Origin of the sequence: Microbacterium sp. EST19A (assembly GCF_019969685.1) — a bacterium.
GTDB lineage: Bacteria > Actinomycetota > Actinomycetes > Actinomycetales > Microbacteriaceae > Microbacterium.
Genome location: NZ_JAHXYZ010000002.1, coordinates 225,852 through 282,190, shown reverse-complemented (window position 1 = coordinate 282,190; position 56,339 = coordinate 225,852). Strand labels below are relative to the sequence as shown.

The window sequence follows — 56,339 nt, the reverse complement described above, 5'->3', positions numbered from 1 at the left end:
GCCGTACCTCGAGCTCGCCGCGCGACCCGACATCCAGGCGCGTGCCGCCGAGATCCGGGAGAGCCTGGGCAACCCCAAGCGCATCCTCCTCGGAGTGGACCGTCTCGACTACACCAAGGGCATCGGTCACCGCGTGAAGGCCTACGGAGAGCTGCTCGCATCCGGTGAGCTCTCGGTCGAGGACGTGACGCTCGTGCAGGTGGCGAGCCCGAGCCGTGAGCGCGTCGACGCCTACGCGAACCTGCGCGACGAGATCGAGCTCGCGGTCAGCCGCATCAACGGCGACACCGACACCATGGGCCACACGGCCATCCGTTACCTGCATCAGGGCTTCCCCCGCGAGGAGATGGTCGCGCTGTACCTCGCGGCCGACGTCATGCTCGTGACCGCACTGCGCGACGGCATGAATCTCGTGGCGAAGGAGTACGTCGCCACCCGGATCGACAACCGGGGTGTGCTCGTGCTGAGCGAGTTCGCCGGCGCCGCCGACGAACTCGGCAGTGCGATCCAGGTGAACCCTCACGACATCGAAGGACTCAAGGAAGCGATCATGCGTGCTGTCGAGATGCCGCCGAGAGAGCAGTCCCGGCGGATGCGGTCGCTCCGCCGCCGTGTGCTCGACCACGATGTGAACGCCTGGTCCGATTCTTTCCTCTCCGCGCTCGCCGCGGCACGCGATGCACGCTGACACCGCGACGCCGACCTCGATCTCAACCCCGACCTCGACTGGAGAACACGTGACCCGCGCCTGGACCCCCGGAGCCCCCGATGCCGACCTGTCGGCGCTCGCCGCGACGCCCCGGCTGGTCGTCGCCCTCGACTTCGACGGCACGGCCTCTCCGCTCATCCCCGACCCCATGGCGGCACGGGCGCTGCCGTCGGTCGCCGCCCAGGTCGCCCGCCTCGCAGCTCTCCCCGACACCGTCGTGGCGTACGTCTCCGGGCGCAGCATGCACGACCTCCGCGAGATCACCGAGCACACCGACGACTCGGTCATCGCGCTCGCCGGATCCCACGGAGCCCAGTACTGGTTCCCGGGCGACGCCGATGCCGCAGCGACGGACGATGCCACCGAGGACGACTCCCGCGAGGAGCTCTGGGCCGCGGCCCGTCCGATCATCGAGCGCTACGAGGGGGCCGAGTTCGAGCCGAAGACCTTCGGGATGGGCGTGCACACGAGGCGCGCCGACCGGGAGACCGAGGAGCGCGTCTTCGCCGAGGTCGATGCGCTGGTCGCCGAGCGGTTCCCGCACTGGCGCCGCCGCGCGGGGCACCGCGTGCTGGAGTTCTCCTCGCGCAATGAGGGGAAGGATGCCGCCATCGCGGCGCTCCGTGAGCGCTTCGACGCCACCGGCATCCTGTTCGCCGGCGACGACGTGACCGACGAGGACGCGATGCGCGTGCTGCAGCCGGGCGATCTCGGGGTGCGCGTGGGGCCGGGGGAGAGCGCCGCGATCCTCCGTGTGGAGAACCCACAACAGATCGGCGAGCTTCTGGAGGCCCTCGCGGACGAGCGCTCCTCGCTGCGGGAATAGACTTCCGTCATGTCCTCGCACGATCCTTCTCCCAGCGCGTCCATCGACATCAAGCCCCGCAGTCGCGTCGTCACCGACGGCATCGAGGCGACGACCTCCCGCGGCATGCTCCGTGCCGTCGGCATGGGCGATGCGGACTGGGAGAAGCCCCAGATCGGCATCGCCTCCAGCTGGAACGAGATCACCCCCTGCAACCTGAGCCTCGACCGGCTCGCACAGGGTGCGAAGGAGGGCGTGCACTCCGGGGGCGGCTACCCGCTGCAGTTCGGCACCATCTCCGTCTCCGACGGCATCTCGATGGGCCACGAGGGCATGCACTTCTCGCTCGTGTCGCGCGAGGTCATCGCCGACTCGGTGGAGACCGTGATGATGGCCGAGCGCCTCGACGGCTCTGTGCTGCTCGCCGGCTGCGACAAGTCGATCCCGGGCATGCTCATGGCCAGCGCCCGCCTCGACCTCTCCAGTGTGTTCCTCTACGCCGGGTCGATCGCCCCGGGCTGGGTGAAGCTGTCGGACGGCACCGAGAAGGACGTCACGATCATCGACTCGTTCGAGGCGGTCGGCGCATGCCGTGCCGGTCTCATGAGCGAAGAGGACCTGAAGCGCATCGAGTGCGCGATCGCACCGGGCGAGGGCGCCTGCGGCGGCATGTACACGGCCAACACCATGGCGTCCGTCGCGGAGGCCCTCGGCCTCAGCCTCCCGGGCTCCGCAGCCCCGCCCGCGGCCGACCGTCGCCGCGACTACTACGCGCACCGCTCCGGCGAGGCCGTCGTCAACCTGCTCCGCCAGGGCATCACCACTCGCGACATCCTCACCAAGGAGGCGTTCGAGAACGCGATCGCGCTCGCGATGGCACTCGGCGGCTCGACCAACGTCGTGCTGCACCTGCTCGCGATCGCCCGCGAGGCGGAAGTCGACCTGAACCTGCACGACTTCAACCGCATCGGCGACAAGGTGCCGCACGTCGCCGACATGAAGCCGTTCGGCAAGTACGTCATGAACGACGTCGACCGCCACGGCGGTATCCCGGTCATCATGAAGGCGATGCTCGACGAGGGTCTGCTGCACGGCGACGCGCTCACCGTCACGGGCAAGACGCTCGCCGAGAACCTCGCCGAGCTCGACCCGCAGCCGATCGACGGCACCGTCATCCACACCTTCGACAACCCGATCCACGCCACGGGCGGTCTGACGATCCTGCACGGTTCGCTGGCACCGGAGGGAGCGGTCGTCAAGACGGCCGGCTTCGACGCCGCCGTGTTCGAAGGCCCGGCACGCGTGTTCGAGCGCGAGCGCGCCGCGATGGATGCCGTCGCCGAGGGCGAGATCGAACCGGGCACCGTCATCGTGATCCGCTACGAGGGCCCCAAGGGCGGACCGGGCATGCGCGAGATGCTGGCCATCACCGCGGCCATCAAGGGCGCGGGGCTCGGAAAAGATGTACTACTCTTGACTGACGGACGATTCTCAGGCGGCACAACCGGCCTGTGCATCGGCCACATAGCACCCGAAGCGGTGGACGCAGGTCCTATCGCCTTCGTGCGCGATGGTGATCTGATACGGGTCGATATCGCAGCTCGCTCTCTCGACCTACTCGTCGACGACGCTGAGCTCGCCTCCCGCCGCTCTGGCTGGGAGCCGCTTCCCCCGCGTTACACCCGTGGTGTTCTTGCCAAGTACTCACGACTCGTGCGTTCCGCCGCAGAAGGCGCGACGACCGGGTGATCCACGTCGGCTCTTCGCTGACGAACTCTCAGATCATCAAGGAAAGACATGACTGCTGACTCCGCCCCGGCCGTTCCACGGCCACCGTCCCAGAAGGCCGCTTCTCCCGAGCTCACGGGCGCTGAGGCCGTCGTCCGCTCTCTCGGGCTTCTCGGGGTGACCGATGTCTTCGGCATCCCCGGCGGCACGATCATGCCCGTCTACGACCCCCTGCTCGACGACGACACCGTCCGGCACATCCTCGTGCGCCACGAACAGGGCGCCGGTCACGCTGCCGAGGGCTACGCCTCCGCCAGCGGCCGCACCGGCGTCGCGATCGCGACATCGGGTCCCGGGGCGACCAACCTCGTGACGGCGATCGCGGACGCCTACATGGACTCCGTGCCGATCGTCGCGATCACCGGACAGGTGTTCAGCCACCTGATGGGAACGGACGCGTTCCAGGAGGCCGACATCGTCGGCATCACGATGCCGATCACGAAGCACTCGTTCCTCGTGAAGGAGCCCTCCGAGATCCCCGGCGCCCTCGCCGCCGCCTTCGAGATCGCCTCCACGGGACGCCCGGGTCCGGTGCTCGTCGACATCACGAAGGACGCGCAGCAGAAGTCGGCGCCGTTCATCTGGCCGCCCAAGGTCGACCTGCCGGGCTACCGTCCGGTGACGAAGGCCCACGGCAAGCAGATCCAGGCCGCGGCCGCCCTCCTCGCCGAGGCGAAGAAGCCGGTGCTGTACGTCGGTGGCGGCGTGGTGCGCGGTCGCGCGGCCGCAGAGCTGCTGGCACTCGCCGAGTCGACGAACGCTCCGGTGGTGACGACGCTGATGGCGCGGGGAGTGTTCCCCGACTCCCACCAGCAGCACCTCGGCATGCCCGGAATGCACGGCACGGTTCCGGCGGTGCTCGCGCTCCAGGAGTCCGATCTCATCGTCGCCCTCGGCGCGCGATTCGATGACCGCGTCACCGGGAAGGCCGCCGACTTCGCGCCCCACGCGAAGGTCGTGCACGTCGACATCGACCCCGCGGAGATCTCCAAGATCCGCAACGCCGACGTGCCGATCGTGGGTGACGTGCGCGACGTGCTGATCGACCTGGATGCCGCTTTCCGCGGCGTCGTCGGCAGCACGCAGCCCGACATCTCGGACTGGTGGTCGTACCTCGACGGGCTGCGTGGGGAGTTCCCGCTCGGCTACACGTCCCCGGACGACGGTCTGCTCGCTCCGCAGTACGTCATCCAGCGCATCGGCGAGCTGACCGGACCCGAGGGCGTCTACGTCGCCGGCGTCGGTCAGCACCAGATGTGGGCGGCGCAGTTCATCAAGTACGAGCGCCCGAACGCGTGGCTCAACTCCGGCGGTGCCGGCACGATGGGCTACTCCGTTCCTGCCGCGATGGGTGCGAAGGTCGCCGAGCCGGACCGTCACGTGTGGGCGATCGACGGCGACGGCTGCTTCCAGATGACCAACCAGGAGCTCGCCACCTGCGCGATCAACAACATCCCGATCAAGGTCGCGATCATCAACAACTCCTCGCTGGGCATGGTGCGCCAGTGGCAGACGCTGTTCTACGACGGCCGTCACTCCAACACCGACCTCAACACGGGGCACGGAACCGTGCGCATCCCCGACTTCGTCAAGCTCGGCGAGGCCTACGGATGCCTGGCGATCCGGGTGGAGAAGGCGGAAGACGTCGATGCCGCCATCAAGCTCGCCCTCGAGACCAACGACCGCCCCGTCGTGATCGACTTCGTCGTGAGCGCCGACGCCATGGTGTGGCCGATGGTGCCGCAGGGAGTCAGCAACAGCTATGTCCAGTACGCGCGCGACCACGCGCCCACGTTCGACGAGGAGGACTGATCCATGTCGACCCATGTGCTGAGCCTGCTGGTGGAGGACCGCCCCGGTCTTCTCACCCGTGTCGCCGGGCTGTTCGCCCGTCGCAGCTTCAACATCGAGTCCCTCGCCGTGGGCGTGACCGAGGTTCCGGGCATCTCCCGGATCACGGTCGTCGTCGACGTCGAGGAGCAGCTTCCCCTCGAGCAGGTGACGAAGCAGCTGAACAAGCTGATCAACGTCATCAAGATCGTCGAGCTCGATGCCTCGTCGTCCGTGCAGCGCGAGCACATGCTCGTCAAGGTGCGCACCGACAACGCCACGCGCTCGAACGTGATCGAGGTCGTGAACCTGTTCCGCGCGTCGGTCGTCGACTACGCACCGGATGCTCTCGTGGTCGAGGTCACGGGAGACAAGGGCAAGGTCGAAGCTCTGCTCAAGGCCTTCGAGCCGTTCGGCATCAAGGAGATCGCCCAGTCGGGTCTCCTCGCGATCGGCCGCGGCGGCAAGAGCATCACCGAGCGCGTCCTGCGCGGCTGACACTTTTCACAAACTCACTGGGTCCCTGAGCGTGTCGAAGGGCCCCGACACACAACCACGAACAAGGAGAAACACACCGTGAGCACCGAGATCTTCTACGACGCCGACGCCGATCTGTCCCTGATCCAGGGCAAGAAGGTCGCGATCGTCGGTTACGGATCGCAGGGTCACGCCCACGCGCAGAACCTGCGCGACTCGGGTGTCGAGGTCGCCATCGCGCTCAAGGAGGGCTCCAAGTCCGCCCCGAAGGCCGAGGAGGCCGGCTTCCCGGTCAAGTCCGTCGCCGAGGCGACCGAGTGGGCCGACCTCATCATGATCCTCGCGCCGGACCAGCACCAGCGCATCATCTACAGCGAGTCCATCGCGCCGAACCTGACCGCGGGCAAGACCCTCGCGTTCGCGCACGGCTTCAACATCCGCTTCGGCTACATCGACGCTCCCGAGGGCGTCGACGTGATCCTCGTCGCTCCGAAGGCCCCCGGCCACACGGTGCGTCGCGAGTTCGTCGCCGGTCGCGGCATCCCCGACATCATCGCCGTCGAGCGCGACGCATCGGGTCACGCCTGGGACACCGCGCTGTCGTACGCGAAGGCCATCGGCGGCACCCGTGCCGGCGTCATCAAGACGACCTTCACCGAGGAGACCGAGACCGACCTCTTCGGCGAGCAGGCCGTGCTCTGCGGTGGCGTGAGCCACCTCGTGCAGGCGGGCTTCGAGACCCTCACCGAGGCGGGCTACCAGCCGCAGATCGCCTACTTCGAGGTGCTGCACGAGCTGAAGCTCATCGTCGACCTGATGTGGGAGGGCGGCATCGCCAAGCAGCGCTGGTCGATCTCCGACACCGCCGAGTTCGGCGACTACGTCTCGGGCCCGCGCGTCATCGACGCTCGCGTCAAGGAGAGCATGCAGGGCGTGCTCGCCGACATCCAGTCCGGTGCCTTCGCGAAGCGCTTCATCGACGACCAGGACAATGGCGCCGAGGAGTTCCTGGCGCTGCGCGCCAAGGAGGAGCAGCACCCGATCGAGGTGACCGGCAAGGAGCTGCGGTCGCTCTTCGCCTGGAAGCAGACGGACGAGGACTACGTCGACGGCAGCGCTGCGCGCTGATCTGATCCACGAGAGAACGGGCATCCCCTCGGGGGTGCCCGTTCTCTCGTTATCCTCTGGTGTCAGCCGCGGGTGAGCTCCTCGAGCACCTCGACCACGTGGCGGTACGGCTGGCCGGTCGCGCGGGTCATGCCGATCTCGCACGTGCGGTTCGCCGAGACGAACGCGTCGAAACCGCCGCGTTCGGCATCCGCCGCCCGGACCTCCGCCGATTCGACCTCTGTCGCGCTGGCGGTGAGCTCGGGATGCAGCATGCCGCGGTCTCCGGCGAAGGCGCAGCATCCCCAGCCCTCGGGGACGAAGACATCGTCGGCGACGGCCCCCGCGATCGCGGTGAGCGCCCCGGTCGCCCCCAGAGCCGTGGTCGAGCAGGTCGGATGCACGGCCACGCTGTCCAACTTCGCGGTGACGGTGACGCGGGGGAGCACCTCCCTGGCGATGTAGGTCGTCGCGTCCTCGATGACGAGGCCCGCATACTCCGGGTACTCGGCGACGGACTTCGCGAGCATCGTGTGCAGGCCCTCGGTGCAGGATGCCGCGTCGCACACCACCGGGAGCGCGCCGGACCGGCTCGCCTCCCAGAGTCCAGCGAGCACGCGCTTCGTCATCCGGTCGTATCCGGCGAGATGCCCCTTCGACTTCCACGGCGTTCCGCAGCACATTCCGCCGGCATCCTCGGGGATGACCACGGCGATGCCCGCGCGGTCCAGCAGGGCGCGGACGGCGTCGCGCGATCCTTCGCCATGACCCTCCGCACCGAACATCGTGCCGATGCACGCACCGAAGAAGACCGCTTCGGCATCGGCGGGATTCTGTGGCACCGGAGGCTTCGTGCCGCCGCGGGGGAGTCCGCCGTCGTACAGCGGCACGGTGTCGGCGCCGAGGATGGCGCGTCCGACCTTCGTGACACCGGCCACCAGGGGCGCGGGCATCGCGGAGGCGAACGTGAGCGCCGTGCCGCCGACGCGCGTGACGGCGTCCCAGTTCTTCGCCGCCGCGTCCCAGACGACGCCCTCGACCTTCGAGGATTCCTCGGCGCGCAGCCGTCGCACCAGATCGCCGGTGTTGATGTCGACCGGGCAGGCGACGCCGCACATGCCGTCGACCGCGCAGGTCTGCACGCCGTCGTAGTCGTAGTCCGCCTGCAGGTCGCGCAGCAGGTCGGTGTCGCCCTGCTCCTCGGCCCACGCCATGTCGCGACGGATCACGATGCGCTGACGGGGCGTCAGAGTGATGCTCTTGCTCGGACACGTCGGCTCGCAGTAGCCGCACTCCACGCAGCGGTCGACCTCGCTCTCGACCGTGGGAACCCGCTTGAGGTCGTCCAGGTACGAGTCGGGGTCGTCGGACAGCACCACGCCCGGGTTGAGGATGAGATCCGGGTCGAACAGCCGCTTGATCTCCCACATCATGTCGGTGAGCTCGTCGCCGTACTGGCGTCGTACGAACGGCGCCATGATGCGGCCGGTACCGTGCTCGGCCTTCAGTGATCCCTGCTGTTCCAGCACCAGTGTCACGAGATCGTCGGTGAAGCGCCGATAGCGGGCCACGCTCGCCGGGTCGTCGAACCGCTCGTTGAGCAGGAAGTGGACGTTGCCGTCCTTCGCGTGCCCGAAGATCACCGATCCCTCGTAGCCGTGCTCGGCGAAGAGCTCGATGAGGCGCTCGCACGTGGCGAGGAGCCGGGGGACCGGCACGACGATGTCTTCCAGCAGCGCGGTCGTGCCGGAGGGGCGGGCGCCGGCGACGGCCGTGTAGAGCCCCTTCCGCACGTGCCAGAGAGCCGCGCGCTCGGCGGCATCCGTCGTGAGACGGGGTGCGATGGCCAGAGGGAGCGATTCGAAATGCGTCTGCGCCGTGGCGCTCGCCTGCGCGAGAGTGTCCACGCTGTCGGCATGGACCTCGACGAGAAGCGCGGCGTGTCCCTGCACCTCGATCTCGGCGATCGTCTCCGGCACATCGCTCAGGCTCTGCGCGACGCGGAGGGAGGCGGCATCCAGCAGCTCGATCGTGGCGAGACCGAGGTCTGCCAGCGCAGGAAGCGCGGTCATGGCGTCGGTCAGCGTCTCGAACACGAGCAGTCCGGTCGCGATGGCCGGGCGCACCTCGATCGTGCGGAAGCGGGCCTCGGCGACGAAGGCGAGGGTGCCCTCCGAGCCGATGATCAGGTGCTCGAGGATCCGCACAGGATCGTCGAAGTCGAGCAGCGCATTCAGCCCGTAGCCCATGGTGTTCTTCATCGAGAACTGCTGACGGAGGAAGGCCACATGGTCCGGTGACTCCAGGAGCCTTGCGCGGAGGGCCAGCAGTCCGTCGGCGATGGCGGGTTCGGCGGCCCTCAGCACCTCGTTCGCATCGGGGCGTCCGGTATCGAGGATCGTGCCGCTCGGGAGCACGATCCGCATCGACTCGATCGTCTGGTACGAGTTCTCGGTGATCCCGCACGCCATGCCGCTGGAGTTGTTCGCGACGACGCCGCCGATCGTGCAGGCGATCTCGCTGGCGGGGTCGGGTCCGAGCTTGCGCCGATAGCGGGCGAGGCGGGTGTTGACCTGCCGCACGGTGGCGCCGGGTCCGACGCGCACCGAGGCGCCGTCGTCCTCGACGGCGATGCCGCGGAAGTGGCTGCGCGTGTCGACGAGGATGTCGCCGCTCACGCCCTGGCCGGAGAGGCTGGTGCCGCCGGAGCGGAACGTCATGGTGCGTCCGGCAGCCCGGACAGCGCCGAACGCGCGGGCGACGCCCTCGGCATCCGCGGGGGAGAGGACGGCATCCGGGATCAGCAGGTAATGGGAGGCGTCGTGTGCGCGGGCGAAGCGGTCGATCGAGCGGGAGTGCACCTCGGTCGACGACCCGAGCAGCACGGGATCCAGCGGTTCTGCGAGTGTGGTCGGCACGGTGCTCCTCTGCTCCGCTCGAGAGATTGTCTGACAAGTGTACTGACATCCGCCGTCTCGATAGAATGGTCCCATGACGACGGATGCTGCTCTCGGGATCGTGGGCGTCGTGGATGCCGTCACCGTCCGGCTCCGCGAGCGCATTCTCAGCGGCGAGATCCGGTCCGGCACGCCCCTCACCGAGGCAGCGGTGTCGCAGTCGTTCGGCGTCGCCCGACCGAGCGCGAAGGCCGCGATCGAGCAGCTCGTCGCATCCGGCCTCCTGGTGCGCACGGCGCACCGTTCGGCGCGAGTGGTGGGGATCGATCCCGAGACCGTGCGAGACGTCTATCGCACCCGGTCGCGACTGGAGAGCGCGGCACTGCGGGAGCTCGCGCTCACGCGCACCGTGCCCGCGTCGGCCGTCCAGGCGAACGCCGAGATCCTCGCGATGCCGACGGGACCCGATCCGGCCACCGTCGATCCCGACCTGCGGTTCCACACCGCTCTCATCGACGCGCTCGAGAGCGAGCGGACGGCGCGGATGTACCGCAGCGTCCTCGATGAGGCACGGCTCTGCATGGCGCAGGTGCAGGGGCGCCGTCTGCTGGATGCCGCCGTCATCGCCGCGCAGCATGCGGAGATGCTGGATGCGGTCGCGGCCGGCGACGGGGAGCGGGCAGCCGACCTCCTCGTCCTCCACCTCTCCTCTGCGGAGGGGAGACTGGTCGAGGCGCTCGGAGCGGATTAGCTCCGCTCAGCCCGCCGTCACTCGGCCGGAGCCTCTTCGACCTGGATCGGTGCGTCCGCAGGGTCCGCCCACACCGGCGCGGGGAGGAGCGTGTCGACCTGCCCTGCCTGGATCGCGCGGAGCGCCTCGGTGATCTCGTCGGCGTTCTCGGGCACCGCCAGGTCGCACGCGCGCAGCTCGGAGGCGAACTGCAGGGTGAGGCGGATCTTGCCGGCCTCGACGGCCTCAGCCGTCGTGCCCGTGCGGATCTCGCTGCCGGTCTGGATCGCGGAGACCTGATCGCACACGTGATAGACCGCACCGCCGTCGACCCAGACCACTTCGTCCTGGCCGAGAAGCTGGATCACGGCCGACTGGTCGGCGGTGTACTGCTCGACGGACGACGGATTGAAGTCGATGCCGAGCACGACGGCGAGAGCGGCGAGAGCGATGCCGACGATGCCGGCGGTCGTCTTCTGCCCCTTGTCCATGTCCTTGTTGAGGAAGATGAGGATGATGAGCGGAAGGAACGCGACGACCGCGATGATCGCACCGAGCTGATTCTGCACGAAGAACCGGACGGTGTCGGACTTGCGTGCGGGGTCCAGACGGTTCGCCTTCTTCCACAGCACCGAGCCGGTGATCGACAGCGCCGCGATGACGACGAGAAGGACGAGAAGGGAGATGAAGGCCCACTGCGGGAACTGCGCGGTGACGCCCTGCTCCTGCAGGAGGCCCGTGTCGGGGTCGCGCACGAGTGTGCCGTCCTCGCCGACGAAGACGCGCTGACGGAGGAGCCAGAAGATGCCGACCGCTTCGCCGATGATCGCGAGTGCCCACAGCACCGCGGCGATCCAGCGGAAGGTCGTCGCCTTCTTCGTCGCGGTGGCCGTCGGGGTCCAGCCCGCCGGCGGCTCGGCGGTGCCGGCGTTCGACCCGTCCTGCTCGTCGCGATCGACCTTCTTGTTGTCAGCCACAGCGGTCCTTTCCCCCTGCCGAGGGCCCTCCGGGGCCCGATGCCCCCGAGCATAGTGGACGAGGTGTCCTACTCTGGGGACATGACTTCCGATTCCGACGACGCCCTCAGCTGGGACGGTGACGAGGCGTCCGCGCCGAAGGATCCGGCGCTGCCGCGAGGGTGGAACGCGGTCGGCAAGGGCAGCGACGAGGTCGGCACCGTCGCGGACGACGGCACCGTCACGGCAGCCGGAGAAACCGAGAGCGCGGGACTCAGCACCGCGATGCTGCTGATCCTCGGCGTCGTCGGCGGCGTCTATCTGCTGTACACGATCGGATGGGTCGTCGCCGGTCTGCGCCTACGACCGCTGGCATCCTTCCTCGTCGACGACACGATGTTCCTGCCCTGGTTCGTGCTCGCGATCGCCGCACCCGCCCTCTGGTTCCTCGCGAGCTGGGTGCTGACGAAGGGGAGGGCCACCTGGATCCGCATCGCGGTGCTCATCGCCGGAGTGGTGCTCCTCGTTCCCTGGCCGTTCGTCACCGTGGGGGTGATCGGATCATGAGCGACACGCAGAGCGCTCCGGTCGCGCCCGGATCCCCGCGCTGGGTCGTCGGGCTCGTCATCGGCCTCGCCGGTCTGCTCTACGCCTATGCGGTGTGGAACGCCGTGGCGCACCTGATCAACATGGCGCGCACCGGGCTGACGGGGACGGGCTGGATCACGCTGCTGTTCGGGGTCGTCTTCCCGGTCATCGTCTTCGTGTTCGCCTTCCTCATCGGCCGTCGGCGTCGGGTGGGAGAGCTGGCACTCTCGCTGCTGGCCGGGCTCGGGATCGTCGCGGTCTTCTGGATGAGCCTCATCGCCCTGAGCCTGACGCTGCCCAGCGCCTGACGCCTCCGAGCATCCGACGCGAGCCGTCACACGCACGGAGCGCCGTGACCGCTCGGGTACAGTTGAGGTGATCGCGCCCCCATGGTGTGCGGCGCATCGGCCCCTCCCGCCTGCCGCGCTGCCCCGAAGGATTCTCTGTGCCGAAGCCCGTTGTGCTCATCGCCGAAGTGCTCTCTCCCGCCACGATCGAGGCCCTGGGCCCCGACTTCGACGTCCGTGACGTCGACGGCACCGATCGGGAAGCACTCTTCGCTTCGCTGGCGGAGGCTGACGCGGTGCTCATCCGTTCGGCCACCCGCATCGACGAAGAGGCGCTCACGCACGCGCCGAAGCTCAAGGTCGTCGCCCGTGCGGGCGTCGGACTCGACAACGTCGACATCAAGGCCGCGACGGCGGCCGGTGTCATGGTCGTCAACGCGCCGACCTCGAACATCGTCTCCGCGGCCGAGCTCACGGTCGGACACATCCTGAGCCTCGCCCGCCGGATTCCGGCCGCTCACGCCTCGCTCTCCGCCGGGCAGTGGAAGCGCAGCTCCTTCACCGGTGCCGAGCTCTTCGAGAAGACCGTCGGCATCGTGGGCCTCGGACGTATCGGCGCCCTCGTCGCCGCGCGTCTCGCCGCCTTCGACATGCGCGTCGTGGCCTACGACCCCTACGTCACCTCCGCCCGCGCGCAGCAGCTCGGCGTGCAGCTGCTCTCGCTCGACGAGCTCGTCGCCGAGGCCGACTTCCTCACGATCCACATGCCGAAGACGCCGGAGACGACCGGCATGATCGGGGCCGAGCAGTTCAAGGCCATGAAGCCGACCGCCTTCGTCGTCAACGTCGCGCGCGGCGGACTGATCGATGAAGAGGCGCTCCACGCCGCACTCGTCGCCGGTGAGATCGCCGGCGCCGGTCTCGACGTCTTCACCTCCGAGCCCCCGGCCGAGGGCGGCACGGCGCGTCCGCTGCTCGACCTGCCGAACGTCGTGGTCACGCCGCACCTCGGTGCGAGCACGGAAGAGGCACAGGAGAAGGCCGGCGTCTCGGTCGCGCGCTCCGTGCGACTGGCTCTCGGCGGAGACCTCGTTCCCGACGCGGTCAACGTCGCCGGCGGCGTCATCGACCCGTACGTGCGCCCCGGGATCTCGCTGGTCGAGAAGCTCGGCCAGATCTTCGCGGCTCTCGCGACGTCGCCGCTCACCAGCCTCGACGTCGAGGTGCACGGCGAGCTCAACGACTACGACGTCAGCGTGCTCAAGCTCGCGGCGCTCAAGGGCGTCTTCACGAACATCGTCAGCGAGACGGTGTCGTACGTGAACGCGCCCCTGCTGGCCGAGCAGCGGGGCATCGCCGTCCGTCTCCTGAAGGATGACGTGAGCGACGAGTACCGCAACGTCATCACCCTCACCGGTGCGCTCTCCGACGGCTCGCAGCTCTCGGTCTCCGGCACGCTCACCGGCCCGAAGCAGGCCGAGAAGCTCATCGGCATCAACGACCACGCGCTCGAGCTGCCGATCGAGAAGAACCACGTCGTGATGCTCTACACCGACCGCCCCGGCATCGTCGCGGTCTACGGACAGAAGTTCGGCGACGCGGGCGTCAACATCGCGGGCATGCAGATCGCCCGTCAGGCCGCCGGCGCGCAGGCGCTCAGCGTGCTGACCCTCGACTCGCCCGTGTCGGAGGAGCTGCTCGAAGAAGTGAGCTCCGCGATCGAGGCCGACCTGTTCCGCCAGATCGAGATCACCGAGGTCTGACACAGCGCAGGAAGAGGGCGGGGAGGCACAGGCCTCCCCGCCCTCTTCGCGTTCCGCGACCGGTGCCTACGTGGTGGACTTCAGGACGAGGGCGATCAGGGCCGTGAGTTCCTCGTCATGCGGGACGAGGCGTTCCGGCCCGTGCACGTCGAGCGAGTTGTTGAAGTAGAGGCCGTCGCTGAGCAGCATCACGAGGTCGAGGCTGGTCCGATCATGCACATGCGGACGGATCGCGTCCTCCCAGCGGCGCCGGTTGTTGCGGAGGCCTTCGGCTGCGGCGATCGACCCTCCCTGGGCGAGGCGCGTGGCGGCGATCAGGGCGCGATCGAGCGCGTCGTCCTCCATCACGGAGGTGCGGATGTAGTACGCGACGGGGCCTTCGTCTGCCGCAGCCATGACCGCGAGATCGGCCGTCGTGAGCGTGTCCAGGCGCTCGAGCAGCCCGGCCGCGAGCTCCTCCTTCGAGCCGAAGTGATAGAGCAGTCCGCCCTTGGAGACGCCGGCGGCCTTGGCGGTCGCATCGAGCGTCGCAGTCCGTTCGCCGTCGGCGATGACGATCGACTCGAACGCGTCGAGCACCTTCTCACGGGCGAGGGGAGGTCGGGGCATGTCTGTTACTATACCAGCTGGACGGTTTAGTAACGATGCCGTCGTGATCCTGAGAGGTGTTCCATGATTCGTACTGCGTCGATCCCGACGACAGAGACGGATGCTCCCCGCGTCGGGGCCCGAGGCTGGGCGGCGCTCGTCGTCCTCATGCTGCCGGTGCTGCTCGTCTCGGTGGACAACACGGTGTTGAGCTTCGCGCTCCCCGAGATCTCCATCGCGCTCGCGCCCACCGGCGCCGAGCAGCTGTGGATCATCGATGTCTACCCTCTCGTGCTCGCCGGCCTGCTGGTCACGATGGGCACCCTCGGCGACCGCTTCGGCCGCCGCCGCATGCTGCTGATCGGCGCGATCGGCTTCGCCGCGGTTTCCGCGCTGGCCGCCTTCGCGCCGACCGCCGGTCTGCTGATCGCCGCCCGCGCGCTGCTCGGATTCTTCGGCGCGATGCTGATGCCGTCGACGCTGTCGCTCCTGCGCACCATCTTCCAGAACCGTGACCAGCGCCGCATGGCGATCGCCGTCTGGGCTTCCGCGTTCTCGGCCGGGTCCGCGCTGGGACCGATCGTGGGAGGGTTCCTCCTCGAGCACTTCGCCTGGGGATCGGTCTTCCTCATCGCCGTGCCGGTGCTGATCCCGCTGCTGATCTGCGCCCCGCTCCTCGTCCCGGAGAGCCGTGACCCGAACCCGGGCAGGATCGACCCGGTCAGCATCGTGCTCTCGATGGCCGCGATGATCCCGGTCGTCTACGCGATCAAGTCGCTCGCCGTCGACGGCCCGTCCCTGATCGCCGGCGGCTGGGCGCTGCTCGGCATCGCGATGGGCGTGCTGTTCGTCCGTCGGCAGAACCGTTCCGCCACCCCCATGCTCGACATGGCGCTCTTCCGGCGTGGCTCGTTCTCCGGGGCGATCCTGGTCAACCTGCTCAGTGTGGTCGCTCTGGTCGGCTTCCTCTATTTCGTCTCGCAGCATCTGCAGCTCGTGCTCGGACTCTCGCCGATGCTCGCGGGCGTGGCGCTGGTTCCCGGTATGGCGGCGATGATCGTCGCCGGTCTCACGGTCGTGCCGATCTCCCGCCGGGTTCCACCTCACCTGCTCGTACCGAGCGCGCTGGTGTTCTCGGTGGCCGGGTACCTGATCGTCGCGTTCACCACGCACGAGCACGGGGTCGCGCCGCTGATCATCGCCTTCGTCGTGCTCGGCATCGGCATCGGCGCGGCCGAGACCATCTCGAACGAGTTGATCCTGTCGAGCGCGCCGGCCGAGAAGGCCGGAGCCGCGAGCGCGGTGTCCGAGACGGCGTACGAGCTCGGCGCGGTGCTCGGCACGGCGGTGCTGGGTGGCATCATCACGGCCTTCTACCGGGGGGCGCTCGCGTTGCCCGAGGGGCTGCCCACCGAGGCGGCGGATGCGGCGCGCGAGACGCTCGCCGGCGCGTACACCGCGGCACGGGAACTGCCGGCGAAGCTCGGAGACGCTCTCTGGGATGCCGCGTCCTCGGCGTTCGGGTCTGGCGTGATGGTGACGTCGCTCATCGGCGCCGGACTCGTCGTCGCGGCGGGCGTGATCGCCGCCGTCACACTGCGCAAAGCACCCTCGCACTGACCAGTACGCTGGATGGACCGGCCCGCTCGACGAGCGAAGGAGCGCGGCCGGTTCATCCCGTGCAAGGAGTGTCATGTCGCGTGTCGTGAAGCTGGCCGTCATCCCCGGTGACGGCATCGGTCCCGAGGTCATCGCCGAGGCCGAGAAGGTCCTCGAGGCGGTCACCGCCCAGAGCGACGTCGTCTTCGAGAAGACCCGCTTCTCGCTCGGAGCGACCCGTTACCTCGAGACCGGCGACACCCTCACCGATGACGACCTCGCGGCCATCGCCGCGCACGACGCCATCCTGCTCGGAGCCGTCGGCGGCACGCCCGGAGACCCGCGTCTCAAGGACGCGAACATCGAGCGCGGGCTCCTCCTGAAGCTCCGCTTCACGCTCGATCACTACGTGAACCTGCGGCCGTCGAAGCTCTTCACCGGCGCGCCCGGTCCGCTCTCCGCGCCGGGCGAGATCGACTTCGTCGTGGTGCGCGAGGGGACCGAGGGACCGTACGTCGGCAACGGCGGCGCGATCCGCAAGGGAACCCCGCAGGAGGTCGCCAACGAGACGTCGGTCAACACGGCGTTCGGGGTGGAGCGCGTCGTGCGCTACGCCTTCGACCTCGCGGAACGCCGTGGCAAGAAGGTCACCCTGGTGCACAAGACCAACGTGCTCGTGCACGCCGGCGCCATTTGGCAGCGCATCGTGAACGAGGTCGCCGCGACCCATCCTGACGTCACGGTCGACTACCTGCACGTCGATGCGGCCACGATCTTCCTGGTGACCGACCCCTCTCGCTTCGATGTGATCGTCACCGACAACCTCTTCGGCGACATCCTCACCGATCTGGCGGGAGCCGTCACCGGCGGCATCGGCCTGGCGGCATCCGGGAACATCAATCCCGACGGCGCCTTCCCCTCGATGTTCGAGCCGGTGCACGGCTCGGCGCCCGACATCGCGGGACAGCAGAAGGCCGACCCGACCGCGGCGATCCTGTCGATCGCTCTGCTGCTCGACCACCTCGGTCTCGCCGATGAGTCCGCACGCGTCAGCGCCGCGGTCGAGGCCGACATCGCCGCGCGCAGCGCGGCTCGCACCACCGCGGAGATCGGCTCCGCGATCACTGCCCGGCTGTGACCTCCGGGCGTAGGCTGAGAGGGCGCGACGATGCGCCCACCCACGAGGAATGGATGATGAGATGACGACCATCGACGAGACCGCGACTGTGACTCCGCTGAAGTTCATGGTGATGAAGAACCTCGCGGCCGCGACACGCGCCCAGGTCGCCGAGGTGCACGAGAACCCCGGGTTCGGCGTCGCCTTCACCGATCACATGGTCGACATCTGCTGGTCCGCCAAGGGCGGGTGGCACCGCCCGCGCGTGCAGCCGTACGGTCCGATCGCGCTCGACCCCGCGGCATCCGTGCTGCACTACGCGCAGGAGATCTTCGAGGGCATCAAGGCCTACCGTCACGAGGACGGCTCGATCCACACCTTCCGTCCCGACCGCAACGCGGCGCGGATGCAGGCCAGCGCACGGCGCCTCGCGCTGCCCGAGCTGCCCACCGAGTACTTCATCCAGTCGCTGCGTGAGATCGTCGCGGTCGACGGGCACTGGGTGCCGTCCGGCGCCGACCAGAGCCTGTACCTCCGGCCGTTCATGTTCGCGAAGGAAGCTTTCCTCGGCGTCCGTGCGGCGCAGAAGGTCGCCTACTACGTGATCGCGAGCCCGGCCGGGGCGTACTTCTCGGGCGGTGTGAAGCCGGTGCGCATCTGGCTCTCCGAGTACTACGCGCGCGCAGGCCGCGGCGGCACGGGCAAGGCCAAGACCGGCGGCAACTACGCCTCGAGCCTGCTCGCGCAGAGCGAGGCCAGCGCGAAGGGCTGCGACCAGGTCGTGTTCCTCAATGAGGAGCGCAACGTCGAGGAGCTCGGCGGCATGAACGTCGTCTTCGTCTTCAAGGACGGCCGCGTCGTCACGCCCGAGTCCGACAGCATCCTCGAGGGCATCACGCGCGACTCGCTGCTGCAGCTCGCGGAGGACCGCGGCTACACGGTCGAGAAGCGTCCGATCTCGATCGACGAATGGCGCGAGGGCGTGGCCTCCGGCGAAATCGTCGAGGTGTTCGCCTGCGGCACGGCCGCCGTCGTCACCCCGATCGGTGCTCTGGTCGGCGAGGGCTTCGACGAGCCGCAGCCGCTGGGGGAGCTGGCGCTGTCGCTGCGGGAAGAGCTCACCGACATCCAGTACGGTCGCCGCGAGGACAAGCACGGCTGGCTGCTCCGCCTCGACGCCTGAGCGCGGAGGGCCTCGCTAGGCTGGAACCATGAAGATCGCCCGGTTCAGCCACGACGACGCCATCATGTACGGGATCATCGACGGGACCGACCTCGTCGTGCTCGCCGGAGACCCGATGTTCACCGGGTACGAGACGACCGGCGCACGCGTGCCGCTCGCGGATGCTGCGCTTCTCGCACCAGTGATCCCGCGGTCCAAGGTCGTGTGCGTCGGCAAGAACTACCACGATCACGCCGCCGAGATGGGGGGAGTGGCACCCGAGGAGCCCCTTCTCTTCCTCAAGCCGAACACGTCCGTGATCGGCCCGGGCGATGCGATCGTGCGTCCGACGCTCTCGGACCGCACGGAGTACGAAGGGGAGCTCGTCGTCGTGATCGGGAAGATCGCGAAGAACGTGAAGGCGGAGAACGCGCTCGACTACGTGCTCGGCTACACGATCGGCAATGACGTGACCGCACGGGACCTCCAGCGCAAGGATGGCCAGTGGGCACGGGCCAAGGGCTTCGACACCTTCTGCCCTCTGGGCCCGGTGATCGAGACGGACTTCGACCCGGCATCGGCGACGATCGAGACCCGGGTCAACGGCGAGGTGCGGCAGCAAGCCCCGCTCACCGACATGATCCACTCGGTCCCGGCGATCATCGAGTACGCCTCCGCCGTGTTCACGCTGCTTCCCGGCGACGTCATCATGACCGGTACTCCTGCGGGCGTCGGCGAGTTCGGCGCGGGCGACGTCGTCGAGGTCGAGATCTCCGGACTGGGGATCCTGCGCAACACCGCGCGCAACGCTGCTCCCGCGTCATGACCGTCGTCGCCCTGACGGCGGCAGAGCATGCCGCGGTCCAGCGGCGCACGGTACTGGTGCTGTCGTTCGGCCAGGTGCTCGGCGGGATCGCCTTCGGAGCGACGGTCTCCCTGGGCGCCCTCCTCGCCGCGGACATCTCCGGCAGCGACGCGCTTTCCGGGCTCGCCACAGCCTCGGTCACGCTCGGCGCCGCGGTCTGCGCGATCCCCCTCGCTCGACTGGCGGCGCGTGTCGGTCGCCGCCGGGCGCTCACGCTCGGCAACCTCTTCGCGCTCGTGGGCATCGCGGTCGTGATCCTCGCCGCCTCCCTCCGCGTTTTCCCGCTGCTGCTCGCCGGCATCCTGATGATCGGTGCCGGAAATGCCGGGAACCTGCAGTCCCGGTTCGCGGCGACCGACCTCGCCGCTCCGCAGCATCGCGGCCGCGATCTCTCGATCGTCGTCTGGTCGACGACCATCGGCGGCGTCGCGGGACCGCTCCTGCTCGGTCCGGGCGAGATCGTCGGACAGGCGGTCGGGATGCCGCGGCAGACGGGCTCCTACCTCTTCTCGTTCGTCGCGCAGTGCGCGGCGCTCGCGCTGTATCTCGTGGCGCTGCGCCCAGACCCGCTGCTCGCCGCACAGCGTCTGGCGAAGGCGGCGGCCGCAGCGACCGGCACGCTCATCGCCGATCGACCGGTGGTCGCGCGGTACGCGATCTTCGCGGTCGCCGGATCGCACGTGGTGATGGCGTCCGTCATGGCGATGACGCCCGTGCACCTGTCGCACATGGCGCACGGCGCGCATGGGATGGCGGCGACACCGGCCGACGTCTCCGCGCTCGTCGGCATCACCATCGCCCTCCACGTCGGCGGGATGTACGCGCTGTCGCCGGTCTTCGGCGTGCTGGCCGACCGCTGGGGGAGGCTCCGCGTCGTCCTGCTCGGCCAGGTGCTGCTCGCCGGTGCGCTGGCCTTCGCGATCTTCACGGGGACGGAGCAGTGGGGCGTGATCGCGGCGCTCATCCTGCTCGGACTCGGCTGGAGCGCGGCGACCGTCGCCGGTGCAGCGCTGCTCACCGAGGCATCGGCGCCCGAGGTCCGCACGCGTCGACAGGGCCGGAGCGACTCGCTCATGAGCCTCTCGGCGGCGGCCGGGTCCATCCTCGCCGGTGTGGTGCTCTCGAACTTCCAGTACGCGGGGCTGGGTGTCGCGGCATCCGTCCTCGTGCTCGCCATCGTCGTGCTGTCCCCGCTCGGGCGCACGCGGCGCCCGACGGACCCGCACGTCGTCGAGTCGCCCGCGCCGTAGAATCGAAGGGCTATGGCTACCCCTCACCCCCTCACCACGACTGCACGTGGTGCCGACGTCCGCGTCCGCTTCTGCCCCTCGCCGACAGGTCTTCCGCACGTCGGCCTGGTGCGCACCGCCCTCTTCAACTGGGCGTACGCCCGTCACAACGGCGGCAAGATGGTGTTCCGCATCGAAGACACCGATGCGGCACGAGACAGCGAGGAGAGCTACCGGCAGCTGCTGGACGCGCTGACCTGGCTCACCATCGACTGGGACGAGGGCGTCGAGGTCGGCGGACCCCACGCGCCGTACCGGCAGTCCGAGCGTCACGACATCTACCGCGGGGTCATCGACACGCTCCTCGCGACGGGCGCCCTGTACGAGAGCTTCTCGAACGCGGAGGAGATCGACGCCCGCAACGAGGCGAACGGCCGCGCCAAGCAGCTCGGCTACGACAACTTCGATCGCGATCTCACCGAGGAGCAGAAAGAAGCGTTCCGCGCGGAGGGACGCCAGCCCGCGCTGCGCCTGCGCGTTCCCGACGAAGACCTCACCTACGTCGACCTCATCCGCGGCGAGGTCACCTTCCCCGCCGGATCGTTCCCCGACTTCGTGGTGGTGCGTCCGAACGGCATCCCGCTGTACACCTTCGTGAATCCGGTCGATGACGCGCTGATGGGCATCACGCACGTGCTGCGCGGCGAAGACCTCATGCCGTCGACCGCGCGCCAGCTCTCGCTGTACGCCGCGCTGATCGACGCGGGCGTCACGACGTTCGTCCCGCGCTTCGCGCACATGCCGCTCGTGCTGGGAGAGACCGGCAACAAGAAGCTCTCCAAGCGCGACCCGCAGGCCGACCTGTTCCTGCACCGCGACCGCGGGTTCATCCCCGAGGGGCTGCTCAACTACCTGGCTCTGCTCGGGTGGGGGATCGGTCCCGACCGCGATGTCTTCTCCCTCGAGGAGTTCACCGCCGCCTTCGACATCGAGAACGTGAACCCGAACCCGGCGCGCTTCGACCAGAAGAAGGCGGAGTCGATCAACGGCGACCACATCCGGATGCTGGAGGAGAAGGACTTCGCCGAGCGCACTGTTCCGTATCTCGCCGCTGCCGGTCTCTTCGACGAGCCGACGCGCGAGCAGCTCGTGACCGCGTTCCGCGTCGCGCCTCTGGTGCAGGAGCGCGTGCAGCTGCTGGGCGAGGTGCCCGGCATGGTCGGATTCCTCTTCACCGACGAGGTGTCGTACGAGGCGGACGCGCTCAAGGGCCTGCCGGCGAACGCTGCCGAGGTGCTCGAGGCGTGCGTCGCCGCGCTCGAGCCCGTGAGCGAGTTCACCCCGGAGAAGATCCAGGAGGCGCTCGCCCACGCCCTCGTCGAGACTCTGGAGCTCAAGCCGCGGGTCGCCTACGGCCCTCCGCGCGTCGCGATCAGCGGACGCCGGGTGTCTCCGCCGCTGTTCGAGTCGATGGAGCTGCTCGGGAAGCACGAGTCCCTGCGCCGGTTGCGCGGGCTGGGCGAGTTCCTCGCGAGCTGAGCGTCGACTCGACTCGACGCGCCCGAGCGGGGCGGGTCATTTTGGTGTTCCGCCCCCGCTCAGGTAGGCTTGATTCTCGGTGCGAGGCTCGGTTTTCGCCCTTGGGGTATGGTGTAATTGGCAACACGACGGTTTCTGGTTCCGTTATTCTTGGTTCGAGTCCAGGTACCCCAGCAAGACGAAAACCCTCGCGTGAGCGGGGGTTTTGTCGTATCCGGCGGCCTTCCTCTCCGGTGTTGCTGTCAGAATGGCGGCATGACTTCGCAGCGGATCCTCTTCATCGGCGGCACCGGCATCATCAGCTCGGAGAGTGTGTCTCGCGCCCTCGCCGCCGGCCATGACGTCAGCGTGCTGAACCGTGGGACGACCGGCATCCGCCCTCTCCCGGAGGGCGCTCGCTCGATCGTCGCCGACGTGAGGGACGCGGAAGCGACCCGAGCCGCACTGGATGCTGTCGGTGGCGACTTCGACGTCGTCGCCGACTTCCTGTCGTTCACGCCCGAGCAGGTTCAGGCGGGCATCGACCGGTTCGACGGCCGGGTGGGGCAGTACGTCTTCATCAGCTCGGCATCGGCGTACCAGAAGCCGCCGTCGCGCCTGCCCGTCGTCGAATCCACGCCCCTGCGCAACCCGTTCTGGCAGTACTCACGCGACAAGATCGCCTGCGAGGATCTGCTCGTCGCCGCCTACCGCGAGCAGGGATTCCCCGCGACGATCGTGCGCCCGTCGCACACCTACGACCGCACCCTGCTGCCCACGCTCGGGGGGTGGACCGATATCGCCCGGATGCGGGCAGGCAAGCCCGTCGTTGTCCACGGTGACGGTTCGAGCCTGTGGACGATCACGCACTCGCGCGACTTCGCCGTCGCGTTCGTCGGCCTGCTGGGGCACCCCGCGGCGGTCGGCGACGTCTTCCACATCACCGGAGACCACGCGCCCACGTGGGACCAGATCTACCGGTGGCTCGGCGACGCGGCCGGTGTCGAACCGGAACTCGTGCACGTCGCGTCGGACACGATCGCGGCCGTGCACCCGTCGTGGGGACCGGGGCTGGTCGGCGACAAGTCCCACTCGATGGTGTTCGACAACAGCAAGGTGAAGGCTCTCGTGCCCGACTTCGGGACCACCGTCACCTTCGACGAAGGGGCGCGCGAGATCGTCGCCTGGTACGACGAGCACCCGGAGCGTCAGATCATCGATGCCGAGGCGGATGCCGCGTACGAGCGCATCCTGGCCCTGCCGCGGAGCTGAGCGCGACTACTCGCACTCTCCGATGAAGCCGAGGTAGCACACGGCCTCATGGGTGACCGCGGGCTCGTAGTCGTCGTTCGATACCTCTCGCGTCGCGATCTCCGGAGTGCGCGTGAGGTGTCCGAAGTCACCGAGCGAGGCGACGACGGTGCCGTCGGTGTCCTCCGAGATCATGCGATCGATCTCGGCACGGTGCTGCGCACAGAGAGTCACCGCGGCCGGGACCAGTTCCACGTCGGCGCATGCCCCCGCGTACTGCACCTCCATGGCGGCGATGCAGTCGGTCCAGTCCTGGTCGACGACACACGGGCTCACGCCGTCATCCGCCACGAGGTACAGGCCGGTCTCGTACTCCTCGCTGTGGAACGTCTCCGGCTTCTCCGGCGCATCCACCTTCGTCCAGTGCCGTGCCGTCGTGAACGCGACGACCACGACGATGATCGCGATGAGCAGGAGCGCCCCGACGATCGACAGCGTGACCCACAGCCCCACGTTCTTCTTCCGCGGGACCGTGTCCGTCGGCGGGAGGGCCGACGGGTACGACATTCCTCCGGCGTATGCGCCAGGGGCGGACGGGGCGATGCCGGTCAGATCGTGATCGCCGAGCGGAGCGACCGGCACTGTCGCGTAGGGCGTCGCGGGAGGCGCCTGGGCGGCAGGCGTCGTGAGCCAGTAGGAGTACCAGCTCTGCGCCGACGCCGGGTCGTCGTGAACCTGCCGGGCTTCGGCATCCGTCAGCTGGATGCCGAGGAACGCGCGGCCGTCCGCGGGAAGCAGGGCCGTGCGGAACTCCTCGAATGACAGTGCCATGTTCAGGATCATCTCAGAACCAGCGGGATCCGGACAATCCACCTGCCGAATCAGGGGTATCGGGCAGTGCCGAGAGAGATGTCGGAGGCATCCGCGAGAATGCTCGGGTGACCGGCATGAAGACGTTCTGGAACGCGCTGCCCACCGAGGGGCGATGGCTGCTGTCCACGGTCGCGATCCAGACCCTCGGGCGCGGCATGACGCTGCCGTTCACGATCATCTACTTCCACGAGGTGCGAGGCTTCGACCTCGGGGTCTCCGGTGCGCTGATGAGCCTCATCGCGATCACCGGACTGCTCGTCACCGGCCCCGGCGGAACGCTGATCGACCGCGTCGGCGCGAGGCGGGTGCTGATCGTCGGACTGCTGTCGATGATCGCGGGCTGCACGCTGCTCGCCTTCGCCACGCATCCTGCCGTCGCGGCCATCGCCGTCGTCCTCATCGGCGTGAACTTCGGGGTCTCGTGGCCGGGATTCAATGCGCTCATCGCCACGGTCGTCGACGGCGAGGCGCGCCAGCAGTACTTCGGCGTCAACTTCGCCCTGGTCAATCTGGGTATCGGCGTCGGCGGGGTGATCGGCGGCTTCTTCGTCGATGTGAACGATCCGGGCACGTTCACGGCGATCTTCCTCATCGACGCGGCGACCAGCCTGATCCCGCTGGCACTGCTGCTCGGACCGCTCCGACACGTGCGGACCCAGCACGAAGCCGAGGCCGACGCGCCGCCGGTCGGAGGCTATCGCGAGATCCTGCGCAGGCCCGCCGTGCTGTGGCTCACCGTGCTGACCTTCCTGGCGGTGTTCATCGGATACGGGCAGATGGAGGCCGGGTTCCCCGCTTTCGCGCGACAGGTCTCCGAGGTGTCGACCCAGGTGGTCGGGCTCTCGTTCGCCGCGAACACGGTCGTGATCGTACTGCTGCAGTTCACCGTCCTCCGACTCATCTCGGGCAGGCGACGCACCAGGGTCATGCAGGTGATGGCGCTCATCTGGGCACTGTCATGGGTGGTGCTCGGGACGACGGGGTTCCTTCCCGGCTCGTTGACGGCCGCGATCGGCGTGATCGCCTTCATGGGCGTCTTCGCGTTCGGCGAGACGATGCTGCAGCCGACGGTTCCCGCGATCTACAACGACCTCGCCTCGGACCGCACGCGGGGGCGGTACAACGCGATCAATTCGGCGGCCTTCCAGGGCGGCGCGATCACGGGCCCGCTCGTTGCCGGCGTGATGCTGGGCGGGGGATGGGACGGCTGGTTCATCGGCGTGATGATCGTCGGGACCCTCGCCGTCGGCGTGCTGGCGCTGGTGCTCGAACGGGTGATCACCCCCGAGGCCAACGGGGTGCCTCCGGTCGGCGCCGAGGATGCAGCGGAGGTCGAGGGCGCCGGCGCATCCGATATCCATCGAACGGACGAGGCCGGCGGAGATCGAAGCCCATAGGCTCCCACTATGGCTCTGGAATCGCTCTTCCTCCGTCTCGACCGGATCGCGGGCGGGCGGCAGGCCGGTGTCGCCATCAGCGAGGCCGATCGCACGCACCCCAAGACCGTGCGGGCCTTCACCTGGATCCTCTGGCTCCTCGTCGTCGAGCTCGTGATCGGCGTCGGGGCGGTCATCGTCGCGCTGCTGCTCGCCGTCGACGGGGAGTCGGTCTCGTTCGCCGTCTGGATGCGCACACTCGTCGTGCTCGCGATGACCGCCACACTGTTCTACTTCGCCTGGCGGGCGCAGCGCGGGTGGCGGTGGGCATACCGGCGGCTGCGGCTGTTCGCGCAGATCTTCCCGATCATCACGCTCGTGATGGCGGCGATCCCCGGCCTGTATCCGCTCTGGATGGTGTCGGAGCAGATCGTCTTCAGCCTGATCATGATCGGGATCGCCGACTTCCTCACGAGCGACCACATGCGCAGCACCTTCGCCGCACCCCGAGCCGAAGACGGATAGCACGGCGGAGCATGCGACGCCACTCCCTTCCGCAGACGTGTGAGGGCCTGCATCCTCGATCCGAGAACGAGTCGAGGGAGGCAGTACGGATGGCGAGACTGAATCGCGTCGTTCCCGGGGACGACCCGGGATTCCGACGGGTGCGATCGGGTTCCGGGTTCCGTTTCGTGGATCCGGCGGGTGCGGTCGCTCCGGAGGCCGATCGGGAGCGGATCCATGACCTGGTGATTCCACCGGCCTGGACCGACGTGTGGATCGCCGCCGATCCGCTGGCCCACATCCAGGCCGTGGGCGTCGATGAGGCCGGTCGCAAGCAGTACCTGTACCACCCGCTCTGGCGTGTCTCGCGCGATCGACGCAAGTTCGTCCGCGCGCTCGAGCTCGCCGCCGCGCTGCCCAGCGCGCGAGCGCAGGTGACGCGCGCGCTCGGCGACGACGGGCAGACCAAGGACAAGGCCCTCGCCATCTCCTTCCGTCTTCTCGACGACGCCGCACTCCGCATCGGATCCGAGCGGTACCTCGCGCGGCACGGCAGCCGTGGTCTGACGACTCTGCGCCGACGCGACGTGAAGCTCGACGGCAGCGATGTCGCCCTGTCCTTCCCGGCGAAGAGCGGTCGAACGGCGTCGATCGAGATCACCGACGACTCGCTCGCCGAGGCGCTCACGGAGTTCGCCGCGGGCGGCGCCCGGGAGTTCCTGCTGGCGTACCGCAAGGGGCGTCGGCGTGTGCGCATCACCCCGGCGGAGGTCAATGCGTACATCCGCGAGATCACCGGGGCCACGTTCTCAGCGAAGGACTTCCGAACCCTCCACGGCACGATCACGGCGGCCGATGCGCTGGCACGGATCGGAGCGCTCGACAGCCGCCGCGACAAGGAGAGGGCCGAGCGTCTCGCGGTCCAGGCGACGGCGACCGCTCTCGGGAACACGACCGCGGTCGCGCGGGGGAGTTACATCGATCCCCGGGTCTTCACGCTCTACGGCCGCGGCCAGACGCTCGACCTGACCGTGACGCCGGAGACGGCCATCCGCCGGCTCCTCGGCGGGCCCGAGACGTCACGCAAGGCGAATCGGCGGCAGAAGGGCGGGCGTCGGCGGTGAGCGGAAGCGCAGCGGTGCGGCTGTCGGCTGCGTGAATGAAAGGATGGAGGCATGGACACCGCCAACCTCAGCCGACAGGAGACCGCGGCGCGATCCGCGGCGGTCACCCTGCGCAGCATCCGTGTCGAGCTCGATCTCACGGGCGCGCCCGAGCGCGCGCGGACCGGATTCCCGACGACGACGACTCTCGAGTTCGACGCGACGGACGACGCGACATGGCTCGACTTCATCGGTGAAGAGGTGCGCCGGCTCGTCGTGAACGGCGAAGAGCGCGCTGTCGACTACGACGGAGCGCGGATCGCGCTGACGGGCCTGGCTCCGTCGAACGTGGTGCGCGTCGAGGCCGTGGGCGCGTACAGCCGCTCCGGTGAGGGACTGCACCGCTTCCACGACCCGGTCGACGACGCGACCTACCTCTATACCCAGTACGAGCCGGCCGATTCGCGCCGTGTGATGGCCTGCTTCGAGCAGCCCGACATGAAGGCGGCGTACACGTTCGTCGTCGATGCGCCCTCCGGATGGGAGGTCCTCTCGAACCAGTCGCCGGCGCGCACGGATCGAGGGCTGGGCATCCAGCGCGTCGAGTTCGCTCCGACGCTGCCGATCTCGAGTTACATCACGGCCGTGGCCGCAGGACCGTACGCCCGGATCGACGGCGCATGGGAGCGCGGTGACCAGCACATCCCGCTCGGCGTCTTCGTGCGCCGCTCTCTGGCGGAGCACCTCGAGTCCGACGAGATCCTCGAGGTCACGCGTCAGGGCCTCGACTTCTTCACGGATGCCTTCGCCTACCCCTACCCGTGGGGCAAGTACGACCAGATCTTCGTCCCGGAGTACAACCTCGGCGCGATGGAGAACCCGGGGCTCGTGACCTTCACGGAGAGCTACATCTCCCGCGGCGCGGCGACCGACGCGCAGCGCGCGGGACGGGCGAACACGATCCTGCACGAGATGGCGCACATGTGGTTCGGCGACCTCGTCACGATGAAGTGGTGGGACGACCTCTGGCTGAAGGAGTCCTTCGCCGATTACATGGGTTCGCACGCCTCGGCCGTGGCCACCAGGTTCCACGACGCCTGGGTCAGCTTCGCCGCGAAGCGCAAGGCGTGGGCCTATCAGCAGGATCAGTTGCCGACGACGCATCCGATCGTCGCCGACATCACCGACCTCGAGGCCGCCAAGCTGAACTTCGACGGCATCACCTACGCCAAGGGCGCGGCGGTGCTGAAGCAGCTCGTCGCCTTCGTCGGCGACGACGCGTTCTTCGAGGGCGCGCGACGGTACTTCGCCGCGAACGCGTTCAGCAACACCACGCTGGACGACTTCCTCGTGCAGCTGAGCGCCGTCTCGGGCCGTGACATGAGCGACTGGTCCCGCGCGTGGCTGCAGACCTCGGGTGTGTCGGCGCTCTGGCTGGAGACGGATGCCGACGGCGATCGCACCCTGGTCCAGACCGAGCCCCGGCCGCATCGGCTGCGCATCGGTCTCTACGATCGCGTCGACGGCCGCGTCGTGCGGCGCGAGCAGGTCGAAGTGGACATCGTGGAAGAGCGGACGCGGATCGAACTCGCGGACGCCGATCTCGTCATCGTCAACGACGACGACCTGACCTACGCGAAGGCCCGCCTCGACGAGCGATCGCTGCGCACGGTGGAGGAGTCGCTCTCCGCCATCGAAGACCCGCTGGCACGGGCGCTCGTGTGGTCGGCGCTCTGGAACGCCACGCGCGACGGAGAGCTCGACGCGGCGCGCTACATCGCGATCGTGCGCGCGCACGCGCCGGGAGAGACGAACATCGGACTGCTCTCCGGAGCCCTCCTCAACGCGGCGTACACGGTGCGCCAGTTCGTCGACGACGCGCGGCGTCCCGACGAGCAGCGGCAGTGGACAGAGGCGACCTGGAATGCGCTGCAGACGGCGGATGCCGGGAGCGACGCACAGCTGTCTTGGGCACGGGCTTTCGCCTCGGCATCCGCGTACGACGACGCGCGCCACGCCGACGTTCGGGCGATGCTCGACGGGCAGGTCGCGGACGGGCTCGTCGTCGATCCGGATCTGCGCTGGCAGCTCCTGACGGCACTCGTCACGACCGGTCACGCCGACGCGGGCAACGTCGCCGCGGAGCAGGCACGTGACGACACCGGCACCGGTCGCACCGCGGCGCGGCGCGCGCTCGCCTCGCGTCCGGATCCGGCCGTGCGTCGTGCGGCCTGGGACACGGCGTGGAGTGATGTGTCGCTGACCAACGATCACCTGGACGCCGAGATCGCAGGCTTCCGCGCCGGAGGCCGCCGAGACCTCATCGCGGAGTTCGACGCCGACTACTTCGCGCGGATCGGAGACGTCTGGAGCACGCGGAGCATCGAACTGGCGAAGCGTCTCGTGCTCGGGCTGTTCCCTTCGAGCGACTCGCTCGATCCGGTCGACTCCTGGCTCGCGGAGAACGCGCACGCGCCGGCTGCCCTCCGTCGGCTCGTGATCGAGCAGCGCGACCACCTGGCGCGGTCGCTCCGGGTGCGCGCGATCACTCGTCCTTGAGCAGTTCCTCGGCCGTCTCGAATCCGAGGGTGCGGAGGTCGTCGCGGTCGTCGCTCGCATGCGCGAGGATGGCGGCGATGGCCGCTGCCCATGCACGGGCACGGACCCAACTCTGCTCGTCGTAGCGGTCACCCGCTGCGCGGCGGAACTGCTGCCGTCCTTCGGCGTCGAACGCGAGCCAGCCTGCGGCGAGATCGTACGCGGGGTCGCCTGCGGTGACGTCGCCGAAGTCGATCAGCGCCGAGAGACGGCCGCCGTCGACGAGGATGTTCCCCGGATGCAGGTCGCCGTGGATCCACACGGATTCGGTCGCGGGCGCCGCAGCGAGCCCGCTCCGCCAGATCCGCTCCAGGGGATCGGCGATCGACGGCGGCAGATCGGCGAGGCGCGCGCGTACGCTGTCCTCGCGGTGCGAGAGAGGCACGCCGCGCACCGGATTGTGCGGAGCATCGTCGGGAGCCGGCACGTGGAGCGCGCGGAGCGCGACGGCGAGGTCTCCGGCCCACGAGGTGTTGTCCGCCCTCGGGAGCCCCAGCGCCTGCCGCCCCGGCAGCCACGGCAGGAGCGACCAGGGCCAGGGGAACTCGGCCGTGGGCGCTCCGACGACGAGCGGCAGCGGGGTGCGCACGCCGACCCCGCTCAGAGCCGGGGTGAGCAGCGGCAGGGCGTGCTGCTCGTGCTCGATGAGCGGCACGGCGAGGGCGCGGCGCGGCATCCGGACGGCGAGGTCGTCGCCGAGACGCCACGTGACGTTGTCCCACCCTTCCGCGACGCGGATCAGCGGCAGCTCCGCCAGCGCGGGCGCGACAGCGCGGACCAGTGCGCGGACACCGGCTTCGTCGAGGATCCGCTCCGCGGCAGGGGAGTCCGGCACGGTCAGAGGTCGAGCGACTCGCCGGGCTCGAGCACGAAGAACTCTCCGCCGCCCTGCTCGGTGGCCCACTGCAGCCGCTGACGATGCATGTTCTTGCCGATGACCGAGAGCGTCATGTCGTGGACGCCGAACGCGCGCCGCGGCTTCACCGCGAGCACATAGTCCATCGCCTCGCCGATCTTCAGCCACGGCGCTCCGAGCGGAGCCGCGAGAGTGTCGACCTCGATGCCCTCGGGGACGGCGTAGGAATCGCCCGGGTAGTAGAGCTCGTCGTTCACGAGGACTCCGACGTTCTCGACGGTCGGCAGGGACGAGTGGATGACCTCGTGCGTGCCGCCGAAGAACTGCAGGCGGAATCCGCCGACCTCGATCGTGTCTCCCGGGGCGACGACGTTGATCTCGTAGCCCTCGGCGGCGCGCGCCACTCCGGACGGTGCGTAGATCGGTGTTCCCGGGGCGTCGCGGAGGATGCGGTCGAGGTGATCCGAGGTCCAGTGATCCGGATGCTCGTGCGTGATCACCACGCCGACGAGGTTCCCGAGGTCGATCAGGGGAGCGGTGAAGGAACCGGGGTCGATCAGAAGGGTCTCATCGTTCTGGTCGATGCGGAGAGTGGCATGTTCGAACTTCGTGACGCGCATGAGACGAGTCAACTCCTTCGGAGGCTCGGCGGCAAACGCAATCGCCGCGCGCCACGCCCGAGCGCTCGTCGAGGTCGGCTCGATTTTGCGGAGGAAGAATCTGCATGGCATACTTGAACGGTTGTCGCGGGACGGAAACGCCCCGCCAGACGGCCCCATCGTATAGCGGCCTAGTACGCTGCCCTCTCACGGCGGTAACGCGGGTTCGAATCCCGCTGGGGTCACACGACACCAGAAAGCCCCCGGTTCGCCGGGGGCTTTCTTCGTTCCCGCGCGCGGATTCAGCCTCTCGTGCTTCTCGTCAGCCACAGCGCCGCAGCCGCGCCGACGACGGCGACGGCCGCGAGCGTGAAGTCCAGACCGTATGCCGTGATCGCGATGACCGGTGTCACGAACAGCAGAACCGCGCACACGGTCGCCGCCCGCGACGGGAAGCGGGGGATGCCGTCGGCGGGCACCTTCTCGAACCGGATCAGCCACAGCGAGAGCAGCCAGACGGTGGCCAGCACGACCACGAGGAAGACCGGCCGCGTCCACCACCACACCGGGCTCCCCGGCGCCGGGAGAGGGAGCGGCAGCAGGAGCTCGATGCCGATGAGCATCATGATCACGGGCAGATGCCAGAGGTAGATCGTCATCAGTCGGGAGCCGATCAGGAACACCGCACCCTGCGCCGGTCGCGTGCGCATCAACGCGGTCAGAGGCACATGCAGGAGCGTGAGCGCCGCGGCCTGGATGATCGCGAGGGCGGCCATCGTCGCGGTCGGCGGCCACTGATTGCCCAGCATGCTCCGGGTGTATCCGCCCAGCGACACGAGGCCGCCGAGCAGCGCGTAGCCGCCCGCCATGAGGAGCACGAGCTGCCACCATGACCTGCGGGCGAACCAGCCGTCGTTGAGGAAGAACCCGACCTGCTGTGCGAACAGCCAGACGAACACGATGTTCGGGATGCCGAAGAGCTCCTGCCCGAGGCCGTAGCCGCCCGGCCGAACCGGCTCGATCCCGAGGACTCCGCCGACGAAGAGGAACCGCAGGGCATCGACGGCGAGGGATGCCGCGAACAGCACCAGCAGCACCCACGCACCGTGACGCTCGTGCAGCCGCATCATCCACGGTGCGAAGGCCTGGGCGATCATGTAGGCCGCGAGGAACCAGAGGGGAGAGCCGACGCCGATCGCGACGGTGTCGACGAGAGCAGGATCGATGCCGAGCATCCGCGTCGCCCCGAGCACGAGCGTCAGGAAGAGGAGGAGGGGGAGCGCGGGGCGCGCCAGGCGTGCGAGCCGCACGCGCACGAACGTGTCGGCCGTGTCGCCGCGGGCGACCGCCGACTTCCATCCGGCTCTCGCCGCGTAGCCGCCGACCACGAAGAACAGCGGCATGATGTTCGCGATCCAGGAGGCCGCCGTGAACCACGACTGTGCTTCCACGGTCTTCTCGATCAGCAGAGACCCGTCCGGGTTGCGACCGACGCCGGTGAAGAGGATGTGCACGAACACGACGAGCAGTACGCAGACCACGCGCGCGAGGTCGAGGGTGAGGTCGCGGCCCGCCGGTGCGGTGCGGGGCGTCGTGTCGGTGGCGGCGCTGCTCATGGCGATGACTCTAGCGTCGGCTGGCGCGCCGGTCCGCCGCGACGAGCCGATCGGTGGAGACCTCTCACCCGGCCGTCCTCAGCGACATCTCCCGGAAGGTGCAGGTGCGCAACGGCACGATCATCAAGCCCATCATCGCGGTGCCGAACAGCACGAAGGGCACCCAGACCGACGTCGCCGACGCGAGGGCACCGAATCCGGCCATGGCGACGGGCATGAGGCAGTCATCGCCCAGTCGTGTGATCGAGCCCATGCGCCCGAGGTACGCCGTGTCGACGGTGGCCGAGAAGGTCGCGCTCAGCAGCACCGACGCGTATCCCGCCGTGGCTCCGACCACGAACGCCGACGCGGCCACGGTCCAGATCGGCCCGAATCCGAGAGCGACGATGCCGGCACCCTGCACGACGAGGGCCCAGAAGCCGGCGACGGCCTCTCGGCGCGGCCGCCATTTCGCGACGGAGACGGCGCCGATCGCTGCACCCAGTCCGAGGAGCGCTTCGAACAGGCCGACGGCGGGTGCGCCCCAGTCCTGGTCGTGCGCGCGGAGAGCGAGACCGATGCCCACGGCCGGGCCCACGGCGAGATTGAGGCCGGAGAGCGCGAAGACGAGTGTGCGGGTGGGGGGATGGGCGCCGAGATGACGGAAGCCGCTGGCGATCCCGCGCAGCGCGGTCTGCTTCTCGGCGCGAGCGAGCAGGAACCGCGGTCGCTGCCAGATCGCGATGAACGCCACGACGACCGTGAAGGTGAGGGCGTTCGTGGCGGCGCTCCCTGCCAGTCCGGCGTGGGCCACGATCACGCCGCCGACAGCGGCGCCGCCCATGGTGCCCAGGCGAGACGCCGTCTGCGCGGCAGCACCGTACGCCGGGAGGTCGGAGGCACGGACGAGTTGACGAGCGATCGTTCCTGCCGACGGTTCGTAGAAGGCGTCGCATACACCGAAGGCGATCGCGGCGGCCAGCAGCACCGCCACCGAGGGCGGGGCCGCCAGGACCCACAGGGTCACGGCGACCAGCACGCCGACCCTGATCGTGTTGAACAGCAGCATCACTCGGCGGGCATCGGCACGGTCGGCGATGACTCCGCCGAACAGCAGGACCGCCGCGCGGGGCACCGTGCCGGCGGCGACGATCAGGCCGGCCATGGCAGGGGTGGCGATCTGGATCGCGGTCCAGGCGAGCGCGATCGTCCACAGGGCGTCGCCCGCATCGGACAGCGCCTTCACGACGATCCAGGCGTGGACGCGGTGATCGCGACGGAAGGCCGGCGGTGCGATCAGCTGCACGGGTTCGACCAGGGTGCTCATCAGAGCTCCGTCGGGAAGGCGTGCGAGAAGACGAAGACCGGGGTGCGGTCCTGCCCGTCGTCGAGGTCGATCTCCTCGCGCCATTCGCGCATGGTGCGCAGAAGGCGGCTCGAGAGGTCCTGCAGCTCGTCCGGCGAAGCCCACGTGGTGGCATCCATGCTGTGCCCGACATAGGCGGCATAGACGGGATCGTTGTGCATGCGGTGCCAGCGCTGCAGACGCTCGAACTGCACCCGGATGCCCTGGCGCTGAGCCTCACGCGCCAGGAGCGCATCGGCCGGGGAATCGGCGAAGTCGTCGGCCGACCACGTGAGGCTGCGTCGCGCGACAGTCCACCAGCTGGTGCGCCTGTCGCCGGTCGGGTCGGCCGCGCGCTCCACGACACCCGCGCGCTCCAGCATCCGCAGATGGTGGCTGATGCTGCCGACCTGACTGTCGAGCGCTCGGGAGAGCACGGTGACCTGCGAGGTGCCGAAGAGCTGCAGGTAGTCGTAGATCCGGCGACGGAGCGGGTGATGCACGGCGGTGATCACGGAGATGTCTTCCACGGAAGGAAACGCTATGACCGACGGGTGATTCCCACAAGACTTCTTGTATACCGCGGAATATCAGTGAAAGAGCCACTCCCGACAGGCGTGGGGAGTGGCTCTTCGACTCGAGATCAGTCCGCGTCGGGCGCGGGGCCGTTCGATGCTGCCGCGGGATGCGTGCGTCGTGCCCGGCGGATCAGCCACACGATCAGCACGACGACTCCGGCGATCGCGACCCAGGGCAGGATGAAGCCGACGGCGACCACCACGGCGTTGAGCGAGACCACGAGACCGTTCCAACCGGCCAGCAGGCCATCGCCGAAGCCGGCCGGATCCGCGGTGGTCGGTGCCGCGGTCCGCGTCAACTCCACCTGGAGCGTGGACATCGCCACCTGATCCTCGATCGACGCGAGCTGCTGCTCGTACGACTCCAGCTGCGCCTGACGATCGGTCAGAGCGACCTCCGCCTCGATGAGCTCCGACACGGTGCCCGACTGGGCCATCAGCTCGGTCAGGCGGGTCACCGATGCCTTCGTCGCGTCGACGCGAGCCCGGAGATCGATCGCGACCGAGGTCACGTCCTGCTTCGAGATCGACGACGAGAGCACTTCGCCGGACTCGTCCAGCGCCGCGATCACGTCGGACAGGTCCGCCGACGGCACGCGGATGCTGATCCATCCGTACCCGGAGTCGGCGGGGGCCGGTTCGGTCGTGCCGTCGACCGCGACCGCCTTGCCGACTTCGGTGCTCTCGACATACCCGCCGCGTTCCTCGGCCAGCGCGGTGATGGCAGCCGCGGCATCCGCGATGTTCTTCACCTGCACCGTGGCATGGGCGGTGGCGATGATCTCGCGGTCCGCGTCGGCGACGTCGCCGGCGGCCGATCCGGAGGAGTCGGTCGCACTGCCGTCGACAGCGCCCGGCGCGACCTCGCCCAGTCGCTCCGGCGACGCCGCGCCGGATTCGGCGACCGTCCCACCCGTGCCGTCGGCCGTGGACATCGTCGTTCCGCCCCCGACCGCTCCGAGGATCGGAGGAGTCACGAGCACGCCCACGACGAAGGCGGCGGCGATTCCCGCGCCGGTGAGCCAGCGTCGGCGTCGCGTGCGGGCACGGACGGCGGAGGGTCGCGCGGGAGAGCGCTCCTCCGCGATCGCGGAGAAGACCGAGTCCTCGATCCGCGCGATGGTCTCGTCGGACAGCTCGGGCAGCTCCCCGCGGGTGGTCTGATCGTTCATGCGTCTCTCGCTTCCTTCACGGCGCCGCGCAACTGGGTGCGCACTCGGGAGAGACGGTTCCGAACGACCGCATGGCTCACGCCGAGTTCCTCGGCGGCAGCCTGATAGGCGTAGCCCTCAGCCGCGCACAAGCGGAAGATCTCGCGGTCGAGCTCGCTCAGGGTGCCGACCTCGGCAGCGATCCGGGCGGCGAGGTCCGCAGTGATGACCTGCTCCTCGACGCTCACCGTGTCGGGCAGGTCCTCGTCGAGGGCCGCCGCCGTGTGTGCCTGGTCGCGGCGCCGCTGGCGCAGCCGGTTCGCGGCCTGGAAGCGGCAGATCGTCGCCAGCCACGGCAGGATCGACTCGCCCTGGAGCTCGAGGCCGGGCAGCTTGCGCCACGCGACCACGAAGGTCTCCTGGGTCACATCCTCGGCGTCGGCGGACGACGCGAGGATGCCGTTGGCGATCCAGTAGACCGGCCGTACGTGAGCGCGGTACAGCTCGCGGAAGGCGCTCTCGTCGCCTGCCGCGGCCTGTGCGGCCCACTTCTGATCACTCGTCTGCACGGGCATCCTGTTTCCGTTCGGTGTCTCTCACTCGGAAAGTGTCGACGGATGCCCCATCGTCTCAGATTCAGTGCGCGGCGGTCTGCTCCGCGGCGTGGGCGGCCCTCGCCGTGCTCTGCGACATCCTGTCGATCCAGGCGAGGGCGACGGCGGAGACGATGAAGACCATGTGGATGACGACCTGCCAGAGCACGCCGGTCGGCGTGTAGTTGCCGAGGCCGTCGACTTCGGAGGACTTGATGCCGTTCTCGTCCATCGCACCCACTGCGATGAAGGTCTTGAGCAGATGGATCGAGGAGATGCCGATGATCGCCATCGCGAGCTTCACCTTGAGCACGTTCGCGTTCACGTGTGAGAGCCACTCGGGCTGATCGGGATGCCCCTCGGTGTTGATGCGCGACACGAAGGTCTCGTAGCCGCCGATGATCACCATGATCAGGAGGTTCGCGATCATCACGACGTCGATGAGCCCGAGCACGCTCAGCATGATCGTCGCTTCCTTGATGTGCAGGATGTCGCCGAAGACGTCCTCGCTGATCAGGTGCCACAGCTCGACCATGAACACGATGACGTAGACGATCTGCGCGACGATCAGGCCGAGGTAGAGCGGCGCCTGGAGCCAGCGGCTGACGAAGATCAGAGAGCCGATCGCCCGTGGCCACGAGCTGCGGGGACGGGCCTCCTGGGGAGCGATGCCGTGGTCGATGTGGTCTGGGCGCGAAGTCGAGGTCACGAGGACTATTCCACCACGCAATGTCGTTCTCCTCGGCACTGTTGCTCCGGTAGCATTGCTCCCGCGAGAGGGAGTATCCCGGATCCGCGCGTAACGTCATCACGAGCACCGTCATCGCTGCTCCGGGCGCGCGACGCACATCACTGTGCGGGGGAGAGACTTTCGGCTTCTTCCGACCCTTCCGAAAGGTGCCGTGCGCCCTTGGTAATCCCTCTCTGGTTCGAGATCACCTCGATGGTGGTCCTCTCGGTCATCCTGATCGGCGACCTGCTGCTCATCCGCCTGCGCCCGCACATCCCGTCGACGAAGGAATCCACGCTCTGGGTCGTGTTCTACGTCGCCCTCGCCCTGCTGTTCGCGGTGCTCCTCGGCAACGTCGGAGGCTGGCAGAACGCCGGCGACTTCATCACCGGCTGGGCGCTCGAGTACAGCCTCTCCATCGACAACCTCTTCGTGTTCGTGCTGATCATGGCCCAGTTCGCCGTGCCGCGGCGCCTGCAGCAGCAGGTGCTGATGGTCGGCATCATCATCGCCCTCGTGCTCCGCGGCGCGTTCATCCTCGTCGGCGTCGCGATCGTCGAGCACTTCTCGCCGATCTTCTACATCTTCGGCGCCTTCCTCATCTACACGGCGATCAAGCAGGCGATGCCGGAGGGCGATCACGACGACGAGGTCAAGCGCGAGAACTTCATCGTGCGCCTGCTCCGTCGCCGCATCGACATCAGCGAGGAGTACGACGGTTCCAAGCTGCGCACCACGGTCGACGGCAAGCGCATGTTCACGCCCATGGTGATCGTGTTCATCACGATCGGCGTGACCGACCTCATCTTCGCGATCGACTCGATCCCCGCGATCTTCGAGATCACCACCAACGGCTTCCTCGTCTTCGCGGCGAACATCTTCGCCCTGATGGGGCTGCGCCAGCTGTACTTCCTGCTCGGCGACCTGCTCGATCGTCTGCGCTACCTGCACTACGGCATCGCGGTGATCCTGGGCTTCATCGGCATCAAGCTGATCCTGCACGCGCTGCACGAGAACGAGCTGCCGTTCATCAACGGCGGCCAGCACGTCGAGTGGGTGCCCGACATCGACAACATGGTGTCGCTGGCCGTCATCCTCGTGTCGATGACGATCGCGACGATCGCCAGCCTGATCGCCTCCTCGCGGGAGAAGCGCGCGGCGAAGGTCGCACCGCCCGTCGAGTGAGATCATGGCGCCATGACTCGTCATTGGACGCCCCTGGCCATCGCGTACCTCGTGCTGGCGGCAGCCGGACTGGTCGGGACGTGGATCTTCAACGTCCTGGCGATCACGCAGATGGTGGACTTCATCGGCGACCTGCTGAACAGCGGTCCCGCGGTGTCGTCGATCTCGATCGATCTCCTCGTCGTGGCGATCGCGGGCTGCGTCTTCATCATCGTCGAGTCGAGGCGGCTCGGGATGCGACACGGTTGGCTCTACGTGGTCCTCGCGGGGGTGACGGCTTTCGCCTTCACCTTCCCGTTGTTCCTGGCGATGCGTCAGCGGCACCTCACTCGGCTGACCACAGGATCTCCGCCTCGAGCGTGAGGTCGATGACCTCACGGAGCAGCGCCCCGACGGTCGTCGAACGCAGCAGGGTGTACCGGTCGTATTCGCCGAGGGGCGCCATCGCGGCGAGCTGCCACGCCGCGGCGAGCGGGTCGTCGGAGAGCTCGGTGTCGGCATCCCACCGCGCTTCCTCCGGAGCCCGGGAAAGGGTGCGCCGCACGATAGCCTCGGCTTCGATGCGCAGCGGGGTGAGAGCGTCGTTCCAGACGAGCCCGGGGAGCGGCGTCACCTCGGCTCGTGGGTAGGGCTCGTCGTCCTGCCACTGATCGACGGTGAAGCGTCCGGCGCCGACCGACACGGTCTGCAGCACCTCGGCCCCCGCCGCCACGCTCACGAGCCGCGCCATCGTGCCGACCGTGCTCCGCCGGTCGCCGCCGCCGACCTCATGGCCGCGTTCGATGAGCACGACACCGAACTCCGGGTCGTCCTCGTCGAGGAGCTGCCCGATCATCGTGAGGTATCGCGGTTCGAACACGCGCAGTGCCAGCGGGGTGTACGGGAAGTGCACCGAGCCGAGAGGGAACATCGGTATCGCGCTCATGTGCCCAGTCAACACCGAGCCACGTACAGTGAACAGATGCGCCGACCCACCCCTGTCGCTCCCGGCCCCGATCAGGAATCCGTCTGGGACTATCCCCGGCCGCCCCGGGTGGAACCGGTCACGGAGCGCGTCACCATCCGCCTCGGCGGCGAGCTGATCGCCGATACCCGTGACGCGGTGCGGGTGCTCGAGACGAGCCATCCTCCCGTCTACTATCTTCCGATCGCCGACTTCGTCCCGGGAGCCCTCACGGACGCCGCTGGCACCTCGTTCTGCGAGTTCAAGGGCGCCGCTCGCTATTTCGACGTGCGGGGCGGAGCCCTCCGGCGCAACGGCGCGGCATGGAACTACCCGGATCCGTCGCCGGGGTTCGAGACGCTGAACGATCGGGTCGCGGTGTACGCGGGCCCGATGGACGAGTGCACGGTCGGTGACGAGGTCGTCGACCCGCAGCCGGGAGGGTTCTACGGCGGCTGGGTCACATCGTCCGTCGTCGGCCCGTTCAAGGGCATCCCCGGCTCTCAGGGCTGGTAGGCGCCTCGGCCTGCCGATCCGGTCAGAATGCGCGCAGGTTCGCCTGCAGTCCGCCGTCGGCATACTCGCGACGGAGGATGCCGCGGCGGCGGAGCACCGGCACCAGCTCGTCGAGCGTGCGGTGCAGGCTCACCGGATGGAAATCGCCCCAGAGCAGCACGCCGTCGTTGCCCCACTCGCCGAGCTCCTCGATCACGTCGGCGAACTCCTCGGCGGTCCCGACGAAACCGGAGCGGTCGGAGAATCGTCCCGCACGCACCAGGGCCGTGAGATGCGCGCGCAGCGGCGCGTCCTCACCGCGGTCGCCGACCAGCCGCTGGATGCTGCCGCGCGAGACGTGCGCGCCGAAGATCGAGAGGTCGAGCGGCTTGTCGAGGTCGAGCGAGGTGAGGTCGGTCTCCAGGTCGCTCGACTGCTTCCGCGCGATCTGCACGAGTGCGGCCTCGTCGGGATGAGCGGATGCCGCGACGATGCGATCCGCTTCTTCGGCGGACGGCGTGATCACGGGCTGGATGGCGAACAGGATCTTGATGTCGTCGGGACGACGGCCCGCGGCGACGGCGGCGTCGTGGATCTTCGCCCGGTACGCCCGCACGGACGCCTCGTGCAGTGGCGCGAGTGCGAGCTGCACGTCGGAGTTCGCTCCCGCGAACCCGAGACCGCGTCCCGAACCGCCGGGGGAGATGATGGCCGGCTCGCCCTCGGGGAAGGGCAACGCGTTGAGGGGGCCGTCGAAGGAGAAGTGCGTGCCGCGATGCTGCACGCGGCGCATCTTCGTGCCGTCCGCGTACACGTCGGTGGCGCGGTCCTGGACCAGCGCGCCGTCATCCCAGCTGCGCCAGAGCGAGCGGATGCCGTCGAGCCATTCTTCCGCCCGGTCGTAGGCCTCGTCGTGGCCGAGCTGCGCCGCGTCGGAGAAGTGCCGTGCGCTTCCGGTGTCGGTGACGACGTTCAGCCCGAGACGGTTCGCGCTGAGGTGCTGCAGCGTCGCGAACTGACGAGCCGAGGTGTAGGGGAGTGACGCAGCCGGGTTCACGGTCGGCACGACGCCGAGGTGCTTCGTCGCCTGGAAGAGGTAGGGAGCGAGGAGGAGCGGATCGTGCTTCGGACCGCCGAACGCGTGGCGCACGCGGATGTCGAGCGTCTCCGGAGACCCCATCGACGGCGCATCCTCGATGATGACGAGATCGAAACCCGCCTGCTCGAGAGTGCGCGCGGCCTCCTGATAGATCTCGGGCCTCGTCCAGTCGTAGTCCCAGTCGAGCGACGGGTAGCCCCACCCCTGCGGGCCGAACCCGCGGGCGAGGAACCAGCCGAAGTGCTGCGGGCGGGTCATGCCACTGCCTCCGTCGCCGCGTGGAGAACCCGGGTCAGGTCGGAGAGGAGATCTTCGATGTCCTCGATCCCGATGGAGAGGCGCAGCGTGCCGGGTCGCACGCCGAGCTGTTCGCGTTCCTCTTCGGAGCGCTGCGCGTGACTCGTGGTGCCGGGATGCAGGACGAGAGAGCGCACGTCGCCGATGTGGGTCATGTGCGTGAACACCTGCACCTGCTCGACGAACTGACGGGCGGCGTCGAGGCCGCCGCGCAGCGTGAAGGTGAAGATCGAGCCGAAGCCGCCTTCCAGGTAGCGCAGCGCCGTCTCGTGGTCGGGGTGCGAGGGGAGGCCGACGTAGTCGACGCTCTCGACCTCGTCCTGCGCCTGCAGCCACCGCGCGACCTCGAGGGCGTTGCGGGACTGCCGCTCGACGCGCAGGCCGAGAGTCTCGGCGCCCTGTCCGATCAGGAAGGCGTTGAGAGGAGAGGGCGATGCGCCGAATCGCGGGGCCACCGACTCGCGGGCATAGGCGATGCGGGCGCGGCCTCCGTGGCGAGCAGCGACACTCGGCAGTCCTCCGCGGCCGGGGAGGACGAGGTGCGGGGCGTTGTGTCCCGCCTTCTCGGGATCGAACCGGCCGTCGTCGATGATCACGCCGCCGAGGACCGAACCGTGCCCGGCGAGGAACTTGGACGCGGAGTGCACGACGATCGCGGCGCCGTGCTCGATGGGGCGGAGAAGGAAAGGCGTGGCCAGCGTGTTGTCGACGATGAGCGGGATGGCCGACTCGTCGGCGACCGCACTGATGGCGGCGATGTCGAGCACGTCGTTGCGGGCGTTGGCGAGCGACTCGGCGAACAGCGCGCGCGTGTTCGGACGGATCGCCGCGCGCCAGGCCTCGGGGTTGCCGATGTCGTCGATGAACGTCGTCTCGATGCCGAGCCGTGCGAGGTTGTCGAGGAGGAGCCCGCGTGTTCCCTCGTAGATGTGCGTCGAGGTGACGATGTGGTCGCCCGCACCGGCGACGGTCAGCAGAGCAGTGACCACGGCCGCCTGACCGCTGGCGACGAGCACGGCGTCGGCGCCCGATTCGAGCGCGGCGAGCTGACGCTCAGCGGCCCGCACGGTCGGGTTCCCGGTGCGCGTGTAGCCGAAGCCCGTACCTGTGCCGAAGTGGTCGGCGGCATGGTCGAAGTCGTCGAACTCGAACCCTGCGGTGAGGTAGATCGGGGTGGCGCGGGGTGCCGCCGTCTCGCGGCTCCTCGCCGCGTGGACCGCGCGGGTCGCGAAGCGGGCGGTCTCTACGGTCATGCGAAGCCTCTCGGTGGTGCGGGTGAAGAACAGAGTGTCATGGCGGATCGGAGCGCGCTCGAGCGGTGGTAATCTGACGTCATGCGGACCGTGCTCCTTCTTCTTAGCGGCCGCGACGAGACCTCGTTCTGAGCCCCTCCTCGTCGCGGAGTCCATCGTGGGCCGAACCGCCAGCTTCAGGAGAAACGCCATGAACAGCCCCGCATCTGCAGCCGATTCCGCACGTCCCAGAACTCTCGCCGAGAAGGTCTGGGACGACCACCTCGTCGTCAAGGGCGAGAACGGCGAACCCGACCTCATCTACATCGACCTGCACCTGGTGCACGAGGTCACCAGCCCGCAGGCCTTCGACGGCCTGCGGAGCGAAGGACGGCCGCTGCGTCGGCTCGACCTCACGATCGCGACCGAGGACCACAACACTCCGACGTGGGAGATCGACAAGCCCATCGCCGATCTGACCAGCCGCACCCAGATCGAGACGCTGCGGCGCAACGCCGCCGAGTTCGGCGTGCGTCTGCACTCGCTGGGCGATGCCGAGCAGGGCATCGTGCACGTCGTCGGCCCGCAGCTCGGTCTGACCATGCCGGGGATCACGGTCGTCTGCGGCGACTCGCACACATCCACGCACGGCGCGTTCGGCGCCATGGCGTTCGGCATCGGCACCAGCGAGGTCGAGCACGTGATGGCGACCCAGACACTGCCGTTGAAGCCGTTCAAGACCATGGCGATCACCGTCGACGGCGAGCTGCGCCCCGGTGTGACGGCGAAAGACATCATCCTCGCCGTCATCGCGAAGATCGGCACGGGCGGCGGACAGGGCTACGTCCTGGAGTTCCGCGGCAGCGCCATCCGCGCGCTCTCGATGGAGGGCCGGATGACGATCTGCAACATGTCGATCGAGGCCGGCGCACGCGCCGGCATGGTCGCGCCCGACGAGACGACGTTCGCCTATCTGGAAGGGCGCCAGCACGCGCCGAAGGGCCAGGACTGGGAGGATGCCGTCGCCTACTGGCGGACGCTGCCGACCGACGAGGGCGCGACGTTCGACGCCGAGGTGCTCATCGATGCCGACGAGCTCGAGCCTTTCGTCACCTGGGGCACGAACCCCGGTCAGGGCAGCTCGCTCTCGGCATCCGTACCGAACCCGGCAGAGATCGACGACCCGAACGAGCGCGCGGCCGCAGAACGCGCTCTGGAGTACATGGACCTGACACCCGGCACTCCTCTCAAGGAGGTTCCGGTCGACGCGGTGTTCATGGGCTCCTGCACCAACAGCCGCATCGAGGATCTGCGCGCGTTCGCGTCGATCATCGAAGGCAAGAAGAAGGCCGACGGTGTGCGGGTCATGGTGGTGCCCGGTTCCGCCCGTGTGCGCCTCGAGGCCGAGGCGGAGGGCCTGGACAAGATCATCACGGACTTCGGGGCGGAGTGGCGGTTCGCCGGCTGCTCGATGTGCCTCGGGATGAATCCCGATCAGCTCGCTCCGGGGGAGCGCTGCGCGTCGACCTCCAACCGCAACTTCGAAGGCCGTCAGGGCAAGGGCGGGCGCACGCACCTGGTCTCGCCCCTCGTCGCCGCCGCGACCGCGATCCGCGGCACGCTGTCCAGCCCCGCAGACCTGCTCGTGACCGTCGGAGAAGAGGCCTGATCATGGAGAAGTTCATCACCCACACCGGGATCGCCGCTCCGCTGAAGCGCTCCAACGTCGACACCGACCAGATCATCCCCGCCGTCTTCCTCAAGCGCGTCACCAAGACGGGCTTCGAGGACGCCCTCTTCCACGCCTGGCGTCAGGACCCCGATTTCGTCCTGAACCAGGCGCCGTTCCAGGGCGCCTCGGTGCTCGTCGCCGGCTCCGACTTCGGCACCGGTTCCAGCCGCGAGCACGCTGTCTGGGCGCTGCGGGACTTCGGTTTCGCGGTCGTGCTCAGCCCGCGCTTCGCCGACATCTTCCGCGGCAACTCCGGCAAGCAGGGGCTCCTCGCCGCGACCATCTCGGAAGAGGATCTTGAGCGGATCTGGGCCGAGATCGACCGGAATCCCGGGGTGCAGATCACCGTCGATCTCGAGGCGCGCACCGCCTCGATCGGCGACGTCCAGGCCGACATCGGGATCGACGATTACACTAGATGGCGGCTCCTTGAAGGGCTCGATGACATCGGGCTCACGCTGCGCAACGAAGACAAGATCGCGCAGTTCGAGGCCCGTCGCGAGTCGTGGCGGCCCCGAACCCTCCCCGTGCAGTGAGACGGTGGGGGCGGGGGAGCCAGGGGCAACCCGCCCCCGAAATCCGTGGAATGAAGTGAGGCTCCGAATGACGACACCTGTGCGCGACGCTCTCCCGGACGGAGTCCCCGCTCTCACCGGAGACGTCCTCGCTATTCGAGGGGGTCGTCCGCTTCGCGGTCGTGTCGACGTCAAGGGCGCGAAGAACCTCGCGACCAAGGCGATGGTGGCCTCGCTCCTCGGCGAGACCGTCAGCGTGCTCCGCGACGTTCCCGCGATCAGCGACGTCGCCGTGGTGCGCTCGCTGCTCGAGGTGCACGGTGTGCGCGTGTCCGACGGCGACGAGCCCGGCGCGCTGGTGTTCGACCCGAGCGATGTGGAATCCGCCCACTTCGAGGAGATCGATGCGCATGCCGGCGCCTCGAGGATCCCGATCCTGTTCTGCGGACCCCTGCTCCACCGTCTCGGTCAGGCCTTCATCCCCGACCTCGGCGGCTGCCGCATCGGCGACCGCCCCATCGACTTCCACCTGGACGCGCTGCGCAAGTTCGGCGCGATCGTCGAGAAGCTGCCGAGCGGCATCCGCCTCTCCACGGGTGGGAACCGTCTGCACGGCGCGAACATCCACCTGCCGTACCCGAGCGTCGGCGCCACCGAGCAGGTGCTGCTGACCGCGGTCCGCGCCGAGGGCACGACCGAGCTCCGCAACGCCGCCATCGAGCCCGAGATCATGGACCTGATCGCCGTGCTGCAGAAGATGGGCGCGATCATCTCCTACGAGCCCAACCGGGTCATCGTCATCGAGGGCGTCGAGAAGCTCCGCGGCTACGACCACCGGTCGATCTTCGACCGCAACGAGGCAGCCTCCTGGGCATCCGCCGCGCTGGCGACAGACGGCGAGATCTTCGTCGGCGGCGCCAAGCAGCAGGAGATGCTGACATTCCTCAACGTCTTCCGCAAGGCGGGCGGCTGGTTCGACGTCAAGGAGGACGGCATCCTCTTCCGCCGTGACGGCGAGATCAAGCCCGTCGTCATCGAGACCGACGTGCACCCCGGATTCATGACGGACTGGCAGCAGCCGCTGGTCGTTGCTCTGACGCAGGCGCACGGCCGTTCCGTCGTGCACGAGACCGTGTACGAGAACCGCCTGGGATTCACCGACGCGCTGGTCAAGATGGGGGCCGACATCGTCGTGCACCCCCGAGGACTGCAGGACGGCCCTCGTCGCGTCCCCCGTCGCGACTTGGAGCAGGCGGCCGTCGTCACCGGCCCCACGCCGCTGCACGGCGCCGACATCGTCGTTCCCGATCTGCGGGGCGGCTACAGCCACGTCATTGCCGCACTCACCGCCTCCGGCGAGTCGAAGGTGTCGGGTGTCGACATCCTCAGCCGCGGATACGAGAAGTTCCTGGCCAAGCTCGACGCTCTCGGCGCTGACTTCGACGTCATCCGGTGACATCGATGACTCCGCGGTCGACGGAGCGGGCTCGGCCGTTGTTCTTCTGGCCGCTCGCGGGGATCGTGGTGCCGCTGGTGGCGTTGCTGGCCAAGATCCGCGTGACCGGCGCCGAGAAGCTGCCGCGCGAGCGCGCGTTCGTCCTCGCCCCTAACCACTACTCGGAGTTCGATCCGCTGGTCGTGGCGGTCGCCGTGTGGCGTGCCGGGCTCGCCCCGCGCTTCATGGCGAAGGAGAGTCTGTTCCGGGTGCCGGTGCTCGGCTGGGTGCTGCGCCGCACGGGCATGGTTCCGGTGGCCCGCAGCTCGTCGGCAGCGTCCGCGAGGCAGACGTTGACCCAGTCCGCTGAGCTCGTGAAGCACGGCCGGGGTGTCATCGTGTACCCGGAGGGTACGCTCACGCGTGACCCTGACCTGTGGCCCATGCGGGGGAAGTCCGGCGCGGTGCGCCTGGCTCTCACCGACGGCATCCCGCTCATCCCGATGGCGCAGTGGGGCACGCAGGCGATCATGGGCCGCTACCAGAAGGGCCTCAGCCTCTGGCCGCTGCGCAAGCCGGTGCAGGTCATCATCGGGGACCCGGTCGACGTGTCGGACCTCCGCGGACGAGCGGGCGAGCCGGCGGTCCTGAACGAGGCGACCACCCGCCTGATGAACGCGATCACCGCGCTGCTGGAGCAGCTGCGCGACGAGAAGGCCCCCGCGGAGCGCTGGAATCCCGCGAGCCACGGCCAGAAGGAGACGGGTCGCCTTGACTCCTAAGAGACCTGCCACGCCGGTCGGACCGCGCGCGACCGTCATCGGCGCGGGCAGCTGGGGCACCACCTTCGGCAAGATCCTCGCCGACGGCGGGGCACGGGTGACGATGTGGGCGCGCCGCGCCGAACTCGCACACGAGATCGACGAGGCCAAGCGCAACTCGCGCTACCTGCCGGGCATCAACCTGCCGCGCACGATGGCCGCCACCCACGACCTGTCCACCTCGCTCGAGGGCGCGGAACAGGTCTACCTCTCCGTGCCGAGCCAGTCGCTGCGCGAGAACCTGAAGGCGCTGCGACCGCTGCTCGCCGACAGCGACGCCAAGATCGTCAGCCTGATGAAGGGCGTCGAGCGCGGCACCGGACTGCGCATGAGCCAGGTCATCCAGCAGGAGCTGCGGTGCGACCCCGACCGCATCGCGGTGGCCTCCGGACCGAACCTGGCCCTGGAGATCGCCCGCGAGCAGCCGACCGCCGCCGTGATCTCGTCGCGCAGCCAGGAGACGGCCGAGATCGTCGCCCGCGCCGCGCGCAACAGCTACTTCCGCACCTTCGTCAACACCGATGTGATCGGCACCGAGTTCGGCGGCGTGCTCAAGAACCTCATCGCCGTCGCGATCGGCATCGTCGACGGTGTGGGCTACGGCGAGAACACCAAGGCGTCGATCATCACCCGCGGACTCGTCGAGATGACCGACTTCGCCGTGGCGAACGGCGCCCACCCGGAGACGCTGCAGGGTCTCGCCGGCCTCGGCGACCTGATCGCCACCTGCCAGTCTCCGCTGAGCCGCAACAACACGGCCGGGCGCCTGCTCGGCCAGGGTTACAGCTTCCAGGACGTCGTGAAGCAGATGCAGCAGACCGCGGAGGGCCTCGCGTCCGTCGCGCCCATCCTGCAGCTCGCCCGCGAGTCCGAGGTGGACATGCCCATCGTCGAGCAGGTGAAGATGGTGCTGGACGGGAAGATGGATCCCCGTGACATCGCACCCCACCTGACGACGGACGACGACACCCCCCAGGGTGAGAGGACCAACCATGGACAAGCAGACGGTGGTGGTGCTCTTCGGCGGGCGCTCCAGCGAGCATTCGATCAGTTCCGCCACGGCGGGGGGCGTGCTGGGAGCGATTGATCGCGACCGCTACGTCGTGATCCCGGTCGGCATCACGCGCGAGGGAGCCTTCGTCCTCGAAGACGACGACCCCGCGAAGTTCCCGCTCGACGCGGCGCACCTTCCCGAGGTGGTCGACAACGGCACCCGCATCCTGTGGCCGGAGCCCGGCGGCGACCGCACCCTGCGCGTCGTGCACCCCGACGGCGAGACCCGGGGGCATGGGGAGATCGACGTCGTGCTGCCGATCCTCCACGGCACCCACGGCGAGGACGGCACGATCCAGGGGTTCTTCGACACGCTCGAGGTCCCGTACGCGGGTGGCGGCGTCCTGGACTCCGCGCTCTGCATGGACAAGCACTTCATGAAGATCGCTCTGCAGGCCGCCGGCATCGCCGTGGCTCCCGGGGTGACGGTGCGTCGTCGCGAGTGGGATCAGGATGCCGCTCCGGCCCGTTCACGGGCCGCAGAACTCGGCCTTCCGCTGTTCGTGAAGCCGGCCCGCGCCGGGTCCAGTGTCGGCGTCTCCAAGGTCGAGGCCCTCGACGAGCTGGACGCCGCGCTGGCGATCGCGTTCGCCGAAGACGACAAGGTGCTCATCGAGACCGGTGTCTCCGGGCGGGAGATCGAGGTCGCGATCCTGGAGAGCGCTGACGGTGTGCGCGCGTCTCTCCCCGGCGAGATCGTGCTGACGTCCCGCGGGTTCTACGACTTCGAGGGCAAGTACCTGGGCGGGGACGGCGTCGATGTGGTCTGCCCCGCCGAGCTCACCGACGCCGAGACGCGGGCCATCCAGGACATCGGCATCCGGGCGTTCGAGGCCGTCGACGGTCGCGGCCTGGCCCGCGTCGACATGTTCCTCACATCCGAGGGCGAGCTCGTCGTCAACGAGCTGAACACCATGCCCGGCTTCACGCCGATCTCGATGTTCCCGAAGTGCTGGGTCGCCTCCGGACTCGGCTACGGCGACCTGATCACCGAGCTCGTCGAGGCCGGCCTCCGCCGCTGATTCAGCCCGCCACAGGCGGCGCAGGCGGATACGTCTGCGCCGCCGGGTAGGTCGGAGGAGCCGACGCGCTGGCGGGCTCGCCGGGCGCGTTGGCGGCCGTGCGGTGGACGAGCGCGACCACCAGCGCGGTGAGCCAACCCCACATCAGACCCCAGGTGGCGCCGGCGAGGCTGATCTGGGAGAACTGCGTCATCAGGATCTCGGATTGCTCGGCAGGGATCTGCAGCACCATGAGCACGAGCGGCGCCCGCAGGACCCCCGCGGTCCACGACGCGAGGATGACCGCGCCCCAGGTGCCGAAGAACACGGCGGCAGCGCGGCCGGGCAGTGCCGAGCGCACGATCATGCGGACGAAGAGCCACGTCAGCCCCACGAGGATCACGAGGGCGACGAGCATCGCCACGACGGCCATCGGCTGCACGCGGGGCCGGAGGGCGAACCCGATCGGATCCTGCAGGATCAGCAGCCGTGGAAGGCTCTCGACGCCAGCCAGCAGGAACAGGAAGTTGATGAACCCGCTCGCCAGCGCCCCCACTCCCACCATGATCGCTGCGACGACGGACGCTCGGCCTGCTGCGTTGCGGTTCATGCCGCGAGTCTAGGTGCCCTTCGTTCAACCGGCGGGGAACTCGACCCGCTCGGTGCATTCCGCCGTCGCCGGGGCGAGTCCCGGCTGGATGCTGGACGAGATCGTGTCGACGACCGTCTGGAAGTCGATCTGCTCCCCGCGGCGGATGTTCACCTCGACGGCGGGCTCGCGGCCGTAGGTCACGAGTCGCTGCCGCTCCTCCTCCTGGTCGAGCACGAGCCAGTCGACGCCGCCGATCGTGGTGCACACCAGCTCCGACGGCGCGGGAGGTTCGACGCCGCAGCGGAGCACGACCGTCGGGTCGCCCCAGGCGCCGGTGGCCTGCGCATCCGTCCAGACGCGGTCGAGCCCGGCGACCGTATCCGGCAGCAGCACCGAGACGGCCGCGCAGCCCGGGTTGTTCGCGTCATCGGCGGGCTCGAGGTGCACGGTCGTCGAGCAGCCGGCGAGGGCAGCGGCCAGGATCACCGCACCTGCGACGGCTGCGAGGCGACGGGAACGGAGCATGCTTCCAGGCTACCTTTGACAGCATGCCTTCCCGACCCGAAGCCGACGACCCTGCCCTCGGTGATCTCTCGGAGGGAGCGATCCTTCGCGCGATCCTCGCCCGGACCGCGCCGGGGACCTACACGCTCCTCGGTCCCGGAGACGACGCCGCGGTCATCGCCGCGCCGTCCGGCACGGTCGTGGCGACGACCGACACGCTCGTGCACGGTCCGGACTTCCGCCTCGCCTGGTCGAGCGGCTACGACCTGGGCTGGAAGGCGGCGGCCGTGAACCTCGCCGACATCGCGGCGATGGGCGCGCGTCCGACCGCTCTGCTCGTCGCGCTGGCGGTACCCCGCGACCTCCGCCTCTCGTTCGTCGAGGGCCTGGCCGACGGTCTCCGAGAAGCGTGTGCGGCGCTCGCGCCCGGGTGCGCTGTCGTGGGCGGCGACCTCACTGTCTCGGACGTGCTGACCGTCGCGGTGACGGCGCTCGGTGATCTCGAAGGGCGCGCGGCCGTGACGCGCAGCGGGGCTCGTCCAGGCGACGTGGTGGCGGTCGCGGGGGAACTCGGACACGCCGCGCACGGCCTTGCCGTGCTGTTCGGCCGGTTCCGCGATGACGACGTGCCGGTGGCGATCGATCCGGCTCTGCTCGCCGCAGGGGAGAGCGCCGCGGTCTCCGCGCAGCTGCGTCCGTCGCCTCCGATCGGACTCGGCCCGGTCGCGGCCACGGCGGGCGCGACGGCGATGATGGACATCTCCGACGGACTCGCACTCGACGCGCGACGGATGGCCGCGGCATCCGGGGTCACCATCGCCCTCGACAGCCGGTCGCTCGGCGAGAACCCGAACCGCGCGCTGGCCGGCGGCGAGGACCACGGCCTGCTGGCGACCTTCCCGGACGGCGTGCTCCCGCCGGGGTTCCGCATCATCGGCGAGGTACGCGGCCGGGGCGACGAGGGACTGCTCTGCGACGATCGCCCGGTCGACATCACCGGATGGGATCCCTACCGGGACTGGGACTCGGTCGCGGGCTGAGCATCGACACCGGGGTCATCGTCGGATGCCGCCGGTTCCGCCCACCAGAGCGCGGTGTCGCCGTAGGACTTCTCACGGAACAGCTCGAGACCTGCCGCGGCGAAGTCGGGCGGGGTGGAACGCCGCGCCCGCTCGACGATGACGAGGGCGTCCGGCGACAGCAGAGGAGCGAGCGCGACGAGGTCCGCCGTCATCGCCTCGTCGTCGAGGTCGTACGGCGGATCGGAGAAGACGAGGTCGAAGGGCCCCGTCGCCCGCAGCAGGTAGGTGTGCACGGCCACCTCGTGGACTCGCGCCGCCGATGCTCCGCCGGCCTTCACCACGGTCGCGGCGTTGCGCCGGATGAGCGCCGCCGCCTGACGGCCGCGCTCGACGAGGTCAGTGCTCGCCGCGCCGCGGCTGAGGGCCTCCAGACCCAGGGCGCCTGATCCCGCGTACAGGTCGAGCACACGGGCTCCGCGGATGGCATCCGCAGACTCCAGAGCCCCGAACAGGGACTCGCGCACGCGGTCGCTGGTCGGACGCGTTCCCGAGCCAGGAACCTCGAGTCGTGCCCCGCGCGCGCGTCCGGCGATGATCCTCGTCACCCGTTCACGATACGACAGTCGCGGCGTCCGGCGCGTCCGTGGCGTTCCCTAGACTCGGAGCATGCCGCTCACGCTCGATTCGTCGCTGGAAGACGCGCTCGGCGCCGTCCCCGCGAAGTCGCTGAACCGGGCGTTCGGCATGCGCACGGTGGGCGATCTGGTCTCGCACTACCCGCGGCGCTACGCCGACCCGGGGGAGTTGACCCCGATCCGCGACCTCCCGATCGGCGAGACCGTCACCATCGTGGCCGAGGTCCTGTCCTCGAGCTTCCGCCGCATGCGCAACCGTCAGGGCGCCATGGTCGACGTCGTGATCGGCGACGGCATCGGGCGCATGTCGCTGACGTTCTTCGCCAAGAACATCGGTGCCGCCGAGTGGCGGTCGAAAGACCTCGCGGTCGGTCGTCGAGGCGTGTTCTCCGGCAAGGTCGGCATGTTCAACGAGGTCACCCAGTTCGCGCATCCCGAGTACGAGCTCTTCGACGACGAAGACGCGGCCCGGCGCAGGGCCGACGCGCGTGCCGCGGTGCTCATCCCGATCTACCCGGCGACATCGACGATCCAGACCTGGCAGATCGCGAAGTTCGTCGGGCGGGTCCTCGACGATCTGCCCACGGTCCCCGATCCGCTCCCCGATGCCGTGCGCACCGGTGATGAGCTCCTGACAGCTCGCGAAGCCCTCGAACTGATCCATCGGCCCCGCACGCGCAACGACATCGATCCGGCGGTGCGCACGCTGCGCATGCACGAGGCGCTGACCCTGCAGACGGCCCTCCTGCAGCAGCGCGATGCCGTGCGCGCGCTCTCGGCGACGGCCCGCCCGGCGCAGCCCGGCGGTCTGCTCGAGCGCTTCGACGCCGCACTGCCGTACGTGCTGACGCCCGACCAGCAGACGGTCGGCGATCAGGTCGCTCAGGACCTCGTCGGCGCGTGGCCGATGAACCGCCTGGTGCAGGGCGAGGTCGGTTCCGGAAAGACGCTGGTCGCGTTGCGGGCGATGCTGCAGGTCGCGGAGAGCGGCGGCCAGGCGGCGCTGATCGCCCCGACCGAGGTGCTCGCGGGTCAGCACCTGCGCTCCATCGCGAAGATGCTCGGTCCGGCACTGGCGCCGCTGGTCATGCCCACGCTGCTCACCGGGCAGATGCCCGCCGCCGAGCGCCGCAAGGCCGCCCTGCGCGTCGCCTCGGGACAGGCGCTCGTCGTCGTCGGCACGCACGCGCTGCTGGGGGAGAAGACGACCTTCGCGGATCTCGGCCTCGTCGTCGTCGACGAGCAGCATCGTTTCGGGGTCGAGCAGCGCGAGGCGTTGCGAGCCAAGGGTTCGAGCCCGCATGCGCTCGTGCTGACGGCGACGCCGATCCCGCGGACCGTGGCGATGACCGTCTTCGGCGACCTCGACACCTCGGTCATCCGCACGATGCCCGCAGGGCGCGCCGGCATCGAATCGTTCGTGGCGCCGCTCGCGGAGCACCCGGGATGGTTCAACCGCGTCTGGGACCGCGCTGCCGAGGAGATCAGCCAGGGTCGGCAGGTCTTCGCGGTCTGCGCGGCGATCGACACCGCCAAGAAGACCGCCGAGCCGGGGGAGCAGCTCGCGATCGCTCCCGAGGGCGCGGCGGGTCCGCGATGGGGCGTCGTGCAGCTCGATGAGGCGCTTGCGACGCACCCCAAGCTCGGCGGGGTCCGGCGTGCCGTGCTGCACGGCAAGATGCCGTCCGACGAGAAGGACGCCGTGATGCAGGCCTTCGCACGCGGCGAGATCGACCTGCTGGTGGCCACCACGGTCATCGAGGTCGGCGTCGACGTGCCCAACGCCTCCACGATGATCGTGCTCGACGCGGATCGCTTCGGCGTGTCACAGCTGCATCAGCTGCGCGGCCGGGTGGGCAGAGGCGGGGTTCCCGGCCTCTGTCTGCTCGTCACCGAGGCGGAGTCCGGGTCCGTCGCGCGGGAGCGTGTCGACGCGGTCGCCGCGACCCTCGACGGTTTCGCGCTGGCGGAGGTCGATCTCGAACTCCGCGGCGAGGGCGATGTGCTCGGTGCCGCGCAGGCCGGTGTCCGATCGTCGCTGAAGCTTCTGCGCGTGGTGAAGGACGCAGGGCTCATCACGCGGGCGCGCGAGGTGGCCGAGGAGATCCTGTCCGCTGATCCCGAACTGGCCCGACACACGGGCCTGCGCGAGGTCATCGGCCGACGAGTGAGCGACGAGGATCGCGCCGCGCTCGCGAAGAACTGACGCTTTCGCCGTGCCCTAGGCTGGAGCCATGCGATGCACTGAGCGACGGATGGATTCGAAATGAGCAGCCGGATCGCCGTCGTCCCGGGATCCTTCGATCCGCCGACCCTCGGTCACCTCGACGTGATCCGCCGTGCCGCGAAGCTGTACGACGAGCTGCATGTGCTCGTCGTACACAACCCGGGCAAAGAGGCCATGCTTCCGATCGCCCAGCGCCTGACCCTGCTCGAGCGATCCATCGCCGAGGACGGCATGGAGGGCACCATCGTCATCGGCTCCTGGAGCATGGGTCTGCTCGTCGACTACGCGCGCGACGTCGGCGCGGGGGTGCTGGTGAAGGGCATCCGCTCCCAGATCGACGTGGCCTACGAATCCCCGATGGCGATCGTCAACCGGCACCTGGCCGACATCGAGACCGTCTTCCTGCTGCCCGACCCGTCGCACGCCCTCGTCTCGAGCTCGCTGGTGCGTCAGGTCGCATCGCTCGGCGGCGACGTGACCCCCTTCGTGCCGCCCGCCGTCGCGGCCTTCCTCGACACGGGTGCCCGCGGCATCTGAGCTCTCTTCCGCGGCGACGCCCGGCCCGCTCGCAGACGGAGCCGGGTAACATGGCGTGGTGCGATCTCGACTGAACGGCCCTTTCGTCCTTCCCGTCCGCGACATCGTCCGACGACCGGGGGAGATGCGTGAACACGAGTTCACGGTGACTCTCGCCGAACCCTGGGGTGAAGGAATCGTCTCCTTCGAAGCAGGCTCGGAGATGGACCTCGACGTGCGTCTCGAGTCGGTCCACGAGGGCATTCTCGTGTCCGGAACAGCGGATGCAGAGTACGCCGGCGTGTGCGGAAGATGCCTCATCGACATCGCCCGGCCCGTCGAAGTCGAGTTCCAGGAGCTTTTCGCGTATCCTGGTGAGGAAGAAACTGACTTCGAGGTTCAAGACGACCACGTGGATCTTGAAACTCTCGTCAGGGATGCGGCCGTATTGTCGCTTCCATTTCAGCCGGTGTGTCAGCCGGATTGCCCGGGTCTCGACCCGCAAACGGGCGAACGACTGGCCGAGAGCACCGGAACGGAGCAGGCAGCTCCCATCGATCCTCGATGGAGTGCGCTCCAACAGATCACAGACCAAGACGGCGCGGAGGAATCTCGCGCCGCCGAGAAAGAAGAGAGCTAGTCATGGCTGGTAACCCCCCGAAGCGCAAGGTCTCCCGTTCGAACACCCGCTCGCGCCGCGCGCAGTGGAAGGCGGCCCCCGTCGCCCTCGTGAAGACGGTCGAGAACGGTCAGGTCGTCTACAGCCGCCCTCACCAGGCGAAGGTCGTCACCGACTCCCAGGGCACCGAGCTCTACATGGAGTACAAGGGCCGCAAGGTCGCTGACGTCTGAGTCGCGTTCCACGACTGTGACAGAGGTCCCCGGGGGGACGAGACCTCTCCCAGACAAGCTCCGCGTCGATATCGACGCGGAGCTTCTGGAGTTGGCCCTGACTCACCGCTCGTACGCGTACGAGCACGGGGGCATTCCCCACAACGAGCGCCTCGAGTTCCTCGGAGACTCGGTGCTCGGTCAGGCGGTCACGGTGATGCTGTTCACCACTCACCCCGGGCTGGATGAGGGCGAGCTGGCGAAGCGGCGCGCGAGCGTCGTCTCGACCGTCGCCCTCGCCGAGGTCGCCCGCGGCATCGACCTCGGCAGCCATCTGCTGCTCGGTCGTGGCGAGGAGCAGACCGGCGGACGCGACAAGGACTCGATCCTGGCCGACACGATGGAGGCCGTCATCGGCGCCACGTATCTGTCTGCGGGGCCCGAAGCGGCGACGGAACTCGTGCTGAGACTCACCGAGCCGCTGCTCGCCGACCCCGAGCGGTACGGCGCGGCGATGGATCCGAAGACCAGTCTTCAGGAGCTCGCGGCACGGTCCGGAGCCACCCCGCCGCAGTACTCGGTCGAGGCCAGCGGTCCCGACCACGACCGGCGCTTCACCGCGACCGTGGCCGTGGGCGATGTCCGCATGACCGGCACCGGAAGCAGCAAGAAGACCGCCGAGATGGCGGCCGCGCTGAGCGCCTGGCGCACGCTGAACGAGCGTGCCTGAGCTTCCCGAGGTCGAGGTCGTCCGCGCGGGTCTCGCACCGGCGGCCATCGGATCCCTGATCACCGCGGTGACCGTCTTCGACGAGCGCGCGCTGACGCGGCATCCGGCGGGCGTCTTCGATTTCGTCGCCCGGCTCGAGGGCCGCAGTTTCGCTGCCGCCTCCCGGCGAGGCAAGTTCCTCTGGCTCCCTCTCGACGACGCCGAGTCCGCGCTGATCGCGCACCTCGGCATGAGCGGTCAGATGCTGCTGCGATCTCCGGATGCCGCGGCCGAACGCCATGAACGCGTGCGGATCAATCTCGAGCAC

At 69.0% G+C, this 56,339-nt stretch carries 55 protein-coding genes and 2 tRNA genes (2 of these 57 cut by a window edge); 39 read left to right on the top strand and 18 right to left on the bottom strand.

The window, feature by feature from the left end; all coding sequences use genetic code 11:
* The 6 genes from LC452_RS11370 to ilvC form a co-directional block, all read left to right on the top strand.
* Positions 1-688: the 3' end of a trehalose-6-phosphate synthase gene (locus LC452_RS11370; protein ID WP_223625241.1), read on the top strand. The gene continues 743 nt to the left of window position 1, outside the view; 688 of the gene's 1,431 nt are visible here — the last part of the coding sequence; the start codon falls outside the window, past its left edge; its stop codon occupies positions 686-688.
* A 49-nt stretch (positions 689-737) separates the two neighbouring features.
* On the top strand, positions 738-1,535 hold the full coding sequence (otsB, locus tag LC452_RS11365) for a trehalose-phosphatase (protein ID WP_223625238.1): 798 nt from the start codon (positions 738-740) through the stop codon (positions 1,533-1,535).
* A gap of 9 nt (positions 1,536-1,544) precedes the next feature.
* Positions 1,545-3,263, top strand: coding sequence for a dihydroxy-acid dehydratase (gene ilvD, locus LC452_RS11360; protein WP_223625234.1), 1,719 nt, complete (start codon positions 1,545-1,547; stop codon positions 3,261-3,263).
* A 48-nt stretch (positions 3,264-3,311) separates the two neighbouring features.
* Positions 3,312-5,114, top strand: coding sequence for an acetolactate synthase large subunit (locus tag LC452_RS11355; RefSeq protein ID WP_223625231.1), 1,803 nt, complete (start codon positions 3,312-3,314; stop codon positions 5,112-5,114).
* 3 nt (positions 5,115-5,117) lie between these two features.
* Positions 5,118-5,630 carry an acetolactate synthase small subunit gene (ilvN, locus tag LC452_RS11350; protein WP_223625228.1) on the top strand — a complete coding sequence of 171 codons (513 nt, stop codon included), beginning with the start codon at positions 5,118-5,120 and terminating at the stop codon, positions 5,628-5,630.
* 78 nt (positions 5,631-5,708) lie between these two features.
* Positions 5,709-6,737 carry a ketol-acid reductoisomerase gene (gene ilvC, locus LC452_RS11345; RefSeq protein ID WP_223625225.1) on the top strand — a complete coding sequence of 343 codons (1,029 nt, stop codon included), beginning with the start codon at positions 5,709-5,711 and terminating at the stop codon, positions 6,735-6,737.
* Between the two features lie 62 nt (positions 6,738-6,799).
* Here the strand turns inward: ilvC and LC452_RS11340 are convergent, their stop codons facing one another.
* Positions 6,800-9,634 (bottom strand): FAD-binding and (Fe-S)-binding domain-containing protein, encoded by a 2,835-nt coding sequence (locus LC452_RS11340; RefSeq protein WP_223625221.1) that lies wholly within the window; start codon positions 9,632-9,634, stop codon positions 6,800-6,802.
* Positions 9,635-9,707: 73 nt separating this feature from the next.
* On the opposite strand from LC452_RS11340, the gene LC452_RS11335 reads away from it, so the two are divergent.
* Complete coding sequence (locus LC452_RS11335; protein WP_223625219.1) at positions 9,708-10,364, top strand: GntR family transcriptional regulator; 657 nt, start codon at positions 9,708-9,710, stop codon at positions 10,362-10,364.
* Positions 10,365-10,381: 17 nt separating this feature from the next.
* On the opposite strand, the gene LC452_RS11330 is transcribed toward LC452_RS11335, so the two are convergent.
* The gene (locus LC452_RS11330) at positions 10,382-11,320 is read right to left on the bottom strand and encodes a hypothetical protein (RefSeq protein WP_223625216.1); all 939 of its coding nucleotides are present in this window, start codon (positions 11,318-11,320) and stop codon (positions 10,382-10,384) included.
* Positions 11,321-11,401: 81 nt separating this feature from the next.
* On the opposite strand from LC452_RS11330, the gene LC452_RS11325 reads away from it, so the two are divergent.
* The 3 genes from LC452_RS11325 (at position 11,402) to serA (ending at position 13,937) form a co-directional block, all read left to right on the top strand.
* The gene (locus LC452_RS11325) at positions 11,402-11,866 is read left to right on the top strand and encodes a hypothetical protein (RefSeq protein ID WP_223625213.1); all 465 of its coding nucleotides are present in this window, start codon (positions 11,402-11,404) and stop codon (positions 11,864-11,866) included.
* Positions 11,863-12,195 (top strand): hypothetical protein, encoded by a 333-nt coding sequence (locus tag LC452_RS11320; RefSeq protein WP_223625210.1) that lies wholly within the window; start codon positions 11,863-11,865, stop codon positions 12,193-12,195. Before LC452_RS11325 ends, LC452_RS11320 begins: the two co-directional genes overlap by 4 nt.
* Before the next feature lie 137 nt (positions 12,196-12,332).
* Positions 12,333-13,937 (top strand): phosphoglycerate dehydrogenase, encoded by a 1,605-nt coding sequence (gene serA / locus LC452_RS11315; RefSeq protein ID WP_223625208.1) that lies wholly within the window; start codon positions 12,333-12,335, stop codon positions 13,935-13,937.
* A 66-nt stretch (positions 13,938-14,003) separates the two neighbouring features.
* On the opposite strand, the gene LC452_RS11310 is transcribed toward serA, so the two are convergent.
* Positions 14,004-14,546 carry a TetR/AcrR family transcriptional regulator gene (locus tag LC452_RS11310; protein WP_223625206.1) on the bottom strand — a complete coding sequence of 181 codons (543 nt, stop codon included), beginning with the start codon at positions 14,544-14,546 and terminating at the stop codon, positions 14,004-14,006.
* Positions 14,547-14,609: 63 nt separating this feature from the next.
* Between LC452_RS11310 and LC452_RS11305 the strand changes: the two genes are divergently transcribed.
* From LC452_RS11305 to LC452_RS11270, 8 genes are all read left to right on the top strand, one after another.
* Complete coding sequence (locus LC452_RS11305; protein ID WP_223625204.1) at positions 14,610-16,145, top strand: MFS transporter; 1,536 nt, start codon at positions 14,610-14,612, stop codon at positions 16,143-16,145.
* Between the two features lie 73 nt (positions 16,146-16,218).
* Entirely contained in the window at positions 16,219-17,262 is a 1,044-nt protein-coding gene (locus LC452_RS11300; RefSeq protein WP_223625202.1) for a 3-isopropylmalate dehydrogenase, read from the top strand.
* 61 nt (positions 17,263-17,323) lie between these two features.
* Positions 17,324-18,424, top strand: a complete 1,101-nt coding sequence (locus LC452_RS11295; protein ID WP_223625200.1) for a branched-chain amino acid aminotransferase — start codon at positions 17,324-17,326, stop codon at positions 18,422-18,424.
* A 28-nt stretch (positions 18,425-18,452) separates the two neighbouring features.
* Complete coding sequence (locus tag LC452_RS11290; RefSeq protein ID WP_223625198.1) at positions 18,453-19,229, top strand: fumarylacetoacetate hydrolase family protein; 777 nt, start codon at positions 18,453-18,455, stop codon at positions 19,227-19,229.
* Positions 19,226-20,518, top strand: a complete 1,293-nt coding sequence (locus LC452_RS11285; protein ID WP_223625196.1) for an MFS transporter — start codon at positions 19,226-19,228, stop codon at positions 20,516-20,518. The genes LC452_RS11290 and LC452_RS11285 overlap by 4 nt, the downstream gene beginning before the upstream one ends.
* 12 nt (positions 20,519-20,530) lie before the next feature.
* Positions 20,531-22,036 (top strand): glutamate--tRNA ligase, encoded by a 1,506-nt coding sequence (gltX, locus tag LC452_RS11280; RefSeq protein ID WP_223625194.1) that lies wholly within the window; start codon positions 20,531-20,533, stop codon positions 22,034-22,036.
* A 102-nt stretch (positions 22,037-22,138) separates the two neighbouring features.
* Positions 22,139-22,210: transfer RNA gene (locus LC452_RS11275), tRNA-Gln, on the top strand.
* Between the two features lie 81 nt (positions 22,211-22,291).
* Positions 22,292-23,287, top strand: coding sequence for an SDR family oxidoreductase (locus tag LC452_RS11270; protein ID WP_223625193.1), 996 nt, complete (start codon positions 22,292-22,294; stop codon positions 23,285-23,287).
* 6 nt (positions 23,288-23,293) lie between these two features.
* Here LC452_RS11270 and LC452_RS11265 read toward each other — a convergent pair whose 3' ends face one another.
* Positions 23,294-24,097, bottom strand: a complete 804-nt coding sequence (locus tag LC452_RS11265; RefSeq protein ID WP_223625191.1) for a hypothetical protein — start codon at positions 24,095-24,097, stop codon at positions 23,294-23,296.
* A 116-nt stretch (positions 24,098-24,213) separates the two neighbouring features.
* On the opposite strand from LC452_RS11265, the gene LC452_RS11260 reads away from it, so the two are divergent.
* The 4 genes from LC452_RS11260 to pepN all read left to right on the top strand — a co-directional run bounded on the left by LC452_RS11260 (position 24,214) and on the right by pepN (position 29,681).
* Positions 24,214-25,536, top strand: a complete 1,323-nt coding sequence (locus LC452_RS11260) for an MFS transporter (protein ID WP_223627638.1) — start codon at positions 24,214-24,216, stop codon at positions 25,534-25,536.
* A gap of 9 nt (positions 25,537-25,545) precedes the next feature.
* Entirely contained in the window at positions 25,546-26,040 is a 495-nt protein-coding gene (locus LC452_RS11255; protein WP_223625189.1) for a hypothetical protein, read from the top strand.
* A gap of 89 nt (positions 26,041-26,129) precedes the next feature.
* Positions 26,130-27,143: a DNA topoisomerase IB gene (locus LC452_RS11250; RefSeq protein WP_223625187.1), complete on the top strand. Its 1,014-nt coding sequence runs from the start codon at positions 26,130-26,132 to the stop codon at positions 27,141-27,143.
* Positions 27,144-27,194: 51 nt separating this feature from the next.
* Positions 27,195-29,681, top strand: coding sequence for an aminopeptidase N (gene pepN, locus LC452_RS11245; protein ID WP_223625185.1), 2,487 nt, complete (start codon positions 27,195-27,197; stop codon positions 29,679-29,681).
* Here the strand turns inward: pepN and LC452_RS11240 are convergent.
* Positions 29,668-30,555, bottom strand: coding sequence for an aminoglycoside phosphotransferase family protein (locus LC452_RS11240; RefSeq protein ID WP_223625183.1), 888 nt, complete (start codon positions 30,553-30,555; stop codon positions 29,668-29,670). The genes pepN and LC452_RS11240 overlap by 14 nt on opposite strands.
* 2 nt (positions 30,556-30,557) lie before the next feature.
* The gene (locus LC452_RS11235; RefSeq protein WP_223625181.1) at positions 30,558-31,196 is read right to left on the bottom strand and encodes an MBL fold metallo-hydrolase; all 639 of its coding nucleotides are present in this window, start codon (positions 31,194-31,196) and stop codon (positions 30,558-30,560) included.
* A gap of 151 nt (positions 31,197-31,347) precedes the next feature.
* On the opposite strand from LC452_RS11235, the gene LC452_RS11230 reads away from it, so the two are divergent.
* Positions 31,348-31,420, top strand: a tRNA-Glu gene (locus tag LC452_RS11230).
* 57 nt (positions 31,421-31,477) lie between these two features.
* Here LC452_RS11230 and LC452_RS11225 read toward each other — a convergent pair.
* The 6 genes from LC452_RS11225 to LC452_RS11200 all read right to left on the bottom strand — a co-directional run bounded on the left by LC452_RS11225 (position 31,478) and on the right by LC452_RS11200 (position 37,146).
* Positions 31,478-32,791, bottom strand: coding sequence for an acyltransferase family protein (locus LC452_RS11225; RefSeq protein ID WP_223625180.1), 1,314 nt, complete (start codon positions 32,789-32,791; stop codon positions 31,478-31,480).
* A gap of 64 nt (positions 32,792-32,855) precedes the next feature.
* Entirely contained in the window at positions 32,856-34,097 is a 1,242-nt protein-coding gene (locus LC452_RS11220) for an MFS transporter (RefSeq protein WP_223625178.1), read from the bottom strand.
* Positions 34,097-34,645: a winged helix-turn-helix domain-containing protein gene (locus LC452_RS11215; protein WP_223625176.1), complete on the bottom strand. Its 549-nt coding sequence runs from the start codon at positions 34,643-34,645 to the stop codon at positions 34,097-34,099. The genes LC452_RS11220 and LC452_RS11215 overlap by 1 nt, the downstream gene beginning before the upstream one ends.
* Positions 34,646-34,758: 113 nt before the next feature.
* A complete protein-coding gene (locus LC452_RS11210; protein WP_223625173.1) occupies positions 34,759-35,865 on the bottom strand; it encodes a DUF4349 domain-containing protein in 1,107 nt (368 codons plus the stop codon).
* Positions 35,862-36,419: an RNA polymerase sigma factor gene (locus tag LC452_RS11205; protein ID WP_223625171.1), complete on the bottom strand. Its 558-nt coding sequence runs from the start codon at positions 36,417-36,419 to the stop codon at positions 35,862-35,864. Before LC452_RS11205 ends, LC452_RS11210 begins: the two co-directional genes overlap by 4 nt.
* A gap of 61 nt (positions 36,420-36,480) precedes the next feature.
* Entirely contained in the window at positions 36,481-37,146 is a 666-nt protein-coding gene (locus LC452_RS11200; RefSeq protein WP_223625168.1) for a TIGR00645 family protein, read from the bottom strand.
* Between the two features lie 201 nt (positions 37,147-37,347).
* Here LC452_RS11200 and LC452_RS11195 point away from each other — a divergent pair, with 201 nt between their 5' ends.
* Positions 37,348-38,352 (top strand): TerC/Alx family metal homeostasis membrane protein, encoded by a 1,005-nt coding sequence (locus tag LC452_RS11195; RefSeq protein WP_223625166.1) that lies wholly within the window; start codon positions 37,348-37,350, stop codon positions 38,350-38,352.
* 12 nt (positions 38,353-38,364) lie between these two features.
* The gene (locus LC452_RS11190) at positions 38,365-38,715 is read left to right on the top strand and encodes a DUF2834 domain-containing protein (RefSeq protein ID WP_223625164.1); all 351 of its coding nucleotides are present in this window, start codon (positions 38,365-38,367) and stop codon (positions 38,713-38,715) included.
* Here the strand turns inward: LC452_RS11190 and LC452_RS11185 are convergent.
* Positions 38,678-39,277, bottom strand: coding sequence for an LON peptidase substrate-binding domain-containing protein (locus LC452_RS11185; protein WP_223625161.1), 600 nt, complete (start codon positions 39,275-39,277; stop codon positions 38,678-38,680). The two genes, LC452_RS11190 and LC452_RS11185, sit on opposite strands and share 38 nt — an antisense overlap.
* A gap of 36 nt (positions 39,278-39,313) precedes the next feature.
* On the opposite strand from LC452_RS11185, the gene LC452_RS11180 reads away from it, so the two are divergent.
* Positions 39,314-39,811, top strand: a complete 498-nt coding sequence (locus LC452_RS11180; RefSeq protein WP_223625159.1) for a DUF427 domain-containing protein — start codon at positions 39,314-39,316, stop codon at positions 39,809-39,811.
* A 22-nt stretch (positions 39,812-39,833) separates the two neighbouring features.
* Here LC452_RS11180 and LC452_RS11175 read toward each other — a convergent pair whose 3' ends face one another.
* A complete protein-coding gene (locus LC452_RS11175) occupies positions 39,834-41,147 on the bottom strand; it encodes an LLM class flavin-dependent oxidoreductase (protein WP_223625157.1) in 1,314 nt (437 codons plus the stop codon).
* A complete protein-coding gene (locus LC452_RS11170) occupies positions 41,144-42,439 on the bottom strand; it encodes an O-acetylhomoserine aminocarboxypropyltransferase/cysteine synthase family protein (RefSeq protein WP_223625156.1) in 1,296 nt (431 codons plus the stop codon). Before LC452_RS11170 ends, LC452_RS11175 begins: the two co-directional genes overlap by 4 nt.
* A gap of 190 nt (positions 42,440-42,629) precedes the next feature.
* On the opposite strand from LC452_RS11170, the gene leuC reads away from it, so the two are divergent.
* From leuC to LC452_RS11140, 6 genes are all read left to right on the top strand, one after another.
* Positions 42,630-44,087: a 3-isopropylmalate dehydratase large subunit gene (leuC, locus tag LC452_RS11165; protein WP_223625154.1), complete on the top strand. Its 1,458-nt coding sequence runs from the start codon at positions 42,630-42,632 to the stop codon at positions 44,085-44,087.
* A 2-nt stretch (positions 44,088-44,089) separates the two neighbouring features.
* Positions 44,090-44,686: a 3-isopropylmalate dehydratase small subunit gene (gene leuD, locus LC452_RS11160; RefSeq protein ID WP_223625151.1), complete on the top strand. Its 597-nt coding sequence runs from the start codon at positions 44,090-44,092 to the stop codon at positions 44,684-44,686.
* A 67-nt stretch (positions 44,687-44,753) separates the two neighbouring features.
* The gene (gene murA, locus LC452_RS11155; RefSeq protein ID WP_223625149.1) at positions 44,754-46,121 is read left to right on the top strand and encodes a UDP-N-acetylglucosamine 1-carboxyvinyltransferase; all 1,368 of its coding nucleotides are present in this window, start codon (positions 44,754-44,756) and stop codon (positions 46,119-46,121) included.
* A 5-nt stretch (positions 46,122-46,126) separates the two neighbouring features.
* Positions 46,127-46,882, top strand: a complete 756-nt coding sequence (locus LC452_RS11150; RefSeq protein WP_223625147.1) for a 1-acyl-sn-glycerol-3-phosphate acyltransferase — start codon at positions 46,127-46,129, stop codon at positions 46,880-46,882.
* Positions 46,872-48,008 carry an NAD(P)H-dependent glycerol-3-phosphate dehydrogenase gene (locus LC452_RS11145; protein ID WP_223625145.1) on the top strand — a complete coding sequence of 379 codons (1,137 nt, stop codon included), beginning with the start codon at positions 46,872-46,874 and terminating at the stop codon, positions 48,006-48,008. The genes LC452_RS11150 and LC452_RS11145 overlap by 11 nt, the downstream gene beginning before the upstream one ends.
* The gene (locus LC452_RS11140; RefSeq protein WP_223625143.1) at positions 47,914-48,996 is read left to right on the top strand and encodes a D-alanine--D-alanine ligase family protein; all 1,083 of its coding nucleotides are present in this window, start codon (positions 47,914-47,916) and stop codon (positions 48,994-48,996) included. The genes LC452_RS11145 and LC452_RS11140 overlap by 95 nt, the downstream gene beginning before the upstream one ends.
* A gap of 1 nt (position 48,997) precedes the next feature.
* On the opposite strand, the gene LC452_RS11135 is transcribed toward LC452_RS11140, so the two are convergent.
* Positions 48,998-49,585 carry a hypothetical protein gene (locus LC452_RS11135; RefSeq protein ID WP_223625141.1) on the bottom strand — a complete coding sequence of 196 codons (588 nt, stop codon included), beginning with the start codon at positions 49,583-49,585 and terminating at the stop codon, positions 48,998-49,000.
* Positions 49,586-49,609: 24 nt separating this feature from the next.
* Positions 49,610-50,092 carry a DUF3515 family protein gene (locus tag LC452_RS11130; RefSeq protein WP_223625139.1) on the bottom strand — a complete coding sequence of 161 codons (483 nt, stop codon included), beginning with the start codon at positions 50,090-50,092 and terminating at the stop codon, positions 49,610-49,612.
* 23 nt (positions 50,093-50,115) lie between these two features.
* On the opposite strand from LC452_RS11130, the gene thiL reads away from it, so the two are divergent.
* Positions 50,116-51,111 carry a thiamine-phosphate kinase gene (thiL, locus tag LC452_RS11125; RefSeq protein ID WP_223625137.1) on the top strand — a complete coding sequence of 332 codons (996 nt, stop codon included), beginning with the start codon at positions 50,116-50,118 and terminating at the stop codon, positions 51,109-51,111.
* On the opposite strand, the gene rsmD is transcribed toward thiL, so the two are convergent.
* Complete coding sequence (gene rsmD / locus LC452_RS11120) at positions 51,081-51,698, bottom strand: 16S rRNA (guanine(966)-N(2))-methyltransferase RsmD (RefSeq protein ID WP_223625134.1); 618 nt, start codon at positions 51,696-51,698, stop codon at positions 51,081-51,083. The two genes, thiL and rsmD, sit on opposite strands and share 31 nt — an antisense overlap.
* A gap of 61 nt (positions 51,699-51,759) precedes the next feature.
* Here rsmD and LC452_RS11115 point away from each other — a divergent pair, with 61 nt between their 5' ends.
* The 6 genes from LC452_RS11115 to mutM form a co-directional block, all read left to right on the top strand.
* Positions 51,760-53,934, top strand: coding sequence for an ATP-dependent DNA helicase RecG (locus tag LC452_RS11115; protein ID WP_223625132.1), 2,175 nt, complete (start codon positions 51,760-51,762; stop codon positions 53,932-53,934).
* 60 nt (positions 53,935-53,994) lie between these two features.
* Positions 53,995-54,492: a pantetheine-phosphate adenylyltransferase gene (gene coaD, locus LC452_RS11110; RefSeq protein WP_136056598.1), complete on the top strand. Its 498-nt coding sequence runs from the start codon at positions 53,995-53,997 to the stop codon at positions 54,490-54,492.
* A 70-nt stretch (positions 54,493-54,562) separates the two neighbouring features.
* Positions 54,563-55,111 (top strand): DUF177 domain-containing protein, encoded by a 549-nt coding sequence (locus LC452_RS11105; RefSeq protein WP_223627637.1) that lies wholly within the window; start codon positions 54,563-54,565, stop codon positions 55,109-55,111.
* Between the two features lie 2 nt (positions 55,112-55,113).
* On the top strand, positions 55,114-55,323 hold the full coding sequence (rpmF, locus tag LC452_RS11100; RefSeq protein WP_223625131.1) for a 50S ribosomal protein L32: 210 nt from the start codon (positions 55,114-55,116) through the stop codon (positions 55,321-55,323).
* A 16-nt stretch (positions 55,324-55,339) separates the two neighbouring features.
* Complete coding sequence (rnc, locus tag LC452_RS11095; protein WP_223625129.1) at positions 55,340-56,032, top strand: ribonuclease III; 693 nt, start codon at positions 55,340-55,342, stop codon at positions 56,030-56,032.
* Positions 56,025-56,339, top strand: the start of a protein-coding gene (gene mutM, locus LC452_RS11090; RefSeq protein ID WP_223625127.1) for a bifunctional DNA-formamidopyrimidine glycosylase/DNA-(apurinic or apyrimidinic site) lyase. It continues 549 nt past the right edge of the window; 315 of the gene's 864 nt are visible here — the first part of the coding sequence; the start codon lies at positions 56,025-56,027; the stop codon falls past the right edge of the window. Before rnc ends, mutM begins: the two co-directional genes overlap by 8 nt.

Excerpts from the sequence above, each read along its gene's own strand:
- ilvD (WP_223625234.1), top strand. The coding sequence starts at position 1,545 with ATGTCCTCGCACGATCCTTCTCCCAGCGCGTCCATCGACATCAAGCCC.
- LC452_RS11355 (WP_223625231.1), top strand. The coding sequence starts at position 3,312 with ATGACTGCTGACTCCGCCCCGGCCGTTCCACGGCCACCGTCCCAGAAG.
- ilvN (WP_223625228.1), top strand. The coding sequence starts at position 5,118 with ATGTCGACCCATGTGCTGAGCCTGCTGGTGGAGGACCGCCCCGGTCTT.
- LC452_RS11335 (WP_223625219.1), top strand. The coding sequence starts at position 9,708 with ATGACGACGGATGCTGCTCTCGGGATCGTGGGCGTCGTGGATGCCGTC.
- LC452_RS11325 (WP_223625213.1), top strand. The coding sequence starts at position 11,402 with ATGACTTCCGATTCCGACGACGCCCTCAGCTGGGACGGTGACGAGGCG.
- LC452_RS11320 (WP_223625210.1), top strand. The coding sequence starts at position 11,863 with ATGAGCGACACGCAGAGCGCTCCGGTCGCGCCCGGATCCCCGCGCTGG.
- LC452_RS11310 (WP_223625206.1), bottom strand. The coding sequence starts at position 14,546 with ATGCCCCGACCTCCCCTCGCCCGTGAGAAGGTGCTCGACGCGTTCGAG.
- LC452_RS11305 (WP_223625204.1), top strand. The coding sequence starts at position 14,610 with ATGATTCGTACTGCGTCGATCCCGACGACAGAGACGGATGCTCCCCGC.
- LC452_RS11300 (WP_223625202.1), top strand. The coding sequence starts at position 16,219 with ATGTCGCGTGTCGTGAAGCTGGCCGTCATCCCCGGTGACGGCATCGGT.
- LC452_RS11295 (WP_223625200.1), top strand. The coding sequence starts at position 17,324 with ATGACGACCATCGACGAGACCGCGACTGTGACTCCGCTGAAGTTCATG.
- LC452_RS11290 (WP_223625198.1), top strand. The coding sequence starts at position 18,453 with ATGAAGATCGCCCGGTTCAGCCACGACGACGCCATCATGTACGGGATC.
- LC452_RS11285 (WP_223625196.1), top strand. The coding sequence starts at position 19,226 with ATGACCGTCGTCGCCCTGACGGCGGCAGAGCATGCCGCGGTCCAGCGG.
- gltX (WP_223625194.1), top strand. The coding sequence starts at position 20,531 with ATGGCTACCCCTCACCCCCTCACCACGACTGCACGTGGTGCCGACGTC.
- LC452_RS11270 (WP_223625193.1), top strand. The coding sequence starts at position 22,292 with ATGACTTCGCAGCGGATCCTCTTCATCGGCGGCACCGGCATCATCAGC.
- LC452_RS11265 (WP_223625191.1), bottom strand. The coding sequence starts at position 24,097 with ATGGCACTGTCATTCGAGGAGTTCCGCACGGCCCTGCTTCCCGCGGAC.
- LC452_RS11260 (WP_223627638.1), top strand. The coding sequence starts at position 24,214 with ATGAAGACGTTCTGGAACGCGCTGCCCACCGAGGGGCGATGGCTGCTG.
- LC452_RS11255 (WP_223625189.1), top strand. The coding sequence starts at position 25,546 with ATGGCTCTGGAATCGCTCTTCCTCCGTCTCGACCGGATCGCGGGCGGG.
- LC452_RS11250 (WP_223625187.1), top strand. The coding sequence starts at position 26,130 with ATGGCGAGACTGAATCGCGTCGTTCCCGGGGACGACCCGGGATTCCGA.
- pepN (WP_223625185.1), top strand. The coding sequence starts at position 27,195 with ATGGACACCGCCAACCTCAGCCGACAGGAGACCGCGGCGCGATCCGCG.
- LC452_RS11235 (WP_223625181.1), bottom strand. The coding sequence starts at position 31,196 with ATGCGCGTCACGAAGTTCGAACATGCCACTCTCCGCATCGACCAGAAC.
- LC452_RS11225 (WP_223625180.1), bottom strand. The coding sequence starts at position 32,791 with ATGAGCAGCGCCGCCACCGACACGACGCCCCGCACCGCACCGGCGGGC.
- LC452_RS11220 (WP_223625178.1), bottom strand. The coding sequence starts at position 34,097 with ATGAGCACCCTGGTCGAACCCGTGCAGCTGATCGCACCGCCGGCCTTC.
- LC452_RS11210 (WP_223625173.1), bottom strand. The coding sequence starts at position 35,865 with ATGAACGATCAGACCACCCGCGGGGAGCTGCCCGAGCTGTCCGACGAG.
- LC452_RS11205 (WP_223625171.1), bottom strand. The coding sequence starts at position 36,419 with ATGCCCGTGCAGACGAGTGATCAGAAGTGGGCCGCACAGGCCGCGGCA.
- LC452_RS11190 (WP_223625164.1), top strand. The coding sequence starts at position 38,365 with ATGACTCGTCATTGGACGCCCCTGGCCATCGCGTACCTCGTGCTGGCG.
- LC452_RS11185 (WP_223625161.1), bottom strand. The coding sequence starts at position 39,277 with ATGAGCGCGATACCGATGTTCCCTCTCGGCTCGGTGCACTTCCCGTAC.
- LC452_RS11180 (WP_223625159.1), top strand. The coding sequence starts at position 39,314 with ATGCGCCGACCCACCCCTGTCGCTCCCGGCCCCGATCAGGAATCCGTC.
- LC452_RS11175 (WP_223625157.1), bottom strand. The coding sequence starts at position 41,147 with ATGACCCGCCCGCAGCACTTCGGCTGGTTCCTCGCCCGCGGGTTCGGC.
- LC452_RS11170 (WP_223625156.1), bottom strand. The coding sequence starts at position 42,439 with ATGACCGTAGAGACCGCCCGCTTCGCGACCCGCGCGGTCCACGCGGCG.
- leuC (WP_223625154.1), top strand. The coding sequence starts at position 42,630 with ATGAACAGCCCCGCATCTGCAGCCGATTCCGCACGTCCCAGAACTCTC.
- leuD (WP_223625151.1), top strand. The coding sequence starts at position 44,090 with ATGGAGAAGTTCATCACCCACACCGGGATCGCCGCTCCGCTGAAGCGC.
- murA (WP_223625149.1), top strand. The coding sequence starts at position 44,754 with ATGACGACACCTGTGCGCGACGCTCTCCCGGACGGAGTCCCCGCTCTC.
- LC452_RS11150 (WP_223625147.1), top strand. The coding sequence starts at position 46,127 with ATGACTCCGCGGTCGACGGAGCGGGCTCGGCCGTTGTTCTTCTGGCCG.
- LC452_RS11140 (WP_223625143.1), top strand. The coding sequence starts at position 47,914 with ATGGACAAGCAGACGGTGGTGGTGCTCTTCGGCGGGCGCTCCAGCGAG.
- LC452_RS11135 (WP_223625141.1), bottom strand. The coding sequence starts at position 49,585 with ATGAACCGCAACGCAGCAGGCCGAGCGTCCGTCGTCGCAGCGATCATG.
- LC452_RS11130 (WP_223625139.1), bottom strand. The coding sequence starts at position 50,092 with ATGCTCCGTTCCCGTCGCCTCGCAGCCGTCGCAGGTGCGGTGATCCTG.
- thiL (WP_223625137.1), top strand. The coding sequence starts at position 50,116 with ATGCCTTCCCGACCCGAAGCCGACGACCCTGCCCTCGGTGATCTCTCG.
- LC452_RS11115 (WP_223625132.1), top strand. The coding sequence starts at position 51,760 with ATGCCGCTCACGCTCGATTCGTCGCTGGAAGACGCGCTCGGCGCCGTC.
- coaD (WP_136056598.1), top strand. The coding sequence starts at position 53,995 with ATGAGCAGCCGGATCGCCGTCGTCCCGGGATCCTTCGATCCGCCGACC.
- rpmF (WP_223625131.1), top strand. The coding sequence starts at position 55,114 with ATGGCTGGTAACCCCCCGAAGCGCAAGGTCTCCCGTTCGAACACCCGC.